A 48531-nucleotide genomic window follows, 5' to 3' on the forward strand; every position below is an offset into this window, starting at 1 on the left:
AACGGCCCCATGCCATGGTCACGGTATGGTGCGGCAGATTCACAGTTTCATAGTGTTTCGGTGGTCATAGCGTGAGGGAAACGCCCGGTTACATTTCGAACCCGGAAGCTAAGCCTTACAGCGCCGATGGTACTGCAGGGGGGACCCTGTGGGAGAGTAGGACACCGCCGAACAATCATTCAAAAGGGTTGGACTCTGAACTTCGGTTCAGGGTCCAACCCTTTTTGTTTGTGGTCACTTGAAGTTCATGTTCCACCCTCAGCATCCACGGCATGAGTACTGCTGCAATGCTCAGGGCCGCAGGCGTCGGAATCGGCGACGAGGTCATCGTGCCGGCCTTCGGGAATGCGGAAGTCGCCGGAGGTGTCGCCCTGGCGGGCGCGCTGCCGGTGTTCGCAGATGTCGATCCGGTGACCTACTGCCTTGATCCGGCCGCCGTCGAGGCGACCGTAACTCCCCGTACCGCGGCCGTCGTTGTCGTCCACCGTTTCGGTCGGACCGCGGATGTCCGGCGGTTGCACGAGGTCGGGCAGCGGCATGGGCTGTTGGTCTTGGAGCAGGGGGAGTCCGAGGCGCCGTACGACGAGATCGCGCAGCGTCGGGAGCGGGCCGCCTATCTGGACGGGCGGCTGCGTGGTGTTCGGATGCCCGACGGCGGGGACGGGCACACCTATCAGCAGTACGTCGTGCGGGTGCCGGGGAACGGGCGGCCCGATCGGGATGCGTTCGCTCGGGCGTTGCGGGGGAGAGGCATCGACTGCCGGGTTCCGGTCAGGACTCCGTTGCACCGGTTGCCCGAGTTCAGGCGGTGTGTGTCGCTGCCGGCGACCGAGCTGGCCGCTGACGAGACGCTGGCGCTGCCGGTGGACGCCTCGTTGACGAAGCGGGACATGCAGCGGATCGTGTCGGCCTGTGATGCGCTCGGCGGACTGCTTCAGCCCGCCTTCTGAACGGGTTTGGGAACACCGGCCTGTTCGGGGTATGATCTATTCCGTTGCCGCGAGGGAAACCTCGAAAAGCGACTGGCCCCCTTAGCTCAGTCGGCAGAGCGTCTCCATGGTAAGGAGAAGGTCAACGGTTCGATTCCGTTAGGGGGCTCCACAAAGAAAGCCTCCGCCCTTTCGGGCGGGGGCTTTTCTGATGCCGTACCTCTTGTGCCGTCCCGCTTATGCCACCCGCATCGCCAGGATCGCCATGTCGTCGGACGGGGCGTCGGATGCGAAGCGTTCCACCGCGCGCATGATGCGGGCGGCGACCGCGCCGGCCGTGAGGCCCGTGCAGGCCGTGAGGACGTCGGCGAGGCCGTCGTCGCCGAGCATGCGGGTGCCCTCGCGGCGTTCGGTGACGCCGTCCGTGACGCAGAGCAGGACGTCGCCCGGGTCGAGGGTGATCGTCTGCTCGTAGAGCTCCAGGTCCTCGATGACGCCGAGGAGGGGCTGCGGCTCGGCGGCGGGCTCGACCGTGCCGTCCTGGCGGAGGCGGAGGGGGAGCGGATGGCCGGCGCAGACCACCTTCAGCTCGGCGCTGCCGTCCTCCTGGGGGCGCATCTCGCCGTAGAGGAGGGTCAGGAAGCGGCTGCGGGCGCCCTCGTCGAGGATGGCCGAGTTGAGGCGTTCGAGGACGGCCGGGCCGCTGAGGCCTTCTCTCGCCAGGAGGCGCAACGCGTGCCTGGCCAGGCCCGTCACCGCTGCCGCGTTCGGGCCGGTGCCGCAGACGTCGCCGATGGCGAAGCCGTATGCGCCGTCGCTGATGGGGAAGACGTCGTAGAAGTCGCCGCCGACCTCGTTGCCCTCGCCGGCAGCGCGGTAGATGACCTCGACCTCGACGCCGTCGATCTCGGGGAGTTCCGGGGGCAGCAGGCTGCGCTGGAGGGACTGGCTGATGGCCGTGCGCTCGGAGTAGAGGCGGGCGTTGTCGAGGGCGAGGGCCGCTCGGCGGCTCAAGTCCTCGGCCAGTTCCAGAATTTCCTGGCGGAAGTGTTCGTCGGTGGGCTTGCCGAGGGTCAGCATGCCGATGACGCGGTTGCGGGCGACCAGAGGAAGGACGACCGTCTCGCCGCCGACTGCGGAGGCGGTGGCGAGGGTGGGGCCGATGCCCGAGGAGACCTGGTGGGTGGGACCGCCGGTCAGGCCGAGGCTGCGCATGGAGCTGCGCAGGGCCGCGTCATGAGCCGCCTCGGCGGGTGCCGCCCAGACGCGGGCGCCGGGGGTGGGGACCGGGTCCGGGGGTGCGATCTTCGAGAGCAACGACTTGATGCCGTCGATGAGTTCCTCGTCCTCGTGCAGGACGTACGAGAGGTACGGGTCGGAGGCCTGGTCGGCGATGGTGTAGACGGCGCACCAGGTGGCGAGGGTGGGGACTGTCATCTGGGCCATCAGGGCCAGGGTCTGGTCGCGGTCGAGGGTGCCGGCGAGGAGGTCGGAGGCTTCGACGAGGAAGCTGAGGGAGCCTCGGCGCAGGCGTTCCAGCTCGCCCAGGCGGGCCGATTCCACGGCCAGCGCGATGCGGTCGGCCGCGAACTGCAGGCGCAGGGCCTCCTCGTTGGAGTAGCGGCCGGGGGCCTCGGCCGCGACGCCGAGGGAGCCGGTGAGGCGGCCTTCGACCTTCAGGGGGACCGTGACGACCGAGCGCATGCCTGTGCCGCTCAGCAGGGGAACGGCGCCGGGGACGGCCAGGAGGTCCTCGTGGACGGCCGGCATGCGGGCCGAGCCGTAGCGGCCGGGGCCTGCCTCTACGGGCACGCGCGCGAAGCGCTGGCGGGCGGAGGGCAGACCTGTGGAGGCACGGACCTCCAACTCGGTCTCGTCGTCGGTCGCCAGGAGGAGGAAGGCGGAGTCGGCGTCGAGCATGTCGCGGGCGCGTTCCACTGTGCGCTGGAGGAGGCCGTCGAGGTCGTCCGGGGCCGGGGAGCCGATGAACACCTCGAAGGGGTCGGTGCTCTGGCCGTCGGAGCCGACGGGCGGGTCGGAGGCCGGGACGCGCAACGGCGTCTGGAGGACCGCGCGTTCGTGGTCGCGGACGAGCAGGCAGACCGTGGAGGGCTCGCCGTCGGTGTCACGGACGCGGAGGTGGGAGGCGTACACGGGGGTGACACGGCCGTCGGCGCCGCGGATGCCGTAGCTGCCCTCCCAGCGGGAGAGTTGGAGGGCCTCCACGATGCCTGTGCTGGTGCCGGGGGTGTGCGGCCAGGCGGCGATGTCGGTGAGGGGCTTGCCGGTGACCTGGTCGGCCGGGTAGCCGAAGAGTTCCTCGGCGTCCTCGTTCCACGCCGAGACGGCGGCCGCCCGGTCGATCTGGACGACCGCCACGCGTACCCGGCTGTCGGCGATCGGGAGGAGGTTGGCCGGGAGGGACGGGCCGGCCGCGCGGGTGCCCACCGGGCGTTCGGGGAGCTCGAGTTGGAACCAGACCTGTTTGTGGGTGGGGGTGTACTCGACGCCCCAGCGGCCGGCGATGGCCGCGCAGAGCTGGAGGCCGCGGCCGCCTTCGCGGTCTGGGCTGCCCATGGTGGCGAGGGAGCCCTGAAGGGGGATCTCGCGCTCGGGATACCGGTCGGCCACCTCGACGCGTACGCCGTCGTCGCTGCGCAGACACAGGACTTCGGCGTGGGTGCCCGCGTGGACGACCGCGTTGGTCACCAGTTCACTGGTCAGGACCACGGCGTCGTCGACGATGTCGGCGAAGCCCCAGCCCTGGAGGGTGTCGCGGACGAAGGAGCGGGCGGTCGCCACCGATCGCCCCACGGGCTCGAAACTGGCAGCCGCGCGCGCGGTGATCACTGAACTCCTCGGCCGGTCGTCGACGTGCAGGGCTCCCGGGCCGGTCTGGTCGCGCCGTTGCTGCGGTGGGCGCGTGTTTGAAGGCCGGGGGTCCGGGGTCTGTCCCCCCGGGATCAGTCCGGTGGTCATGTGTGCGGCCGCCCCTCCGATGCCCGCTCGTGCTCGTGCCACCGCCCAGACCGGTCGGACCGGTGTGGCTGGACAGCCGCATGCAAGGTTACTTACCTTCCCGGTCCGTGCGGATGCCGGTCACCAAGTGTTTCCGCCGAGGGTGTGCGGACGATGTGCGAAGCTGCCGAACTGTTATGGCCTGGTTCGGCAAGGGTGAAACACTGGGCAAGCTTCTTGTGAAGGTCCGGGCAGACTGGGTGTCTTCTGAGCACAGGGGGCAGCAGCCTTCCGGGTCGGGCTGGTTTCATCAGGCGGAAAACCCGGTGGCAACAGGCACGGCGGGCAGCAGTACCCAGGCACAGCGGTAACGGTCGATCCCTGCGGGAGGGACAAGTGGAGTCTGGCGCAGCGACGCGGGGCACTAAGACGCGCGCGAAAGGCGGACAGTCCCCTAGCAGGCAGCGCTCACCACGCGGCGGGACGACCGTCGTGGACACGGCTGCCCTGGACCGGCTGCTGGTTGCTCTGGTGTCCATGCGGGACGGGAACTTCCGCAAGCGGCTGACGGTGTCCGGCGACGGCGTGATGTCGGAGATCGCCGCCGTGTTCAACGAGGTGGCGGACCGTAATCTCCACCTCACGGGTGAACTCTCGCGCGTACGTCGCATGGTCGGACGGGAGGGCAAGCTCACCGAGCGGCTGGAGACGGGCGCCTGCGAGGGCTCCTGGGCGACCGCGATCGACAACTCGAACGCGCTGGTCGACGACCTCGTGCGGCCGGTGTCCGAGGTCGGGCGGGTGCTGTCGGCGGTGGCCGAGGGCGATCTGTCGCCGCGTATGGAGCTCAGGACGCACACGCCGGAGGGAACCGGACATCCGCTGCGCGGGGAGTTCCTGAAGGTCGGGCGGACGGTCAACAACCTGGTCGACCAGCTGTCGACGTTCACCGACGAGGTCACGCGGGTGGCCAGTGAGGTGGGCACCGAGGGCAAGTTGGGCGGGCAGGCCCAGGTGCGCGGTATGTCGGGTTCGTGGAAGGACCTCACGGAGTCCGTCAACACGATGGCGTACCGGCTGACGGCGCAGGTGCGGGACATCGCGCTGGTGACGACGGCCGTGGCCAAGGGTGATCTGTCACGGAAGGTGACGGTTCACGTCGAGGGCGAGATGCTCGAGCTGAAGAACACCGTCAACACGATGGTGGACCAGCTCTCCGCGTTCTCGTCCGAGGTGACCCGGGTCGCGCGCGAGGTGGGCACCGACGGCATGCTGGGCGGGCAGGCCCAGGTGACGGGTGTCGACGGTGTGTGGAAGGAACTCACCGATTCGGTGAACACCATGGCCGGCAATCTGACGGCCCAGGTGCGCGGTGTCTCCGAGGTGATGACGGCGGTCGCCAACGGTGACCTGTCGCGGAAGGTGACCGTGCCGGCGCGCGGTGAGGTCGCGCAGCTCGCCGAGACGATCAACCAGATGACCGAGACGCTGCGGATCTTCGCGGACGAGGTCACGCGCGTCGCCAACGAGGTCGGGGCCGCGGGGCAGCTGGGCGGCCAGGCGAACGTGCCGGGCGCGGCCGGCACGTGGAAGGACCTGACGGACTCCGTCAACACCGTGTTCCGCAATCTCACCACCCAGGTGCGGGACATCGCGGCCGTGACGACCGCTGTGGCCAGCGGCGATCTGTCGCAGAAGGTCACGGTGGACGTGGCCGGCGAGATGCTGGAGCTGAAGAACACCGTCAACGGGATGGTGGACCAGCTGTCGGCCTTCGGCGCCGAGGTCACGCGGGTGGCGCGGGAGATCGGGGTCGAGGGTGAGCTGGGCGGGCAAGCGCAGGTGTCGGGCGCGGCCGGCACGTGGAAGGACCTGACGGACTCCGTCAACACGGCGTTCAGGAATCTCACCGGACAGGTGAGGAACATCGCGCAGGTCACCACGGCGGTGGCCAACGGGGACCTGTCGCAGAAGGTCACGGTGGACGTCTCCGGCGAGATGGCCCAGCTGAAGAACACCGTGAACACGATGGTGGACCAGCTGTCGTCGTTCGCCGACCAGGTGACCCGGATGGCCCGGGACGTGGGAACCGAGGGCCGGCTGGGCGGTCAGGCGCGCGTGGACGGCGTCTCGGGCACCTGGAAGGAGCTCACGGACTCCGTGAACTCCATGGCCGGGAACCTGACCTCGCAGGTGCGCAACATCGCGCAGGTGACGACGGCCGTCGCCCGGGGCGACCTCTCGCAGAAGATCGACGTCGACGCGCGCGGCGAGATCCTGGAGCTGAAGAACACCATCAACACGATGGTCGACCAGCTGTCGGCCTTCGCCGACCAGGTGACCCGGGTGGCGCGGGACGTGGGCACCGAGGGGCGGCTGGGCGGCCAGGCGCAGGTGCCCGGTGTGGCCGGTGTGTGGCGTGACCTGACGGACTCCGTGAACGGCATGGCGGGCAACCTCACCGCACAGGTGCGCAACATCGCCCAGGTCGCCACCGCGGTGGCCCGCGGTGACCTCTCCCAGAAGATCACCGTGGACGCGCGCGGGGAGATCCTGGAGCTGAAGAACACCCTGAACACGATGGTCGACCAGCTGTCGTCGTTCGCCCAGGAGGTCACCCGCGTGGCCCGTGAGGTGGGCACGGAGGGGCAGCTCGGCGGACAGGCCGAGGTGCAGGGAGTCTCCGGCACCTGGAAGGACCTCACGCAGTCCGTCAACTTCATGGCGAACAACCTGACCATCCAGGTGCGTCAGATCGCCGAGGTCACGACCGCGGTCGCCAAGGGCGATCTGTCGAAGAAGATCACCGTCGACGCCAAGGGCGAGATCCTCGAGCTCGTCACCACCGTCAACACGATGGTGGACCAGCTGTCGTCGTTCGCCGAGCAGGTGACCCGGGTGGCCCGTGAGGTGGGCACCGAGGGCATCCTGGGCGGTCAGGCGCATGCGTCGGGCGTCACGGGCATCTGGAAGGACCTCACCGACAACGTCAACCTGATGGCCAAGAACCTGACCATGCAGGTGCGCAACATCTCCCAGGTCGCGGCGGCCGTCGCCAACGGCGACCTGACGCGGACGGTGACGATCGAGGCGCGCGGTGAGGTCCAGCAGCTCGCCGACACCTTCAACACCATGGTGAAGACGCTGAGCTCGTTCGCCGAGCAGGTCACCAAGGTGGCCCGTGAGGTGGGCACGGACGGCATCCTGGGCGGTCAGGCGCATGTGCCGGGTGTGGCGGGCACGTGGAAGGACCTCACCGACTCGGTGAACGGCATGGCGTCCAACCTGACCGGTCAGGTGCGCAACATCGCCATGGTCACGACGGCCATCGCCAAGGGCGACCTGACGAAGAAGATCGACATCGATGCGCGCGGGGAGATCCTCGAGCTGAAGACGACCATCAACACGATGGTCGACCAGCTGTCGTCCTTCGCCGAGGAGGTCACCCGGGTCGCGCGCGAAGTGGGCACGGAGGGGCAGCTCGGCGGACAGGCACGCGTGCGTGACGTCGACGGCACCTGGCGCGACCTCACCGAGTCCGTGAACGAGATGGCCGGGAACCTGACCCGGCAGGTGCGTGCCATCGCGCGCGTGGCGACCGCGGTGACCCGCGGCGACCTGAACCTGAAGATCGACGTGGACGCGTCCGGGGAGATCCAGGAACTCCAGGACTACATCAACAAGATGATCGCCAACCTGCGTGACACCACGATCGCCAACAAGGAGCAGGACTGGCTCAAGGGCAACCTCGCGCGCGTGTCCGCCTTGATGCAGGGTCGGCGCGACCTTCAGGACGTGGCCTCGCTGATCATGAGCGAACTGCCACCCCTGGTGGCCGCGCAGCACGGCGCGTTCTTCCTGGCGATGCAGCCGGCCGACGGCGACCTCGATCAGTACGAGCTGCGGATGCTGGGCTCGTACGGCTACTCGATGGGCTCCATGCCGACGTCGTTCCGGCCGGGTGAGGCGCTGGTGGGGACGGCCGCCGAGGAGAAGCGCACGATCCTCGTGGCGAACGCCCCGAGCGGCTATCTGAAGATCTCCTCGGGGCTCGGCGAGGCGCCGCCCGCGCAGGTGATCGTGCTGCCGGTGCTGTTCGAGGGCAAGGTGCTCGGGGTGATCGAGCTGGCGTCGTTCACGCCCTTCACACAGATCCAGAAGGACTTCCTCAACCAGCTCGCCGAGATGATCGCGACCAGCGTCAACACGATCTCCGTCAACACCAAGACGGAGCAGCTGCTGAAGCAGTCGCAGGAGCTGACCGAGCAACTGCGGGAGCGGTCGGCGGAGTTGGAGCAGCGGCAGAAGGCCCTTCAGGCGTCCAACGCCGAACTGGAGGAGAAGGCCGAGCTGTTGGCCCAGCAGAACCGCGACATCGAGGTGAAGAACACCGAGATCGAGGAGGCGCGGCAGGTCCTGGAGGAGCGCGCCGAGCAGCTCGCGGTGTCGATGCGCTACAAGAGCGAGTTCCTCGCCAACATGTCGCACGAGCTGCGCACCCCGCTCAACTCGCTGCTGATCCTGGCCAAGCTGCTCGCCGACAACGCGGAGGGCAACCTCTCGCCGAAGCAGGTCGAGTTCGCCGAGACGATCCACGGGGCCGGCTCCGACCTGCTCCAGCTGATCAACGACATCCTCGACCTGTCGAAGGTCGAGGCGGGCAAGATGGACGTCTCGCCGACGCGGATCGCGCTCGTGCAGCTCGTGGACTACGTGGAGGCGACCTTCCGGCCGCTGACCGCCGAGAAGGGCCTCGATCTGTCCGTGCGGGTCTCGCCGGAGCTGCCGGCCACGCTGCACACGGACGAGCAGCGGCTCTTGCAGGTGCTGCGCAACCTGCTGTCCAACGCGGTGAAGTTCACCGACTCCGGGTCGGTCGAGCTGGTCATCCGGCCGGCCGGGGCGGAGGTGCCGGTGGCGATCCGGGAGCAGTTGTTGGAGGCAGGTTCGCTGACCGACGCCGACGCGCCGCTGATCGCGTTCTCGGTGACCGACACGGGCATCGGGATCGCGGCCAGCAAGATGCGGGTGATCTTCGAGGCGTTCAAGCAGGCGGACGGCACGACCAGCCGCAAGTACGGCGGCACGGGCCTCGGGCTGTCGATCTCGCGGGAGATCGCGCAGTTGCTCGGCGGTGAGATCCACGCGCAGAGCGAGCCGGGCCGCGGTTCCACGTTCACGCTGTATCTGCCGCTGCACCCGAGCGAGCTGCCGCCGCAGGGCTACCAGCAGGTCGTGCCCGCCCTGGAGGCCGGCGACCTGGTGGCCTCGGAGAACGGGGCGCGCGAACTGTCGGAGCTGTCCGAGGCGGAGATCGCGATGCCGGCCGAGGTCAAGTCCTACCAGGACGCGCAGAACGGCCCGGCGGCCCTCTTCCGGCGCCGGCGCCGGCTGGTGAGCGGCGGCGAGCAGGTGGGGCAGCCGGAGCAGTGGCCGGCCCGCGGGCAGCAGACGGAGGGGCACGCGCGTGTGGGCATCCGGTTCGTCGGCGAGAAGGTGCTGATCGTCGACGACGACATCCGCAACGTGTTCGCGCTGACCAGCGTCCTGGAGCAGCACGGCCTGTCGGTGCTGTACGCGGAGAACGGCCGGGAGGGCATCGAGGTCCTGGAGCAGCACGACGACGTGGCGGTCGTCCTGATGGACATCATGATGCCCGAGATGGACGGCTACGCGACGACGACGGCGATCCGGCGCATGCCGCAGTTCTCCGGGCTGCCGATCATCGCGTTGACCGCGAAGGCGATGAAGGGCGACCGGGAGAAGGCGATCGAGTCCGGCGCCTCCGACTATGTGACGAAGCCGGTCGACCCGGATCACCTGCTGTCCGTGATGCGGCAGTGGATGGGGGACGCGTGAGGAGGACTGCGGAGTGACGGGAACCTTCGGGGTGTGCTCGGAGTTGCTGACTCAGGGTGGCCGTCGCCGTGTAGCGGGGCGGAAATCGGGGAACCTTCTGGTCTTCGCTCACGTTCCTGCTACGTGCACAGTGACATCACGGTGACAGGGTGTGGCGACGGTCGGGGTGCGGCTACCATGACCGGCACAAGGAAGGGCGGCGCAAAGGAGTCGTCCCCAGGGGCGGCGCCCGGTGCACTGCCGGGGCGAGGAGGGCGGGCCATGGTGCAGAAGGCCAAGATCCTCCTGGTCGATGACCGGCCGGAGAATCTGCTGGCGCTGGAGGCGATCCTCTCTGCGCTCGATCAGACGCTGGTGCGGGCATCGTCCGGGGAAGAGGCGCTCAAAGCACTGCTGACGGACGACTTCGCGGTCATTCTGCTGGACGTCCAGATGCCGGGAATGGATGGATTCGAGACGGCCGCGCACATCAAGCGTCGAGAGCGCACCAGGGACATCCCGATCATCTTCCTCACCGCGATCAACCACGGGCCGCACCACACCTTCCGTGGCTACGCGGCGGGTGCGGTGGACTACATCTCCAAGCCGTTCGACCCGTGGGTGCTGCGCGCGAAGGTCTCGGTGTTCGTCGAGCTGTACATGAAGAACTGTCAGCTGCGCGAGCAGGCGGCGCTGCTGCGGCTTCAGTTGGAGGGCGGTGGCGGCAAGACCTCGGCGGGCGGCGGTGCCAAGGAGTCGCCCGGGCTGCTCGCGGAGCTCTCTGCGCGGCTCGCGGCCGTCGAGGAGCAGGCGGAGGCTCTGTCCAAGCAGTTGGACGACGAGTCGGCGGACGCGGCGGCGGTGGCCACCGCGGCGCACCTGGAGCGCAAACTCACCGGCCTGCGCCGGGCGCTGGACGCGCTGGAGCCGGGAACCGGCAGCGGCACGGCTTCTGTGCCGTCGCAGAACTGAGCTCGCGGGACTGAACCCGCAGAACCGAACTGGTTGGACCGGGCTCACAGGAGTGAACGGAACTGACGCGTGTCACGCCAGGAGTTGTGCATGAGGACGCGTCAGTTCCACTTCCCCGCACGGCGGACGCGTCAGTTCCGTGCCGCTGTGAGGGCGACACGAACGGGTGAAGCAGTAGGCACACGTGTCCGTTGTGGTCTCCACCGGTAACCTCACACCCATGGCCTCACGTCCCTCCGCAGCCAAGAAGCAGCCCGCCAAGAAGGCGGCTGCTCCCGCGAAGGCTCCGGCGAAGAAGGCCGCTGCGAAAAAGGCCCCGGCGAAGAAGGCGCCCGCCAAGAAAGCCGCGGCCAAGAAACCCGCGCCCGCACCGGCCCCCAGCCCGACCGGGGGCATCTACAGGCTCGTCCGCGCCATCTGGCTCGGCCTGGCGCACGCCGTCGGCGCCGTGTTCCGCGGCATAGGGAACGGCGCGAAGAACCTCGACCCGGCCCACCGCAAGGACGGCGTCGCGCTGCTGCTGTTCGGCGTCGCGCTGATCGTCGCCGCGGGCACCTGGGCGGACCTGCGCGGTCCCGTCGGCGACCTCGTCGAGATCCTGGTCACCGGCTCCTTCGGCCGGCTCGACCTGCTCGTGCCGATCCTCATGGCGGTCATCGCCGTACGCTTCGTCCGGCACCCGGAGAAGCCCGACGCCAACGGGCGCATCGTGATCGGCCTGTCCGCGCTCGTCATCGGCGTGCTCGGCCAGGTCCACATCGCCTGCGGTTCGCCCGCCCGCAGCGACGGCATGCAGGCGATAAGGGACGCCGGAGGGCTCATCGGCTGGGGCGCGGCGACCCCGCTCACGTACATGATGGGCGAGGTCCTCGCCGTACCGCTGCTGGTGCTGCTCACGATCTTCGGGCTACTGGTCGTCACGGCGACCCCGGTCAACGCCATCCCGCAGCGGCTGCGTCAGCTCGGCGTGCGGCTGGGTGTGCTGCACGATCCGGCCGAGGACGAGTACGACGAGTTCGACGACGGCGCGCGCTACGAGGACCAGTGGCGCGAGGCGCTGCCCGGGCGCCCCCGACGGCGCTCGGGCGCCCCCGAGGAGTACGACCCCGAGAGCGCCGAGCAGGAGGCGCTCTCCCGGCGGCGCGGCCGCCCCCGGCGCTCCGCGGTGCCGCAGCCGGCCATGGACCGGCGGTTGGACGCGGTGGACATCGCCGCGGCGGCCGCGGCCGACCTCGACGGCGCGGTCCTGCACGGCATGCCGCCCTCGCCGATCGTCGCCGACCTCACCCAGGGCGTCGGCCTCGGCGACCGGGAGCCGACGACGCCCACGCCCGTCCCGGCGCCGGCCTCCCGCCCCAAGCAGGAGAAGCTCAAGGTCGGCGCGGTACCCGACCTGACCAAGTCGGCCCCCGAGGAGATGCGCGAGCTGCCGCCGCGCGCCGAGCAGCTCCAGCTGTCCGGTGACATCACCTACTCGCTGCCCTCGCTCGACCTCCTGGAGCGCGGCGGCCCCGGCAAGGCGCGCAGTGCGGCCAACGACGCCGTCGTCGCCTCGCTGACCAACGTCTTCACCGAGTTCAAGGTCGACGCCGCCGTCACCGGCTTCACCCGCGGGCCGACGGTCACGCGCTACGAGGTCGAGCTCGGCCCCGCCGTGAAGGTCGAGCGGATCACCGCGCTCACCAAGAACATCGCCTACGCCGTCGCCAGCCCCGACGTGCGGATCATCAGCCCGATCCCCGGCAAGTCCGCGGTCGGCATCGAGATCCCGAACACCGACCGGGAGATGGTCAACGTCGGCGACGTCCTGCGGCTCGCCGACGCCGCCGAGGACGACCACCCGATGCTCGTCGCGCTCGGCAAGGACGTCGAGGGCGGCTACGTCATGGCGAACATGGCGAAGATGCCGCACATCCTCGTGGCCGGCGCCACCGGCTCGGGCAAGTCGTCGTGCATCAACTGCCTCATCACGTCGATCATGTGCCGGGCGACCCCCGAGGACGTCCGGATGGTCCTCGTCGACCCCAAGCGCGTCGAGCTGACGGCGTACGAGGGCATCCCGCACCTGATCACGCCGATCATCACCAACCCGAAGCGGGCGGCCGAGGCCCTCCAGTGGGTCGTACGGGAGATGGATCTGCGCTACGACGACCTCGCGGCGTTCGGGTACAGGCACATCGACGACTTCAACCAGGCGATCCGTGACGGCAAGCTGAAGACGCCCGAGGGCAGCGAGCGGGAGCTCAAGACCTATCCGTATCTGCTGGTGATCGTCGACGAGCTCGCCGACCTGATGATGGTCGCGCCGAGGGACGTCGAGGACTCCATCGTGCGCATCACGCAGCTCGCGCGCGCGGCCGGCATCCACCTGGTGCTCGCCACCCAGCGGCCGTCGGTCGACGTCGTCACCGGTCTGATCAAGGCGAACGTGCCCTCGCGGCTGGCGTTCGCCACCTCCTCGCTCGCCGACAGCCGCGTCATCCTCGACCAGCCCGGCGCCGAGAAGCTGATCGGCAAGGGCGACGGGCTGTACCTGCCGATGGGTCAGAACAAGCCCACCCGTATGCAGGGCGCCTTCGTCACCGAGGACGAGATCGCGGCCGTCGTCCAGCACTGCAAGGACCAGATGGCGCCGGTCTTCCGGGAAGACGTCACCGTGGGCGCCAAGCAGAAGAAGGAGATCGACGAGGAGATCGGCGACGACCTCGACCTGCTGTGCCAGGCGGCCGAGCTGGTCGTCTCCACCCAGTTCGGGTCGACGTCCATGCTCCAGCGCAAGCTGCGGGTCGGCTTCGCCAAGGCCGGCCGGCTGATGGACCTCATGGAGTCGCGGAACATCGTCGGTCCCAGCGAGGGCTCCAAGGCGCGAGACGTTCTCGTGAAGCCGGACGAGTTGGACGGCGTGCTCGCCGTGATCCGAGGGGACTCTGCGGGGTAGACGTCAGGGTGGGGAGCGGCCCTCGGCCGTGACTCACCCGTTAGAGAGAGATGGGCAACCGTTTCCCTTTGGCGTACGTCAAGTTGAGCGAGAGGACAGGTGCGGCTCCCCGCCGGGGCCGTAACCGGCCCGTCATCGGCGTGTCCGGCCATACCGATGGCGTACAAAGTCGTACCGCCCGGTTGCCCCTCCCTTCGGCACCCCCCCTAGACTGAACTTCCAGCACAGGTGGCTACACGCTCGAAAGGCGCCCCCGTGTCCATCGGCAACTCCCCTGAAGACGAGCGTCCCTTCGAAGACCCGTCCGAGGAAGCCTCCTTCTCCATCGGCCGCGCCCTGCAGCAGGCGCGCATCGCGGCCGGGCTGACCGTCGACGACGTCAGTTCCGCCACCCGGGTCCGTATCGCCATCGTCCACGCCATCGAGTCGGACGACTTCGCCCCCTGCGGCGGCGACGTCTACGCGCGCGGGCACATCCGGACCCTGGCCAGGTTCGTCCACCTCGACCCCGCCCCGCTGATCGACCGGTACGACGCCACCCACGGCGGCCGTCCCGCACCGACCCCGGCCGCGCCCATGTTCGAGGCGGAACGTATCCGCCCCGAGCGGCGCGGGCCGAACTGGACCGCGGCCATGGTCGCCGCGATCGTCGCGGTCGTCGGCTTCGTCGGCTTCACCGCGTTCAAGGGCGGCGACGACGGCGGCACGAAGCAACAGGTCGCCGAGGGCGCCACACCGGCGGCCGGCAAGACCGCCTCGCCCACGCCGAAGACCGACAAACCCGTCGGCGAGAAGCCGGAACCCTCCGACAGCGCCATCGCCGCGGCCCCCCAGGACAAGGTGACCGTCCAGGTCACCGCCCCCGACGGGCGCAGCTGGATCTCCGCCAAGGACCACAACGGCCGCCTGCTCTTCGACGGCCTGCTCAAGCAGGGCGACTCCAAGACCTTCCAGGACAGCGAGAAGATCAACCTCGTGCTCGGCGACGCCGGCGCGATCGATCTGTACGTCAACGGCAAGAAACTCGACGACGACTTCCAGCCCGGCGCGGTGGAGCGCCTGACCTACACCAAGGGCGATCCGCAGGCCGGATGAGCCGGGCGGGCCTTCGGGTGTACGGGGTTGGCGATCTTCGCCAACCCCGTCGACGTTCGCTGTCGGTGGGACAAAGTAGTCTTGAGCCCATGCCTGAACGCCGTACCGTCGCACTCGTCACCCTTGGCTGCGCCCGTAACGAGGTGGACTCGGAGGAGCTCGCAGGCCGCTTGGAGGCGGACGGCTGGCACCTCGTGGAGGACGCCGAGGACGCGGACGTCGCCGTCGTCAACACCTGCGGTTTCGTCGACGCCGCCAAGAAGGACTCCGTCGACGCCCTGCTGGAGGCCAACGACCTCAAGGGGCATGGCAGAACCCAGGCCGTCGTGGCGGTGGGCTGCATGGCCGAGCGGTACGGAAAGGAGCTCGCCGAGGCTCTCCCCGAAGCCGACGGCGTGCTCGGCTTCGACGACTACGCCGACATCTCCGACCGCCTCCAGACCATCCTGAACGGCGGCATCCACGCCTCCCACACCCCGCGCGACCGGCGCAAGCTGCTGCCGATCAGCCCCGCCGAGCGACAGTCCGCGACGGACGTGGCCCTGCCCGGGCACGGCGCGCCCACGGACCTGCCCGAGGGCCTGGCCCCGCAGTCCGGCCCGCGCGCACCCCTGCGCCGACGACTGGACGGCGCCCCCGTCGCCTCGGTCAAGCTCGCCTCCGGCTGCGACCGGCGCTGCTCCTTCTGCGCCATCCCGTCCTTCCGCGGCTCCTTCATCTCGCGCCGGCCGAGCGACGTGCTGAACGAGACGCGCTGGCTGGCCGAGCAGGGCGTCAAGGAGATCATGCTGGTCTCCGAGAACAACACGTCCTACGGCAAGGACCTCGGCGACATCCGGCTGCTGGAGTCGCTGCTGCCCGAGCTCGCCGAGGTCGACGGCCTGGAGCGGGTGCGCGTCAGCTACCTCCAGCCGGCCGAGATGCGTCCCGGTCTGATCGACGTCCTGACCTCCACGCCGAAGATCGCGCCCTACTTCGACCTCTCCTTCCAGCACTCCGCGCCCGGCGTGCTGCGCGCGATGCGCCGCTTCGGCGACACCGACCGCTTCCTGGAACTGCTCGACACCATCCGGAGCAAGGCGCCCCAGGCGGGCGTGCGCTCCAACTTCATCGTCGGCTTCCCCGGTGAGTCCGAGGCCGACCTGGCCGAGCTGGAGCGCTTCCTGAACGGCGCGCGGCTGGACGCGATCGGCGTCTTCGGCTACTCCGACGAGGACGGCACCGAGGCCGCGACCTACGACGACAAGCTCGACGTGGACGTCGTGGCCGAGCGGCTCGCCCGGATCTCCCGGCTCGCCGAGGAACTCGTCTCCCAGCGGGCCGAGGAACGGGTGGGTGAGACCGTGCACGTACTCGTGGAGTCGGTGGACGACGAGGGCGTGCACGGCCGCGGCGAGCACCAGGCCCCGGAGACGGACGGCCAGGTGCTGCTCACATCGGGCGCAGGTCTGAGCGTCGGCCGTATGGTCGAGGCGAAGGTGGTCGGCACGGAAGGCGTCGACCTGGTGGCCGAGCCCCTGCCGGGCTCACTGCACGGTTCGTCGCAGGGTTCGTTCGGGTGTAGTGAGGAGGCGGGCAGATGACGGGTGTTCCGGCATCGGCTGCGGGCGGCTCCTCGCCGGCATCGGCCGCGAGGGCCGACGAGAAGACCGTGGCGGCGCCTTCCGGCGGGTCCGCCGACGTCGCCGCGAGCGCCGATCCGGAGTGCGCCGGCAGGCCGCCACGGGGCGCGAAGCTGGCGGCCGCCGCCGTCAACCAGGCGAGCGTCTGGAACATCGCCAATTTTCTGACGATGCTGCGGCTGGTCCTGGTCCCCGGCTTCGTCGCGCTGATGCTGGCCGACGGCGGCTACGACCCGGCGTGGCGCTCCCTCGCCTGGGCGGCCTTCGCGATCGCCATGATCACCGACCTGTTCGACGGGCACCTGGCACGGGCGTACAACCTCGTCACCGACTTCGGGAAGATCGCCGACCCCATCGCCGACAAGGCGATCATGGGAGCGGCGCTGATCTGCCTCTCCTCGCTCGGCGACCTGCCGTGGTGGGTGACGATCGTGATCCTCGGCCGGGAACTCGGGATCACGCTGCTGCGTTTTCTTGTCATCCGGTACGGCGTCATCCCGGCGAGCCGGGGCGGCAAGCTGAAGACGCTCACGCAGGGCGTGGCGGTCGGGATGTACGTCCTGGCGCTGACGGGCTGGCTGGCCACCCTGAGGTGGTGGGTCATGGCCGCGGCGGTCGTCCTGACCGTGGTGACCGGGCTCGACTATGTGAGACAGGCCATTGTGCTGCGCAGGCAGGGAATCGCCGAGCGCAAGGCGGCGTTGGAGGAGACGGAAGCGTGAGTTCCCCGGCCGCCGACGTGGTGCGACTACTCACGGTGAGCGGATCCACGCTTGCCGTGGCCGAGTCGCTGACCGGTGGTCTGGTCGCGGCGGAGATCACATCGGTGCCCGGAGCGTCCAGGGTGTTCCGCGGGTCGGTCACCGCGTACGCCACCGAGCTCAAGCACGAACTCCTCGGTGTCGACGCCGGTCTGCTCGAGGCCCGCGGTGCGGTGGACGCGCAGGTCGCGGCCCAGATGGCGGTCGGCGTACGCAAGGCGCTCGGCGCCGACTGGGGCGTCGCGACCACCGGCGTCGCCGGCCCCGACCCACAAGACGGACAGCCCGTGGGCACGGTCTTCGTGGCCGTGGACGGGCCGTTCGGGACGGATTCCGGTTCCGCCGCTGGCGGAAAAGTGGAGGCCCTGCGGTTGAACGGCGACCGGGCGGAAATTCGTAGAGAGAGTGTACGGAGCGTACTCGCACTGCTCCTGACAGAGCTTGCGGGCGAACAGACCGGGAACGAGCGGGCACAGGATACGGAACAGAACGGGGGGTTTTGATGTTTGCAGCCCTGAGTGAACACGACATCGCTCCCCGCACGGCCGCAGCGCAAGGCGGTACGGTGGGGCGTGAAGGATGCGGCTACGCGGTCCGAGGAGGGAGCCACCGATGATTCTGCTCCGTCGCCTGCTGGGTGACGTGCTGCGTCGGCAGCGCCAGCGCCAGGGCCGTACTCTGCGCGAAGTCTCCTCGTCCGCCCGAGTCTCACTCGGCTATCTCTCCGAGGTGGAGCGGGGGCAGAAGGAGGCATCCTCCGAGCTGCTCTCCGCCATCTGCGACGCGCTGGACGTACGGATGTCCGAGCTCATGCGGGAAGTGAGCGACGAGCTCGCCCTCGCCGAGCTGGCCCAGTCGGCTGCGGCCACCCCCAGCGAGCCTGTGCCCACGTCGGTTCGTCCGATGCTGGGTTCCGTGTCGGTGACCGGTGTGCCACCGGAGCGGGTGACCATCAAGGCGCCCGCCGAGGCGGTGGACGTGGTCGCGGCGTAGGCCCATGCAGGCACGCGTGTCAGCATGCGTGTAGGCGTGTGAAGCCCCGGCCGGGGCTTCTCCGGGGAGACCCGGGGAAGGTGCGGCCGGGGTTTTTCGCGTCTTCGGCGTGAGGTCCGTTTGCCGGTGTCGGGCACCGAGGTCATCGTGGAGGGGCACGGGCACGGCGGGGGCTGCCGATCACCGGGGGTACGGAGGTTACGGATGTACGTCGTGAAAAGTCCCCTGTCCGACGCCGATCTGAAGACCGTCTCCGAGGCGTTGCAAGGCGCGCTCGTCGATCTGATCGACCTGTCGCTCGTCGCCAAGCAGGTCCACTGGAACGTCGTCGGGCCCCGCTTCCGGTCCGTTCACCTCCAGCTCGACGAGGTCGTGGACGTCGCTCGCGCGCACTCCGACACCGTGGCCGAGCGGGCCTCGGCGCTGGGCGTCTCACCGGACGGGCGAGCGGTGACGGTGGCCGCCGGCAGCGGGATCGGTGCGGTGTCGGCGGGGTGGATCAAGGACTCCGACGCGGTCGGGGCGCTGGTCGCCGCGCTGGGGGCGGTGATCACCCGGATGAGGGAACGGGTGGCTGCCACGGGTGAGGCGGATCCGGTGAGCCAGGACATCTTCATCGGGATCACCGCCGATCTGGAGAAGCACCATTGGATGTTCCAGGCGGAGAACGCGTGACGGCCCTTGTGGGGTGGGAGCGGTGTGGGGCGCGGGGCGCAGGGTGCCTGCGGGAGGCGGTCGGCCCGGGTGATGCGCCGGTGTGGCATCCGTGCGCCCTGCCGGGGGTGCGGGTGGGCGCTTAGCGTCGTCCTCTTCGGAGGTACGCGGTCCGGTCCGCAGACGCGCGGACTTACGGATGTCGTGGACTGATGTCGTGGGTGGACTCGGCGCGAGGATCGGGCTGGAGGTGACGGCCATGGCGGGACGAATAGTGGGGCGGGGGGCCGTTCTCGGGCTCGGCCTGGGACTGGGCGCGGTGTGGTGGTGGGCCGTGGTGAGGCTCGCCGTGCTGCCCGACGCCGGGGCGCTGGAGGGAGCGGTCGTCGCGGGAGGCTGGGGGCTGAGCCTGCTGCCGGTGCACTGCGTGGCGAAGGCGCGGGCTGTGGGGGCGGTGGGGGAGGGGCGGTGGAGGGCTGCTTGGCGGGGGGGCGGGGGGGCGGGAGGCGGGTGAGGGTGCTGGGGAGACGGTGGGATAGGTGGCTGGGTGGGAGTGGATGAGGGAACGAGGCTTGGGCGGGCTTTGGGGGTACGGCCGTGTGGGACTGGGGTCCGTGCGGGCTGGGAGCGAGGCTGAGCGGCAACGGGGGCATGGGCCGGCTGGGGTGGGGTGTGATGGACGTGCTGGGGGTTGGATTGCGGGCGGAGACGGGGTGCGGGCCGGGGAGGTGGGCCGTTGCGGGGTCGCGGCCCGGGACGGAGACCGGGTGGGTTTCCGGGCGCGGTGCACAGTGCGTCGAGGCGGGCCTGTGCGGGGTGCGCTCGGGAGGCAGGCGCCCGGGGGAGGCCGGGGGATCCCGGAGGTGAGTGCTGAGCCGGTGCGGGCTGCGGAGGTGGGACCCGGTGTCGATGACCCGGAGGGGCTACGGGGTTGGGGCTTGAGGTGGGGCGGGCTGTGGAGGCGGAGGAGTTGGGGATGGGGGAGCTGGGGGTGAGGTCTGAGGGTGTAGTTGGGTGGGGGTTGGCCAGGGCGTTCGCAAGGGCGGCGGTTACCAGGGCATGGCTACGCCGCCGTTCGGGCGGAGGATCTGGCCCGTTGTGAATGCCGATGCGTCCGAGGCCAGGTGGAGGACCGCGTGGGCGATGTCCTCCGGTTCGCCGACCCGGCCCAGCGGCGACATGCGGGACATGACCGCCTCGGTGTGGGCCTGTGCGGCGGTGTCGTGACGGTCGGTCATGGGGGTGCGGATCCAGCCCGGCGCGACGGCGTTGACGCGGATGCCGTAGCGGCCGACCTCCGTCGCCAGCGTCTTCGTCAACTGGACCACGGCCGCCTTGGCGACGCCGTAGCAGAGCAGCCCGGGGCCCCCGGTGTCCACCGCGCCCGAGGCCATGGTGACGATGCTGCCGCCGGTTTCGCGCGCCAGCATCAGACGGGCCGCCTCCTGGCAGGCGTACAGCACGCCCTTGAAGTTGACGGCGAAAACCCGGTCCAGGTCCGCGTCCTCGGTCTCCAGGACCGGGCTGCTGTGCATGATGCCGGCGACCGCGGCCATGACGTCCAGCCGCTCGCAGGATTCCACGGCCTGCCGGACCTGGACGCGGTCGGTGACGTCGAGATGGTGGGTGCGGGCGGTTCCGCCCTGGTCCTTGATCAGCGTCGCCGTCTCGTGCAGGCCCTGCGCGTCCAGGTCCGCGCCGTGCACGGTGGCGCCCGACTGGGCGAGCAGTACGGCGCAGGCGCGGCCGATTCCGCTCGCGGCGCCGGTGACGAATGCGGTGCGTCCGGTGAGGTCGTACGCCTTCACGGCCATGAAGGGACGGTACGAGGATTTCTGACGGTCCGTCAATTGTGGTGCGCATACCTTGCGGGACATCAGCGCGCGGTTCCTCGGCGGATGCGCTGGGCCGACGCAGAACCCGGGGGCGGGGCGGGGCCCGTCTGGCAGGTGGGGCACCAGTAGGTCGGGCGCTCGCGGGAGCCGTCGCCCTGGTCCGCCGCGCGGACCGGTGTTCCGCAGCGCAGACAGGGGCGGGGCGCCCGGCCGTAGACGAACAGGTCCTGGCCCCGGCGGCCCGTCGTGCTGCGGACCGGACGGTCGCGATTGGTCTCCAGCAACCTCTTCGCGAGCGCGGGCAGTTTCGCGGCGCGGGCAGCGGGGAACGCGCCCACCGGAAGCCAGGAGGTGACGCCGAGGACGAAGCAGAGCTCGCTCTTGTAGATGTTGCCGATGCCGGCGAGGTTGCGCTGATCGAGGAGGGCCTCGCCGAGAGGGCGGGCCGGGTCCGTGAGGAGGTTGGCGAGGGCTTGCTCGGGGTTCCAGTCGGGGCCCAGCAGGTCGGGGCCCAGGTGGCCGACGACGCGTTCCTCGTCGGTGGTGCGCAGGAGGTCGAGGACGGGGAGGCGGTAACCGACGGCGGTGCGGTCGTGGGTCCCGAGGATCACCCGGATCTGGTGTGCCGGTCCCCCGGTCCACCGCTGGTCGGGTCCGTACACCTTCCAGCAGCCGTCCATCCGCAGGTGCGAGTGGAGGGTCAGGCCGCCCTCGATGCGGGTGAGGAGGTGTTTTCCGCGCGGGGTGACCTCCAGGACGGTGCGGCCGGTGAGGTCGGCGGTCGCGTACTTGGGGACCCGGAGATCCGAGCGGATCAGCGTCTTGCCCGCGAGGGCGTCGTGCAGTCGCCTCGCGGCCTGCCAGACCGTGTCACCTTCGGGCATGCGTCAAGGGTGGCACGCGAGTCGCTCCAGGGCAGGATGCGGTTGCGCGGGACGTGGTTGCGCGGGACGTGGTTGTCATGCGCGCAGCCGCAGGCCCCGTGGGGTCGCGATGAAGCCCGCTCCTTCCAGGAGGGCGCCGATGGGGGAGGTGAGGGCCGAGACGCCGTTGACGCGCTCCACGGTGACCGTGCCGAGTGAGCCCGCGCGTGCGGCCTCCGCGAGGGCCTCCGCGGCGGTGTCCAGGCGAGGGTCGCCGGCGGGCGTGCCCTCGCCGTCCGGGACGGAGGGCCAGGCCAGCAGGGTCTTGCCGCCGCGCTCCATGTAGAGCGTCAGTTCGCCGTCGACGAGGACCACCAGGGAGCCGGCTTTGCGGCCCGGCTTGTGCCCGGCGCCGCTCGGCGGTTCGGGCCAGCCCAGGGCGGCGCCGTACGCGTTCGCCGGGTCGGCGGCGGCGAGGACGACGGCGCGGGCGGCGAGGGAGCTGCCGGCTCCGTGGTTGCGGTCATGCGCGCGACCGGGGTGAGCGCGGCCGGGGTGGCCCGAGCCGTTCGCGAAGCCGCTGCCTCCTCGGGGGCCGGCTGCGCCTGGGGAGGCGAAGTCGCGGGGCGAGACGTGGTCACCGGGCGAGGCGGGGGCTCCCGGGGCGTCGAAGCGGGCGTCGAAGGGGGTGTCGAGATCGGGGAGGACATCCCACATGTCGGCGGCCGGGGAGTCGCCGGGCAGGCCGTTGGGGAGGTTCCCGGGGAACGCGAAGTCGTCCCGCGTGCCCGCTGCCGGGTTCGGGACGGGCAGGGGCTCGCCGCGGTCTCGGGCGTTTGCGACCGCGCGCAGTCGGTCCACCGCGCCGTCCATGGCGAACTGTGCGGCGCCGAGGCCCTCGACGACGTATCCGCGACGGGCCTGACCGCTCTCCTCGAAGACGGACAGGACGCGGTACGCCGCCGAGAAGCCGCCCTCGACGCCCTCGGCGGCTACCGCGCCCCGGGTGACCACGCCGTGCCGGTCGAGGAGCGTGCGGGCGAGTGCATGGGCGCGGACCGTCAGGTCGGGCTCGTGGGCCGGCAGGAGGGACCAGCGGCCGGCGACGGTCGGCGGACCGCTGCGGGAGGCGGGGCGGGCCACGGCCGTCAACGAGCCGTAGCGGCCGCGCGGGACCGTCCGCCTGGCGCGGTGGGCCGTGGAGCCGGCCGTGCGGCCCGAGCCCAGCAGGGAGCGCATCGGGGCGAGCGTGTCGTTGGTGAGCCGACCGGACCAGGCCAGATCCCAGACGGCGTCGGCGAGTTGGGGGTCGCTGGCGTCGGGGTGGGTGGTGGCGCGGACATGGTCGGCGATCTGGCGGAAGAACAGGCCGTAGCCGCCGGAGAGTGCGTCCAGGACGGAGCTGCGCAGTGCCGTCGGCTCCAGGGGGTGGGGCGGAGGGAGCAGCAGGGGCGCCGTGTCCGCCACGTACAGGGAGACCCAGCCGTCCTTCCCGGGGAGGGCGCCGGCCCCGGCCCAGAGCACCTCGCCGGCCGCGGTGAGTTCGTCGAGCATCGCCGGGGAGTAGTCCCGTACGCGCGACGGCAGGACGAGCTTCTCCAGGGCCGAGGCGGGCACCGACGCGCCCTGCAACTGCTCGACGGCGCGCACCAGTCCGTCGACGCCGCGCAGGGAGTGGCCCTTGCCGATGTGCTGCCACTGGGGAAGGAACTGGGCGAGCGCGGGCGGCGGGACCGGCTCCACTTCGTGTCGCAGCGCGGCCAGGGAGCGGCGGCGCAGCCTGCGCAGGACCGTCGCGTCGCACCACTCCTGGCCGATGCCGGCCGGATGGAACTCGCCCTGGACGACGCGCCCGCTCGCCGCGAGCCGCTGGAGGGCGCCGTCGGTCACGGCGACGCCGAGGCCGAAGCGGGCGGCCGCGTGGGTGGAGGTGAAGGGGCCGTGGGCACGGGCGTAGCGCGCGAGGAGGTCGCCGAGGGGGTCCTTGACCGGTTCCGTGAAGGCCTCCGGCACGCCTACCGGCAGGGCTGTGCCGAGCGCGTCGCGCAGGCGGCCGGCGTCCTCGATGGCGGCCCAGTGGTCGGTGCCGGCGATCCGGACCCGGATGGCGCGGCGGGCGGCGGCCAGCTCCTGCGCCCAGTGCGGCTGCGCGCCGCGCTCGGCCAACTCGGCCTCGGTGAGCGGGCCGAGGAGGCGCAGAAGGTCCGCGACGCTTTCGGTGTCCTTCGCCCGGCGGTCCTCGGTGAGCCACTGGAGTTCTCGTTCCAGTTCGGTGAGGACCTCGGCGTCGAGCAGTTCGCGCAGTTCCGCCTGGCCGAGCAGTTCGGCCAGCAGACGGGAGTCCAGGGAGAGGGCGGCGGCGCGGCGCTCGGCGAGCGGGGAGTCCCCCTCGTAGAGGAACTGGGCGACATAGCCGAAGAGAAGGGACCGGGCGAAGGGGGACGGCTCCGGGGTGGTGACCTCGACCAGCCGTACTCTGCGGGACTCCAGGTCGCCCATCAGCTCCACGAGACCGGGGACGTCGAAGACGTCCTGGAGGCACTCGCGGACCGCCTCCAGGACGATCGGGAACGAGCCGAACTCGCTCGCTACCTGGAGCAGTTGGGCGGCGCGCTGGCGCTGCTGCCACAGCGGGGTGCGCTTGCCCGGGCTGCGGCGCGGCAGCAGCAGCGCGCGGGCGGCGCACTCGCGGAAGCGTGCCGCGAACAGGGCCGAGCCGCCGACCTGGTCGGTGACGATCTGGTCGACCTCGCCCTTGTCGAAGACGACGTCCGCCGCGCCGACCGGCGCCTGTTCGGCGTCGTATTCCGTGCCGGCCTTCATCGGCTCCTGGTCTAGGAGGTCCAGGCCCATGAGGTCGGCGTCGGGCAGCCGCAGGACGATGCCGTCGTCCGCGTGCATGACCTGGGCGTCCATGCCGTACCGCTCGGAGAGCTTGGCACCGAGGGCGAGGGCCCAGGGGGCGTGGACCTGGGCGCCGAAAGGGGAGTGGACGACGACCCGCCAGTCGCCCAGTTCGTCCCGGAAGCGCTCCACGACGATCGTGCGGTCGTCCGGGACATGACCGCAGGCCTGCCGCTGTTCGTCCAGGTAGGAGAGCACGTTGTCGGCCGCCCACGCGTCCAGGCCCGCGGTGAGCAGGCGGAGCCGGGCGTCCTCCTTGGGCAGGGAGCCGACCTCGCGCAGGAACGCGCCCACCGCGCGGCCGAGCTCGAGCGGGCGGCCCAGCTGGTCGCCCTTCCAGAACGGCAGCCGTCCCGGGACGCCGGGGGCCGGAGAGACCAGGACACGGTCACGGGTGATGTCCTCGATGCGCCAGGAGCTGGTGCCGAGCGTGAAGACGTCGCCCACGCGGGACTCGTAGACCATCTCCTCGTCGAGCTCGCCGACCCGGCCGCCGCCCTTCTTGGGGTCGGCGCCCGCCAGGAAGACGCCGAAGAGGCCCCGGTCGGGGATCGTGCCACCGGAGGTGACGGCGAGGCGCTGGGCGCCCGGGCGGCCGGTGATCGTGCCCGCGACGCGGTCCCACACCACGCGCGGGCGCAGCTCGGCGAACGCGTCGGACGGGTACCGGCCCGCCAGCATGTCCAGGACGGCCGTGAACGCGGACTCCGGCAGCGAGGCGAAGGGGGCGGCGCGGCGGACCACGGCCAGCAGGTCGTCCACCTGCCAGGTGTCGAGGGCCGTCATGGCGACGAGCTGTTGTGCCAGGACGTCCAGCGGGTTGGCGGGGACCTTCAGGGACTCGATCGAGCCCGTGCGCATCCGCTCCGTGACCACGGCCGCCTGTACGAGGTCACCGCGGTACTTCGGGAAGACGACGCCGGTGGACACCGCGCCCACCTGGTGTCCCGCGCGGCCGACGCGCTGGAGACCGGAGGCCACGGACGGCGGGGACTCCACCTGGACGACGAGATCCACCGCGCCCATGTCGATGCCGAGCTCGAGGCTGGAGGTCGCCACGACGGCGGGCAGCCGGCCCGCCTTGAGGTCCTCCTCCACGAGCGCGCGCTGCTCCTTGGAGACCGAGCCGTGGTGGGCGCGCGCGATGACGGCCGGGGCGCCCTGGGCCGCGCCCGAGCCGCCCATGAGCTGCGCGGGGGAGTGATGCTCGTCCAGGGGCTCGCCGGTGGCCCGCTCGTAGGCGATCTCGTTGAGCCGGTTGCACAGGCGCTCGGCGAGCCGACGGGAATTGGCGAAGACGATCGTGGAGCGATGGGCCTGGACGAGGTCGGCGATCCGCTCCTCTACATGCGGCCAGATCGACGGGCGCTCAGCCCCTTCGGAGCCGTCGGCGACCGGGGAGCCGCCCAGCTCGCCCAGGTCCTCCACGGGGACGACGACCGAGAGGTCGAACTCCTTGCCGGACTTCGGCTGGACGATCTCCGCCTTGCGCTGCGGGGAGAGGTAGCGCGCCACCTCGTCGACCGGCCGGACCGTCGCCGAGAGGCCGATGCGGCGGGCCGGCCTCGGCAGCAGTTCGTCGAGCCGCTCCAGGGAGAGCGCCAGGTGAGCGCCGCGCTTGGTGCCCGCCACCGCGTGCACCTCGTCCAGAATCACCGTCTCGATGCCGGTCAGCGCGTCGCGCGTGGCCGACGTCAGCATGAGGAACAGGGACTCGGGGGTCGTGATCAGGATGTCCGGCGGGCGCGTGGACAGCGCGCGGCGCTCGGCGGGCGGGGTGTCGCCGGAGCGGATACCGACCTTGACCTCCGGCTCGGGCAGGCCGAGACGCACGGACTCCTGACGGATACCCGTCAGGGGGCTGCGCAGGTTGCGCTCCACGTCGACCGCGAGCGCCTTGAGCGGGGACACGTAGAGGACTCGGCAGCGCTTCTTCGGGTCGGCGGGCGCGGGTGTCGAGGCCAGCTGGTCCAGGGCGGCGAGGAAGGCGGCCAGCGTCTTGCCGGAGCCGGTCGGGGCCACCACCAGCACGTCCGAACCCTCGCCGATGGCCTGCCACGCGCCGGCCTGGGCCGCGGTGGGCGCGGAGAACGCCCCCGTGAACCAGCCGCGGGTCGCGGGGGAGAAGCCGTCGAGGGCTCGGTGCGCGGAGCTGACCATGAGTCCATCCTGCACCCGCCCACTGACAATGGCCCTGAGCTGCGACTTTGCGGGGTGGGGCGGGGGCGGGGCGGGACCGGGCGGGGCGGGGGCCACGTCGGGGCTGCGGTGCGCTTCCGTTCGTGCGGGTCGCCGAGCCGCGGACCGCGAGGCAACGCCGTGGCCGTGGGCCTCGCGGGTCTCGGGTGCCGCGGCTCGGCCCGGGGTCAGCCGATGGTGCGGCCGTAGGCCCGCAAAGTGCGTAGCGCCTCGATCGTCACCACGGGGCGTGCCTCGATGGCGGTGCCGGGCGCCCAGCGGCGCCAGCGGATGGGCCAGCCGCCGTCCTTCTGCTGCTCGTCGGCGAGGTGATCCAGGGAGGTGGTCATCTCGTCGTCGGTGAACCACGCGCGCGCGAGGGAGTGCGGTGTCCGCGCGAAGTCGTACGGGAAGTGGTGCTCGCCGGGTGCGTAACCGGGGGCGACCGGGTACGCGTCCAGGTGGTCCGGGTCCAGCGCGGCGAGCCGCTGGGTGCGCACCAGCCGGCCCAGGCGGTCGGCGGCCGCCTCCGCGCGCGGGCGGTCGGGGGCGGAGTCCAGGAAGGCCACGGCGGCCTCGATCTCGTACGGATGGGACCGCTCCAGGGAGTCCACCGCCTGCCAGCAGAAGTCCGTCGCCCTGAACAACCAGGCGTGCCACACCTCGTTGCGGTGCAACAGGCCCACCACCGGCCCGGTGGACAGGAGTTCGCTGGGTGGGTCGTCCACGATCGGGATGAACGGGGCCGCCGGATAACCGCGCTGGCTGGGATGGATCGCCGGCAACGCGCCGTCACCGGTGGAGACGGACGTGAGGTAGCGGCACACCCGCTCCACGCGGCGGCCGCCGAGCCGCCCGATGGAGTCCAGGACGCGCAGGGCGTGCGCGGTGTGCAGGGGCTGGCTGACGGGACCGCGCAGATCGGGCTCCAGCGCGTGGCCGTATCCGCCGTCCTCGTTGAGGTAGGCGTCGAGGGCGGTCTCGACGGGATCGGCGGCGCCGTGCAGGAAGTCGTGTGCGAAGAGGCGCTGTTCCAGCACGCGCGCGGTGAGCCAGACGAATTGCTCGGCGCGCAAGAGCGGGGAGTGCGCCGAGGGCGTCGGGGGGAGTGGGGATGCTCCGGTTTCGGCCATGCGTCGACCGTAGGGCGGAAAGCGGTCTCGGCAGGCGCTCCCGGCGGGGCGCACCCCCGGGCGCGGGATACTGGTGTCATGCGGTTGACGGTCTTCTGGCAGCGGATGGACGAGCACTTCGGTACGGGGTACGCGGAAACCTTCGCGCGCGATCACGTGATGACGGAGCTCGGCGGGCGCACGGTGCACGGGGCGCTGGCGGACGGCTGGGAGGCCAAGGACGTGTGGCGCGTGGTGTGCCTGGTGATGAACGTTCCCCAGGAGATGCGCTGATCCGAGAGCGAAGATCGCAGGCGGCTCCCCGATTGTCGGTGGCGTAGGCGAGACTTGCTCCGTGGCACCCACTGACGAGACCGGGCACGACGCCCGGAACGCATCCTCGCTCGGCACGACACCGCCCACCGGGCCGCCCCCGGCCGACGGCGGCGCCGTGCACGGCGTGGGCATGCCGCGCTGGCTTCCGCGCGCCATGGTGCTCGCGCTGGCCCTCCTCGGTGTGTTCCAACTGGGCATCTGGGCCTTTCACCAGCTCATCGGCCTGTTGCTCAACATCCTCATCGCGTTCTTCCTGGCGCTCGCGATAGAACCCGCGGTCAGTCGGATGGCCGCCCGCGGGATGCGCAGGGGGTTCGCCACATTCCTCGTCTTCTTCGGCGGCCTGATCGTGGTGGCCGGCTTCTTCACGCTGCTCGGCTCGATGCTCGCCGGACAGATCATCAAGATGATCGAGGGCTTCCCGGAGTACCTCGACTCCGTGATCAACTGGGTCAACAGCACGTTCCACACCGAACTCAGGCGGGTGGACGTCCAGGAGGGCCTGCTCCACTCCGAGTGGCTGAAGAAGTACGCCCAGAACAGTGCAGCCGGCGTTCTGGACGTCTCCACGCAGGTCCTCGGCGGTCTCTTCCAACTGCTCACGATCGCCCTGTTCTCGTTCTACTTCGCCGCCGACGGGCCGCGCCTGCGCCGCGGACTGTGCTCCGTCCTGCCGCCCGCCAAGCAGGCCGAGGTGCTGCGCGCGTGGGAGATCGCCGTCGACAAGACAGGCGGCTACCTCTACTCCCGCGGGCTGATGGCGTTGATCTCCGGCGTCGCGCACTACATATTGCTCCAGGTCCTCGGCATCCCGTACGCGCCCGTGCTCGCCGTCTGGGTGGGCGTGGTCTCGCAGTTCATCCCCACCATCGGCACCTATCTCGCGGGCGCCCTGCCCATGTTGATCGCCTTCACGGTCTCGCCCCTGTACGCACTGTGGGTGCTGATCTTCGTCGTGGTCTACCAGCAGTTCGAGAACTACATGCTGCAACCCAAGCTGACCTCGAAGACCGTCGACATCCACCCCGCCGTCGCCTTCGGCTCCGTCATCGCCGGCACCGCCCTCCTGGGCGCCGTCGGCGCGCTGATCTCCATCCCGGCGGTAGCCACGCTCCAGGCGTTCCTGGGCGCCTACGTGAAGCGCTACGACGTCACGGACGATCCCCGTGTCCACGGGCACCGACGCCGTGGCGAGGGCCCGGGACCGCTTGCCCGCGCGCGGCGCATGTGGGCGCGGGTGCGGCCCCCGGTCGACGGGTCGCGGGAAGAGTCAGGCTGAGGTCCGGCGCGGGAGTCGCGGAGTCGGCGGGAGTCAGTACGTGAGGACGGCCCACAGCCCGGCCGCGGCCACCGCCGCCGCGTAGCAGCCCACCGCCGCGGCCACGATCCGCCACCGCACCGGCTCGCTCCAGGACGTGCGGGACAGCAGCCAGGACAGCGCGGGCAGTACCAGGACGGCATGCAGGCTGACCCCGTGCAGGGGCTTGAGCGGCGCCGTCGAGTCGTACGCCGCCTCCTGGTGCCCGGCGTGGGTGAGCACGACGCCGCGCGCGATCATCGCGGCCCCCGAGGCGAGCGCGACCAGCAGGATCGCGAAACCGGACCGCACCGCGAGGGCCATCCCGGCCGGGCCCGTGGGCCGATGCCGGAAGGACGCCACGGCGAACACGGTGAGCAGCGCCACGAGGACGCCGCCGCCGACCGCGAGCGTCATGGACATCGCCGTGTCGAAGGGGGTCTCCATGTCCAGGTGCGAGGGCACTGCGCGCCACGCCTGGAGGGTGATGCCCCCGACCTCCACGACGCAGTCGGCGGCGAACACGCCGAGCAGCGCCGTGCGCAGCCGCGGGTCCATCCGCAGATACGACGTGACCCGGACGACCGCCAGGAGCGTCACTCCGAAGGAGAGCCCGAAGGTCACCGGCTTGCGCCAGGAGACGGGGCCGTTCCAGGGGCCGCCGTCGACGGCGAAGACCGCGAGGTGGACGAGCCCGGAGAGGACCAGGAGCAGCGCTGTCGCCTCGCAGAGGCGGTCCAGGCGGTCCAGGCGGTCCAGGCGGTCCAGGCGGTTCCGCGGGTGCAGGAGCGGGAGGGGGAGCGGGAGTGGGGGCGGGCTCAGATGCCCGGTTCCGGCTTCGCCGCGGGTCTGCGCGGTCTTCTGCTCGTCCATGTGCCGAGCGTCCCGGCTGCCTGGTGCGCCGTCGTCGTCCTGCCGAAGACACCCGCCGTACGCCCGGTGAAGCAGCCGGGAGTCCTGGGGCCGGGGACGGGGCCGGGGTGGGATCCGTGGCCGGAGCCGGGGCGTTGTCGGTGAGTGAACGTAGCCTCGGAAGTGCGCCGTGGTGCGCTTGACACAAAAATCGAACATCCATTCTGATGGAGGCTCCGGTGAGGCTCTCGGTGGGTATTCCATCCCGTTTTGGACGGATAGGCACCTGAGTTATCCACAGGCCGGACCGGCGTCGGGGCGCATTGTCAGTGGCAGGCGTTAGCGTCTTTGACGTGAAGCGATCGACTCAAGCAAACCGGGTGGAACCCATGGCAGGAACCGACCGCGAGAAGGCACTGGATGCCGCACTCGCACAGATTGAACGGCAGTTCGGCAAGGGCGCAGTGATGCGCCTCGGCGAGCGGCCGAACGAGCCCATCGAAGTCATCCCCACCGGGTCGACCGCACTGGACGTCGCCCTCGGCGTCGGCGGTCTGCCGCGCGGCCGCGTGGTGGAGGTGTACGGCCCGGAGTCCTCCGGTAAGACGACGCTGACGCTGCACGCGGTGGCGAACGCGCAGAAGGCCGGCGGCCAGGTCGCGTTCGTGGACGCGGAGCACGCCCTCGACCCCGAGTACGCCAAGAAGCTCGGCGTCGACATCGACAACCTGATCCTGTCCCAGCCGGACAACGGCGAGCAGGCCCTGGAGATCGTGGACATGCTGGTCCGCTCCGGCGCCCTCGACCTGATCGTCATCGACTCCGTCGCCGCGCTCGTCCCGCGCGCGGAGATCGAGGGCGAGATGGGCGACAGCCACGTCGGCCTCCAGGCCCGTCTGATGAGCCAGGCGCTGCGGAAGATCACCAGCGCGCTCAACCAGTCCAAGACCACCGCGATCTTCATCAACCAGCTCCGCGAGAAGATCGGCGTGATGTTCGGCTCTCCGGAGACCACGACCGGTGGCCGGGCCCTGAAGTTCTACGCGTCGGTGCGGCTCGACATCCGCCGCATCGAGACGCTGAAGGACGGCACCGACGCGGTCGGCAACCGCACCCGCGTCAAGGTCGTCAAGAACAAGGTCGCCCCGCCCTTCAAGCAGGCCGAGTTCGACATCCTCTACGGGCAGGGCATCAGCCGCGAGGGCGGCCTGATCGACATGGGCGTGGAGAACGGCTTCGTCCGCAAGGCCGGCGCCTGGTACACGTACGAGGGCGACCAACTCGGGCAGGGCAAGGAGAACGCCCGTAACTTCCTGAAGGACAACCCCGACCTCGCCAACGAGATCGAGAAGAAGATCAAGGAGAAGCTGGGCGTCGGCGTCCGTCCGGAGGAGCCCGCCGCCGCGCCGGGCACAGACGCGGCGGTGACTGCGGGCGCGCCGGCGGACGACGCCGCCAAGGCGGTTCCCGCTCCCGCCGCCAAGGCAGCCAAGACCAAGGCCCCGGCTGCCAAGAGCTGATCCGTGACGCGACGAACGGACTGGGCCGAGTACGTCCACCCCTCCCCTCCCCGGGAGGCGGGGAGCGGGGTCGACGTCGGCTTCGCCCAGAGCGGCGACGATCGGGACGATCGGTCGGAGGGCGGTCGGCGCCGGAGCGAGGGGGCGGACGGCGACGACAGGCCCCGTGGCGGCCGGGCACGGCGCGGCGGCGAGGGCGGCCCACAGGGCGGACGTGGGCGCCGCCGACGCGGCTTCGGAGAACCGCCCGCCGAGGACGGAGGCGCCTCTTCCTCGTCGAGGGCCGAGCAGGGGGAGCCTTCAGGGGACCCGGCTGAGCGGGCACGGGCGATCTGCCTGCGCCTGCTCACCGGGACCCCGCGCACGCGGAAGCAACTCGCCGACGCCCTGCGCAAGCGGGAGATCCCGGACGACGTGGCGGAGGAGGTGCTCTCGCGGTTCGAGGAGGTCGGGCTGATCAACGACAGCGCCTTCGCGGACGCCTGGGTGGAGTCCCGGCACCACGGCAGAGGGCTGGCCCGGCGGGCGCTCGCCCAGGAGCTGCGGACCAAAGGGGTCGACTCGACCCTGATCGAGGAGGCCGTCGCCCAGCTCGACTCCGAACAGGAAGAGGAGACGGCGCGCGAACTCGTCGCCCGCAAGCTGCGCTCGACGCGCGGCCTCGACCGCGACAAACGACTGCGCCGCTTCGCCGGCATGCTCGCGCGCAAGGGCTACCCCGAGGGCATGGCCCTGCGGGTGGTCCGGCAGGCGCTGGAGGAGGAGGGCGAGGACACGGAGTTCCTGGAGGACGACGGGTTCTGAGCCTGGCGAGGGCGGTGTGCGGGCTTCCGCCTTCAGGGCTTCGCTTTCAGGGCTTCGCTTTCAGGGCTTCGCTTTCAGGGCTTCCGCCTTCGCCGGATGGCTCGGTTCCGGACACGGTAGACGCGCGGGGGCGCCGATCGCGTCCAGAACAGAGCACGCCCGGATCGACCGCCGGCCCGGCACCGAGTACCGCACACCCTCCCTTCCGCCGGGCATGAGCCACGTCTCCAGCCCGCCCGCGAGGTGCCGGCTTCCCAGCCTCGGGGTGGGGATAACCCCCCACTGAGGACGCCGGACCACCTCAGTGCACAAGGGTCCGTGCACAGGCGACTGTGTACGCATGTCCAAGGAACCCGGTGCCAAAGAGCCCTCCGAGGCGCACACCTCCACGGCCTCCGTCGAACTCGGCGATCTCGCCGCGCTCAAGGCGCTCGCGCAGCCACGCCGTCAGCGCATGCTCGAACACCTCACCCTGCACGGCCCCGCCACCTCGGCGACCCTCGCCCGGGCTCTCGGCCTGAACACCGGATCCACCAGCTACCACCTGCGCGAGCTGGCCAGGTACGGCTTCGTCGAGGAGACGGACGGGGCGGACGGAACGGATAGGGCGGCCGGGGCGGTAGCCGGGGAGAGGCCCGCGCACAAGGGTGCGGAGACAGCCGAGGCGCGGCGTGCTGAGCCCTCCGCGCACCGCGAGCGCTGGTGGCGGGCGGTCCCCGGCGACCTGCGGTTCCCGCCGCGCAGCCGTCAGAGTCCCGAGATGCGGCACGTCATGGACGAGCTGAACCACCATGCCTACGCGGCCGACCTGGACCTCTTCGAACGGCTCCAGCGGGACGCGGACGACGCCGACCCGTGGGCGGACGCCTTCCCCTACTCGCGCGGCAGCATCCGGCTCACGCTGCCCGAACTCCGGGAGTTCTTCGAGGAGTACATCGCCCTCCTCAACCGCTACAAGCGACCCGACTCCGAGACCCCGCCGGATGCGCGCACCCTGCTCACCCGCTTCCTCGCCTTCCCCGCTCCCGCACGCGAGACCCGCGACACCCTCGACGCCCGCAACACACGAGAGGCCGACCCCTCATGATGCTGCGCTACGCCCTGAAGACCGTCCGCGCCCGGAAGGCGGGCTTCTCAGGCGCCTTCGTCGCGCTGATGTGCGCAGCCGCCCTGATCACCGCATGCGGCACCCTCCTGGAGACGGGGCTGCGGGGCGTCATCAGTACCGAGCGCTACGCCGCGGCCCCGGTCGTGGTCTCCGCCGACCAGAACGTCCACCGGACCACCGTCAAGCACAAGAAGGGCAAGACCAAGGTCAAGCACAAGGCCAAACCCATCGCCGAACGCGCCTGGCTCCCCGCAGACCTCGAGCGCAGGCTGGTCACCACACCCGGTGTCGCCCGCGTGATCCCCGAACTCACCTTCCTCGCAGAGCCGTTGACCCCCGACGGCGCCCCGGCGGCGGCCGACGACAGACCCGCCTACGGGCACGCCTGGGAGTCCGCCGCGCTGACGCCGTACCGCCTCACTGCCGGCACCGCTCCCGCAGCCGCCACCGACGTGGTCGTCGACAGCGACCTCGCCACCCGCGCCCACCTCGCACCCGGCGACCGGCTCACGGTTCAGTCGACCCAGGCACCGCGCACCTACCGCGTCTCCGGTATCGCTTCCCCCGCCCCCGTCCCCGCACCCTCCTCCTCCACCCCCACCTCGTCCTCCGTGCGCCACCAGAGCGCCCTCTTCTTCTCCGCCGTCGAGGCCCGCCGTCTCGCCGCACACCCCGGGCAGGTCACCGCGTTCGGAGTGGTCCCCGAGGCGGGCATCGAGCCGGGCCGGCTCCGGGATGCCGTGGCCACGGCGCTGCGCGGCACCGGTGCTCAGGTCAGCGCCGGTGACGCCCGTGGTCCGGTCGAGTTCCTGGACGCCGCCGCGGCCCGCACCAAGCTGGTCAGCATCGGCGGAGCGATGGGCGGCACCTCGCTGCTCGTGGCGGTTCTCGTGGTCGTCGGGACGTTCGCGCTCTCCGTCCAGCAGCGACAGCGCGAACTCGCCCTGCTGCGTGCCATCGCCGCCACCTCGGGGCAGATCCGCAGGCTCCTCGGGCGCGAGGCGCTGATCGTCGGCTCGGCCGCGGGCACGGCCGGAGCACTCCTCGGACTGCCCCTGGGCGGCTGGCTGCACGGCAGGTTCGTCGCCCTGGGCGCCGTGCCCGCCACGCTCCAGCACACCGTGAGCGGGTTCCCTCCCCTCGCCGCCGTCGCCGCGACCCTGTTCGGTGCCTGGGGCTCGGCACGGATCGCCTCCCGCCGGGTGTCCCGGATCCGCCCGGCCGAAGCGCTCGCCGAGGCCCGTACCGAGCGCACCCGCCCTGCCTGGGGTCGCATCCTGGCAGGTCTGCTGCTGTTCGCCGCCGGTGCTGTCCTCGTCGCTGTGCTGAGCGTCCTGCGTACCGAGCCCGCGTCGACGCCCGTGACGTTCCTCGCCGTCGTCGTGCTGTCCACCTCCGTCGCTCTGCTCGGGCCGCTCCTGGTCAAGACGGCCGTCCTTCTCCTGGCCCGCCCACTGCGCCTGACCGGTCCCTCCGGCAGGCTCGCCACCGCCAACCTTCGCGGCAACGCCGTCCGTATGGCCTCGGTCGTCACCCCTCTCACCCTGCTCATCGGTATGACCTGCACGGTCCTCTTCGTGCAGCCCACTCTCGGCGACGCGGCCCGCGCCCAGGCCCGCGACGGCGTCCGCGCCGACTGGGTCGTCGCCTCCCAGGGGCCCGGCGTCCCGAGCGCCGCGGCACGACGACTCCGTACGCGACACGACGTCGTCACCGAAGTGGTCCGTACGACCGTCCGGGTCGGGCTCGACAAGTACGCGGCCCAGGGCGTCACTCCGGGCGGCCTCACCCGTACCTGGGATCCGGACGTCACCGCCGGTTCCCTCGACAGGCTCACCGAGCGCACCGTCGCCGTCAGCGAACTGGCCGCGGACCAGCTGCACTTGACGCCGGGAAGCACCCTGAAGCTCACGCTCGGCGACGGCACGCCCGCCACACTTACCGTCGCCGCCGTCTACGCCAGGGGCCTCGGCTTCGGAGACCTCACCTTCGCGCACGACCTGGTCGCACGCCATGTCGACAACCCTCTCTCCTCCTCCCTCCTCGTCAGCACGGCCCGTACACAGACACAACTCTCGACTACGCTCCGTGAGTTCCCGGGACTCGCGGTGATTTCTCCGGCCGCCGCCGACTCGGTTCAGGCCGCGCGGCAGCAGGCGAACGCCGAGGTCAACCTCCTGGCCATGGGACTCGTCCTGGCGTTCACCGCCATCGCCGTGGTCAACACGCTCGCCATGTCGGTCTCCGAACGCGTCCGGGAGTTCGCGCTGCTGCGCCTCGCGGGGGCGACCCGCCGGCAGGTGCTGCGGATGCTGCGCACCGAAGCCCTGTCGGTACTCCTGCTGGCTGCTGCCCTCGGCAGTGCCGTCGCCCTGGCCGTCCTGACCGCGTTCAGCGTCGGCATGACCGGGCGGGCGGCGCCGGCGGTCGTGCCGCTCGCGTACGCCACGGTGGTCGCCGGGGCGGGACTGCTCGCCCTCGTCGCCACGGCCGTGCCGGGACGCGTGGCGCTCAGGGTCCGCGCGGTGACGGTCGCTACGGCCAGGGACTGACCGACGGCCAGGCACTGAGGCCTTCCCCCGGCCTGTCCGGGGCGTGGCCGGTGAGACCTCTGGGGAGCGCAGGGTTACCTTGCGCTCCCGGAGGGGTGAGCTCGTCCGGCCCGCGGGTACCGTCTGCTGCCGCCTGCGCCCTTCGTCGCGCCTACGAGGTCACGAGGACTGTCACCAGTCCTCCCGAAAGGCGGCCCCCTCATGCCTGGGTCCCCGCGCTCCCGAACTGCCCGCCGGACGACTGAGCCCGGCACGCGCGCGGTCCGGCTACGGCGTCACCGGGAGGCCTGCCGACTTCCACGCCTGGAAACCGCCGACGAGGTCGGTGGTCCGGTGCAGCCCCAGTTGGTGCAACGACGCGACGGCCAGGCTCGACGCGTAGCCCTCGTTGCAGATCACGACCGCCCGCACCTCGTGGCTCGTGGCCTCGGGGAGGCGATGACTGCCCTGGGGGTCGAGACGCCACTCCAACTCGTTGCGCTCGACGATCAGCGCGCCGGGGATCAGACCGTCCCGCTCGCGCAGGGCCGCGTACCGGATGTCGACGAGCAGCGCCTCGCCCGCGCGGGCGGCCTCGTAGGCCGCCCGCGCCTCCACGCGCGCGTACCCCGCCCGGACCCGTTCGAGCAACTCGTCTATGCCGGGTGGCTGTTCACCGCTCGGGCGGTCCGGCCGAGGCGCGCTCGCGCCGCTCACTGCCAGTCCTCCGGACGCTCTACCTGCTCCAGCCGCAGCACCTGTCCGGTACGGCTGTAGCGGCGGATGCGCGGCAGCGGCGGGTAGTAGGCGTGAACGGAGATCGCGTGTTCCTCGGTGGACTCGTTGAGGACCTCGTGGACGTGGTGATGCCCGAAGGAGCGGCCGCGGCCGGCCGGCAGCGTGCGCGACCGGTCCACGCCCTCCGTCAGCTCCAGGGTCTTCCAGCCGTCGCTGGGCAGCCGTGCGGCGAGCGAGTGCTCCTTCAGCTCGCCCTGCGCGGTCAGGAAGGCGCCCACCGAGTCCGCGTGGTCGTGCCAGCCGGTGCCCGTGCCGGGCGGCCAGCCGATCAGCCAGGCCTCGCTGCCGCCGGGGCCCTCCAGACGCACCCAGGTGCGGCCTTCGGGGTCGAGGGGGAGCGAGGAGATCAGCTCGGCGTCGGCCGCCGTGCGCCGGACGAAGTCGAGGAGCTCCGCCTGCGTGGGCGCGGCGGCGGTGACGGCGGTGGGAAGGGAGGGGGAGACAGACACGGATACCGTCCTGGGAACGTTCGCGGGGAGCGTGCGGCTGAGCACGAGCGCTGGGGCGCATCGGCGGCGCGCGCCGGAGAAGGGGGATGCGAATTCAGCAGGACGGATGACACACGCAGCCCGCATAGCGGACGAGGTCCATATGGACCCTCCGCCACAGGCGCACACAGGTGTCGGTCACGATCCGGAGTACACCATGACGGTGCAACCCGGTCAACTCGCTGTCACCATGTGGACCGCACAGTGACAGCCGGTACGGTCGCGTCGTCGTCGCACGAGTGGGCGTCGGGGCGCCGCCCGTTCCGTCACTTGGCCGCCGAGCCCGCCGTGGCCCCCGCCGAGGATGCTTCCTGTGTCCCCGCCGGACCCCCGACCGCCGCCTCCGCCGCCGCGTACAGATCGGCCGCGCGCACCCCGTTGAGCGCGGTGACCAGATGGCCGTCGGGACGGATCAGCAGGACGGTGTGGGCGGCCGCCCCGGGGTAGCTCTCGGCCACCAGCAGCTCGGCCGGGCTCGGCAGGGCCGTCACCGCGGCGGCGAGCCGAGGCATGATGCCGGCGCTCACCCAGTGCCTGCGTTCCCACACGCCCGTGCCCGGCGCGATCAGCAGGACGAGGAGGGCGCCGCGCCCGAGCCGGTCGCGCAGCCGTACGAAGGTGCCGTCCTCCGCCGTCACGAGGACGTCCTCGACCGGTGCGCCGGGAGGCGTGTCCACCGGCACCTCCGCCTCCAGGTGCCGGGGCGCGAGCGGGGAGGCGCCGTACGTGCCCGGAGCGCCCAGCGGACCGCGTCCCAGATGGCCCTCGGCGAGCAGCACGTCGTGGCCGCGGACCGCGCCGGGGACGTAGGCCCTTATGCCGGCGCCGCCGCGCAGCAGCGGCAGCGCCTGGTCGGCGGCGCGCAGCCGGGCGGCGACGGCCGCGCGCCGCTCCGCCTGGTAGCTGTCGAGCAAGCCCTCGTGCGGCCCGTGGTGCCAGGCCAGGGACAGCTTCCAGGCGAGGTTGTCGGCGTCCCGCAGGCCTTCGTCGAGGCCTTGGGTGCCGAGCGCGCCGAGCAGATGCGCGGCGTCCCCGGCGAGGAAGACCCGCCCAACGCGCCAGCGGCGGGCCAGCCGGTGGTGCACGGTGTGCACGCCGGTGTCCAGCAGTTCGTACGGGGGAGTGGAGCCGTTGCTCCAGCCCGCCAGGGTCTCGCGGACGCGGGCCACGAGCAGTTCGGGCGTGACGAGGTCCTTGCCGGGCGGCAGCAGCCAGTCCAGTCGCCAGACGCCGTCCGGCAGCGGTCGTCCGGTGACTTCCCCGGTGGAGGGACCGGACGTCCGCCACGGCGGTGTCCGATGGAGCAACGCCTCGTCGGCCCACGGAAGTTCCGTGCGCAGCGCGGCCACGGCGTGTCGTTCCACCGCCGTGCGGCCGGGGAAGCGGATGTCGAGGATTTTGCGGACCGTGGAGCGCGGGCCGTCGCAGCCGACCAGGTGGCTGCCGCGCCACCAGGTGCCCTTGGGGCCGCGGGTGTGGGCCGTGACACCGGAAGGTTCCTGCTCGACGGTGTCCAGCCGGCTGTCCACGACGATCTTCACCAGCCGCTCGCCGATGAGGGCGGCGCGCAGGGCGCCTGTCAGCACATGCTGGGCGATGTGCAGGGGAGCGGGGTCGTCGGCGTCGTCGAAAGTGATCTCACGGGTCACCTGCTTGCGCCGCATCGACCGCCATCCGGCCCAGTGCACCCCGGCCGCGTCGAGGGGCGCCCCGGTCAGGCGCGCCATGAGGGCGGCGGTGTCCTCGCGCAGCACGACGGTGCGCGCGAGCCGTGGTTCGTCCTTGCCCGGTCCCTCGTCGAGGACCACGGACGGCACCTGCTGGCGGGCCAGCGCCAGGGCGAGCGTGAGCCCGACCGGCCCCGCTCCGACGATGATCACCGGGTCCACGGCGTGCCGCCCCCTGCCCGCGACGGTGTCCTGAGGGACGTAAGTGAACAAGAGGTAGGAGCAGGGTGCACGATCACAGAACGTATGCAACCCATTGCCGCTGCTTGCGTCAAGTGACGAAAGGCAGTGGCGAGCGCGCCACTGCCTTCGTACAGGTCACATGACTTGAGAGTACGTCAGATCGAGCCGCCCGCGCCGGTGCCGAACGTGCCACCGACCTCGGCCGCGTTCAGGTCGTCGACCTTCTCGACGCCGAGCACCGCGCCCGTGCTGCGCTTGCTGCGTCGCAGGCGGCGCTCCAGCCAGCTCGCGAAGCTGGTCAGGATGAAGTTCAGGATGATGAACATGACCGCGACCACGATGAAGCTCGGGATCACGTTGGCGTAGTTCGCCGCGAGCGTGCCGCGCGAGTTGAGCAGCTCGGTGAAGCCGATCATCACACCGCCGAGCGCGGTGTCCTTCACGATGACCACGAGCTGGCTGACGATCGCCGGGAGCATCGCGGTGACCGCCTGCGGGAGCAGGATGCTGCTCATCGTCTGGCCCTTGCGCAGGCCGATGGCGTAGGCGGCCTCCGTCTGCCCCCTGGGCAGGGCGAGGATGCCGGCCCGGACGACCTCGGCGAGGACCGCGGCGTTGTAGAGCACCAGGCCGGTGACGACCGCGTAGAGCGGCCGGTCCTCGGGGGTGACGTCCGTGGAGCGGGCGTAGAACTCGTTGGCGAACAGCATCAGCAGCAGCACCGGGATGGCCCGGAAGAACTCGACGATCGTGCCGGCCACGCCCCGCACCCAGCGGTGGTCGGACAGCCGGGAGATGCCGAGGACGGCGCCCAGCGGAAGGGCGATCACCATGGCCAGGGCCGCTGCCTTCAGCGTGTTGGCGAGGCCGGGCAGCAGATACGTCGTCCAGGCCTCGGACTCGGTGAACGGCTTCCACAGGGCGGAGGTGAGCTGGTTCTTCTCGTCCATCTTTTGCCATGCCCACACCACGACCAGGGCGAGGAGCACGAAGAAGATCACCGAGAGGACGGTGTTGCGGAGTTTGGCGCGGGGGCCGGGAGTGTCGTAGAGGACCGAGCTCATCGCTTCACCGCCAGTCGCTTGCCCAGCCAGCCGAGGATGAGGCCGGTCGGCAGGGTCAGTACCACGAACCCGAACGCGAAGACCGCGCCGATGAGCAGCGTCTGCGCTTCGTTCTCGATCATTGTCTTCATCAGGTAGGCGGCCTCGGCGACGCCGATGGCGGCCGCCACCGTGGTGTTCTTGGTCAGCGCGATCAGGACGTTGGCGAGCGGACCGATGACCGAGCGGAAGGCCTGCGGGAGGATGACGAGCGTGAGGGTCTGGCTGAAGCTCAGCCCGATCGCCCGAGCCGCCTCCGCCTGTCCCATGGGCACGGTGTTGATGCCGGAGCGGATCGCCTCGCAGACGAAGGCCGCGGTATAGCCGACCAGGCCGAGCACGGCCAGCCGGAAGCCCTGCACCTTGAAGTCGTCGGCGCCCATGGTCATACCGAAGACGTCGGCCAGGCCGAGCGAACTGAACAGGATGATGACCGTCAGAGGGATGTTCCGGACGATGTTGACGTACACGGTGGCGAATCCGCGCATCAGCGGGACGGGGCTGACCCGCATGGCGGCCAGCAGGGTGCCCCAGACCAGCGAGCCCACGGCGGAGAGGGCGGTGAGCTTCACCGTCATCCAGAACGCCCCTAGGACGTCGTAACCTTCAAGAAAGTCGAACACGATCTCCCGCGCTTCCGGCTGGGTGGCGTATGAGGAGGGTGCGGCGCGCCGCCGCCGTGATCGCGACGGACGGCGGCGCGCCGCAGGAAACCCCGCTGAGCTGGGCTGTGACTAGGAGGCCTTCGGGACGATGACGCCGATCTTCGGGGCCGGCTCGTTCTTGTAGTTCGCCGGGCCGAAGTTGGCGGTGACCGCCTTGTCCCAGGAGCCGTCGCTGACCATCTTCTCCAGGGCGGCGTTGATCTTGTCCGTGGTGGCCGTGTCGCCCTTCTTGACGCCGATGCCGTAGTTCTCGTTGCTGAGCTTGAGGCCCGCGAGCTTGAACTTGCCCTTGTACTGGTCCTGGGCCGCGAAGCCCGCGAGGATCGAGTCGTCCGTGGTCAGCGCGTCGATGGCGCCGCTCTGCAGACCGGCCAGGCACTCCGAGTAGGTGCTGACCTCCTTCAGGTTCGCCTTGGGCGCGATCGACTTCTGCACGTTCTGCGCCGACGTCGAACCGGTCACGGAACACAGGTTCTTGCCGTTGAGGTCCGTGCCCTTGGAGATGTCCGAGTCCGACTTGACCAGCAGGTCCTGGTGGGCCAGCAGGTACGGGCCGGCGAAGTCGACCTTCTTCTTGCGCTCGTCGGTGATCGAGTAGGTGGCCGCGATGAACTTCACGTCACCGCGCGAGATGGCGTTCTCGCGGTCGGCGCTCTTGGTCTCGACGAACTCGATCTGGTTCGGCTCGTAGCCGAGCTCCTTGGCGACATACGTGGCGACGTCCACGTCGAAGCCGGCGAAGGACCCGTCCGGCTTCTTCAGACCGAGGCCGGGCTGGTCGTACTTGATGCCGATCTTGATCTTGCCGCCGCTGCCGCTTCCGCTGCTGGAGGCGCTGCTGCCGGTGTCGTCCTTCTTGTCGTCGCTGCCGCACGCGGTGGCGGTCAGGGCGAGGACGAGAGCTGCGGCCGAGACGGCGGTGACCTTGCGAAGCTTCATGAGGAACTTCCTTAGAAGAGTGATGACGTACTGCGGGCGGTGCGGGTTCCGTCAGTGGTGCAGGATCTTCGACAGGAAGTCCTTGGCACGGTCGCTGCGCGGATTGCTGAAGAACCGATCGGGCGCAGCCTCTTCGACGATGCGTCCGTCGGCCATGAACACCACGCGGTTTGCAGCCGATCGTGCGAAACCCATCTCGTGGGTGACGACGATCATGGTCATGCCGTCCCGGGCCAGCTGCTGCATGACCTCGAGGACCTCGTTGATCATCTCGGGGTCCAGGGCCGAGGTCGGCTCGTCGAAGAGCATGACCTTCGGGTCCATCGCCAGCGCCCGCGCGATGGCGACGCGCTGCTGCTGGCCGCCAGAGAGCTGCGCCGGGTACTTGTCGGCCTGGGTTCCCACGCCGACCCGGTCGAGGAGGGTGCGGGCCTTCTCCTCGGCCGCCTTCTTGTCGGCCCTGCGGACCTTGATCTGGCCGAGCATCACGTTCTCGAGCACGGTCTTGTGCGCGAACAGGTTGAACGACTGGAACACCATGCCGACGTCGGCGCGCAGCCGGGCGAGTGCCTTGCCCTCCTGGGGCAGCGGCTTTCCGTCGATCGCGATCGTGCCCTCGTCGATGGTCTCCAGGCGGTTGATGGTGCGGCACAGGGTCGACTTCCCGGACCCGGAGGGTCCGATGACCACGACGACCTCGCCGCGGTTGATCGTGAGGTCGATGTCCTGGAGAACGTGCAACGCGCCGAAGTGCTTGTTGACGCTCTTCAGGACGACCAGTTCACCGCTCGCGACCGCGTCTTCCTTGGTCACCGATACTTCGGTCATCGCTCGGGGGCTCCGTCCTCCTCGGTTTCGGAGGACAGTAGTGACCAGCCGCGACCAGCGTCATTACATCTGAGGGGAATCTGAGCATCACGATCCGATAGCAATCGGACACGTGTCGTAGCACTTGTGACCTGCGTGCGTATCGGGCCAGTAACGGAAGCAGCGCGCAACCGGAACTCTCTTGACTGCGTCTTCGTCCATCAGCGTGACTGCCATGATGCACACACGCGTGTGCCGGGTTTTTTCCGCTACCGAGAACCGTACGCCCGTTTCAGTGAGTCAGACCGTATGCCCGATGAACCGAAGGAGGCCGGGATGAGACTGCTGCTCGTCGAGGACGACAACCATGTCGCCGCCGCCCTGTCCGCGGTCCTCAAGCGGCACGGTTTCGACGTCACGCACGCGCGTAGCGGCGAGGAAGCGCTCCAGGCACTCGTCCCGGAGGGCCCCGGCTTCGGGGTCGTGCTGCTCGACCTGGGCCTGCCCGACCAGGACGGATACGAGGTCTGCGGCAAGATCCGCAAGCGCACCGCCACGCCGGTGATCATGGTGACCGCCCGCTCCGACGTCCGCTCCCGCATCCACGGCCTCAACATGGGGGCCGACGACTACGTGGTGAAGCCGTACGACACCGGGGAGCTGCTCGCCCGCATCCACGCGGTCAGCCGCCGCACGGTCCACGAGGACCCGGCCGTCGGCGGTGAGAGCGCGCTGCGCCTGGGCGCCGTGCACATCGAGCTGCCCACGCGGCGCGTCACGGTGGACGGCAAGGTCGTCCAGCTGACCCGCAAGGAGTTCGACCTCCTGGCGCTGCTGGCGCAGCGCCCCGGGGTGGTCTTCCGCCGGGAGCAGATCATCAGCGAGGTGTGGCGTACCAGCTGGGAGGGGACCGGGCGCACCCTGGAGGTGCATGTGGCCTCCCTGCGCGCCAAGCTGCGCATGCCCGCGCTGATCGAGACCGTGCGCGGCGTCGGATACCGGCTCGTCGCCCCGGCCGCGTAGCGGGGACCGTAGTTGCATAAACGTCTCCTGCCGCTGCTCATCGTCCTCATGGCCGCCGTGCTGCTGGCCCTCGGGGTGCCGCTGGCCGTCAGCGTGGCGGGCGCCCAGCAGCAGAACGTGGTCGTCGACCGCATCGACGACACCGCTCGCTTCGCCGCGCTCGCCCAGTTCGTCACCCTCTCTTCGAGTACCGGCGACGACGCGTCGGCCTCCACGAACGAGCGACGCGAGACGCTCAGGCGCGAGCTCGACAGCTACTACGACGTCTACGGCATCCGTGCCGGTGTCTTCTACGGCACCGACACCCCCATGGCTCATGCTCCGCGCGACTGGTACCTCCCCGAATCGGGCGAGGTGCGGGACGCGTTCGAGGAGGCGCTGCTCAGCCGTCGCAGCCACGACCCCAAGCAGGTGTGGCCGTGGCAGCGCAACCGGCTCGTCGTGGCGTCGCCGGTCATCCGGGACGGTGACGTCGTCGCGGTCGTCGTCACCGACTCGCCCACCGGGCCGATGCGTTCGAGGATCCTGCACGGCTGGCTGGTCATCGGCGCGGGCGAGGTCGCCGCGATGCTGCTGGCCATCGGCGCCGCCCTGCGGTTGACCGGCTGGGTGCTCAAGCCCGTGCGCGTCCTGGACACCACCACCCATTCGATCGCCAGCGGCCGCCTGAAATCCCGGGTCGCCGTGTCCGGTGGACCGCCGGAACTCAGGCGGCTGGCCCGGTCGTTCAACGAGATGGCGGACAACGTCGAGGAGGTGCTGGAACAGCAGCGCGCCTTCGTCGCCGACGCCTCGCACCAACTGCGCAACCCGCTCGCCGCACTGCTGCTGCGCATCGAACTGCTGGCCTACGAGCTCCCGGAGGGCAACGAGGAGATCGCCTCCGTCCAGAGCGAGGGCAAACGCCTGGCCCAGGTCCTGGACGACCTGCTCGACCTGGCCCTGGCCGAGCACGCCGAGGCACATCTGCGGGTCACCGACATCGGCTCGCTGGCCGCCGAACGCGTCGCCGCCTGGGCGCCCACCGCCGAGGCCAAGGGTGTCCGGCTGGTGGGCGACTGCCCACCCACCACGGCCTGGGCCGACCCGGTGACGCTGTCCAGCGCTCTGGACGCCGTGATCGACAACGCGGTGAAGTTCACCCCGGAGGGTGAGAGCGTCGAGGTGGCCGTCGCCGCCGACGGCGAGACCTCGACGATCGTCGTCACTGACAACGGTCCGGGGTTGACCGACGAGGAGCTCACGCGCGTGGGCGACCGCTTCTGGCGCAGCGGCCGTCACCAGAACATCAAGGGCTCGGGCCTGGGCCTGTCCATCTCCCGGGCCCTGCTCGCGGCGGGCGGCGGCTCCCTCGCGTACGACCACCACGAGCCCAGCGGACTGACGGCGACGGTGACGGTGCCGAGGTCGCCCGCGTCGTAGCGGGAGCTTGGGGCGGTGGCGGTGGCGGTGGCGTGGGGCGGCGGTGCCGGGGACGGGACTAGGGCTTGACCGAGCGGTAGTAGCGCCGGGCGCCCTCGTGCAGCTTGAGGGGGTCGGTGTAGATGGCGGTGCGCAGGTCCACCAACTGCGCGGAGTGCACGTGCGCGCCGATGCCGTCGCGGCTCTTGATCACGGTCCGGGTCAGCCACTCGGTCAGCCGGGGTGCCATGTCCGTACGGGTCATCAGCAGGTTGGACACCGCTATCGTCGCGACGGTCGAGCCGTTCTGGATGGTGGGGTAAGCGGACTCGGGCATGTTCGTGGCCCGGTAGTAGCCGGTGGAGCCGTCCAGGTCGTGCATCTTGGCGACGAGGTCGGGACCGATCGGCACGAACCGGAAGGTGAAGCTGTCGGCCAGCTTCTCCAGTCCCGCCGTCGGCACCCCGCCGGACCAGAAGAACGCGTCGATCTTGCCCTGCTTCAGCTTCTCGGGGCCGGTGTCGATGCCCTCCGACTCGGCCTTGATGTCCTTCACCGGGTCCAAGCCGGCCGCCTTGAGCACCCGCTCGGCGATCAGCCGCACCCCCGAGCGCGGCAGCCCGGTCGCCACGGTCCTGCCCCGGAGGTCCGCGACGGACCGCACGTCCGAGTCACGGGGCACCACCAGCTGCACGTAGTCGTCGTACAGCCGGGCCACGCCGCGCAGTCGGGCGGCCGAGCCGGGGTGCTGCGCCTCGTAGGTCTCCACGGCGTCCGCGGCGGCGATGGTGAAGTCCGCGTCGCCGGTCGCCACGCGCGCGACGTTCTCCTGTGAACCGTTGCTGGTCGTCAGGTTCACATCCAGGTTGGGCATGTCCTTGGCGAGCTCGGCGCGCAGCCGACTGCCGTACTCGTAGTAGACGCCGCTCGTCGTGCCCGTGCTGAACGTGATCGAACCGCTCGGTGGCTCCTCGCCCAGCGGCAGCAGCCACCACAGCAGCAGCCCGAGGACGACGGCACCGACGGCCGTGCCCTGGAGGGCCCGTCGCCTGCCGATCCGGGAGAACACCTTGGACATGGTCGCGATCCTGCCAGCCGGCACGCGGTACTGACCAGGGCGGGGCTCACAGCACCGGCTCGTGGGGCGGCTTGCGGACCGGCTCAGCGACTCGAGTGTCAGTGCTCGTCGTTACAGTCTGTGCATGAGTTCCTCGCCCGCCGACCTGGTCCGTGAGTTCCACCGTGCCTTCGGGCTCGACGCCCGCACCACGCCCACGGAGGTGTCACCCCGCCTCGCCGAGCATCGCGGGGAGCTGCTCGCGGAGGAGGCCGCGGAGGTCGCCGAGGTGGCGGTGAGCGGCCCGCTGGACCGGCTCGCGCACGAGCTGGCCGATGTCGTCTACGTCGCGTACGGCACGGCCCTGGTGCACGGGATCGACCTCGATGCGGTGCTCGCCGAGATCCACCGGGCCAACATGTCCAAGCTGGGCCCCGACGGCCAGGTCGCCCGCCGCGCCGACGGCAAGGTCCTCAAGGGGGAGCACTACGAGGCGCCGGACGTGTCCTCGGTGCTGCGCCGCCAGGGATGGATACCGGGCGGCGCAGCCTGAGGCCGGGGCGCCGGATTACGGCGTCCCGCCGCCCGCCAGCTTCCACTCGCGGTGCAGAGCGCCCGGCGGGATGTCCCGCTGGGACACGGGTGTGCCGAAGATCGTCAGCTGCAGCCGCAGGGTGCCGCTGAGGTCGACGCCGTCGTAGACGGCCCAGGAGCCGTCGGCCTCGAACACGTCGTCGGTGCCGGTGACCGTGCCGGTGCCCTCGCCGCGGACATAGGGCGCCAGGTCGGCGACGACCCCGACGCTGCCGTACAGACCGACCGAGGCCTGGGCCCCGAGGGCCGCCTTGACGCTGCCGGCGGTGGTGACGGACGTGCGCACCGGAGTGCTCTTCATGTCCGAGTCGCTGACGGGCGTCCAGCCCTGGCCCAGGCCGAAGGTGCCGCCCGCCTTGAAACCGCCCTCGAGGCTCTGCTCCACGTCGACGGTGATCCTGCCGTCGCCGCTGATCTCGAGATAGCAGGTCAGGTCGAGGTTGACCACGACGGGGACGGGGCCGACCTGGAGCACCGGATCGGCGTGCAGGGTGGCGAAGGGGATCCGTACCGGTGTGGCGGAGGCGCCGGCGCGGCCTTCGAGGGCCCAGCCGGAGGTCCAGTCGCCGGACACGCCCAGGTAGGCCGAGGCGGGTGCGATGTCGGCGCCCTCGCCGCCGTAGCGGAAGTCGACCTGCGGGGCGACCTGTACAAAACCGGAGACGGAGGCGGTCGCGGAGGCGGACTCGTTCCCGACGGTCGGCAGGTCGGCGCGTACGTCGAGCCGCAGGCTGCCGAGCGGGACGGTCGCTCCCTCGGGGCCGACGTGGACGTCACCCGTCCGCGACCAGGAGACGTCGACGTCGGGCAGCAGCTTGTCGATGTCGAAGGCGGCCGGGGCGACCGGCACGCTGCCCTTCGCGGTCTCGTCCCCGAGCAGCGCGTTGAGCTGGGCGGGTTCGGTCTGCACCGCCGTGCCCTCGGCGGTCTCGCCGAGCACCTTCGTCACCTCGGCGAGGAGCCCGTTCGGCGCACCGGGCGCCGGCGCGCTGGCGATGACGTCGCCCACGGCCGTGCGGTGCGGGGCCTCCGACGCGGTCGGGGAGGGGGCCGCGGGGGAACTCGCGCCGCCTGCGCCGTCGTTGGAGGAAGTGCCGGAGGCGGTGGCGGAAGGGGACGAAGTACCGGAGGGGGCGTCTGAGGAGATGACCGCCCGTCCGGTCCTGCTGTCGTACGAGTTGACGCTGAGCTTCGTCCGGTGGGCCCGTCCGTCGGCGTCACCGGGGTGGGCCGCGGCGGTCGCGGCGCCGCCGGCGGGTGCGGTCGCCACCGCGAGCGAGCGGTCGGCGGAGGGTGCGGAGGTCTGGGCGTCCGTCTGGCGGCCGGCTGACGAGAAAGAGGACTCGGCCTGGGACGAGGGGGAGGAGCAGCCCGCGGCGAGGAGGAGGGCGGATGCGGCTAAGGCGGGCATGAGGGCACGGGTGTGCCTCGTGCGTCTGCGCAAGGTCAGTCCTGAGGTGGGGGTGGGAGAGCAGGGGGGACCGGCCGGTCAGACAGATTCCTACCGGCAGGTAACTAAGCATGGGCATGCCATGTTGCTCTCTGTGACTCTTCGCGATTCCTCCACGCGGCGATGTGACGTACGCCATGCGCTGCGATGGGGCGCTCGGATGCGATCCGCGCGCCCCACAACACCCCAATCTCCC

The 48531-nt window shown here is 70.8% G+C and carries 36 protein-coding genes, 1 tRNA gene and 1 rRNA gene; 22 read left to right on the top strand and 16 right to left on the bottom strand.

Translation table 11 applies throughout. The features are described from left to right. The first annotated feature begins 56 nt into the window (after window positions 1–56). From rrf to AB0J04_RS11255, 3 genes are all read left to right on the top strand, one after another. Window positions 57–173 (top strand): 5S ribosomal RNA (rrf, locus tag AB0J04_RS11245). Between the two features lie 114 nt (window positions 174–287). Further along, window positions 288–950, top strand: coding sequence for a DegT/DnrJ/EryC1/StrS family aminotransferase (locus tag AB0J04_RS11250; protein WP_363168180.1), 663 nt, complete (start codon window positions 288–290; stop codon window positions 948–950). Between the two features lie 75 nt (window positions 951–1025). Next, window positions 1026–1101 (top strand) — tRNA-Thr (locus AB0J04_RS11255). Between the two features lie 65 nt (window positions 1102–1166). Here the strand turns inward: AB0J04_RS11255 and AB0J04_RS11260 are convergent. Then, the gene (locus AB0J04_RS11260) at window positions 1167–3908 is read right to left on the bottom strand and encodes a SpoIIE family protein phosphatase (RefSeq protein WP_363168106.1); all 2742 of its coding nucleotides are present in this window, start codon (window positions 3906–3908) and stop codon (window positions 1167–1169) included. Window positions 3909–4283: 375 nt separating this feature from the next. On the opposite strand from AB0J04_RS11260, the gene AB0J04_RS11265 reads away from it, so the two are divergent. The 10 genes from AB0J04_RS11265 to AB0J04_RS11310 all read left to right on the top strand — a co-directional run bounded on the left by AB0J04_RS11265 (window position 4284) and on the right by AB0J04_RS11310 (window position 19274). After that, window positions 4284–9746: a HAMP domain-containing protein gene (locus AB0J04_RS11265; protein WP_363168107.1), complete on the top strand. Its 5463-nt coding sequence runs from the start codon at window positions 4284–4286 to the stop codon at window positions 9744–9746. 261 nt (window positions 9747–10007) lie between these two features. Next, the gene (locus AB0J04_RS11270) at window positions 10008–10697 is read left to right on the top strand and encodes a response regulator (protein ID WP_363168108.1); all 690 of its coding nucleotides are present in this window, start codon (window positions 10008–10010) and stop codon (window positions 10695–10697) included. 220 nt (window positions 10698–10917) lie between these two features. After that, window positions 10918–13635 (top strand): DNA translocase FtsK, encoded by a 2718-nt coding sequence (locus tag AB0J04_RS11275; RefSeq protein ID WP_363168109.1) that lies wholly within the window; start codon window positions 10918–10920, stop codon window positions 13633–13635. A 255-nt stretch (window positions 13636–13890) separates the two neighbouring features. Further along, window positions 13891–14730 carry a RodZ domain-containing protein gene (locus AB0J04_RS11280; protein WP_363168110.1) on the top strand — a complete coding sequence of 280 codons (840 nt, stop codon included), beginning with the start codon at window positions 13891–13893 and terminating at the stop codon, window positions 14728–14730. Between the two features lie 89 nt (window positions 14731–14819). Further along, window positions 14820–16313 (top strand): 30S ribosomal protein S12 methylthiotransferase RimO, encoded by a 1494-nt coding sequence (gene rimO / locus AB0J04_RS11285; RefSeq protein WP_363168111.1) that lies wholly within the window; start codon window positions 14820–14822, stop codon window positions 16311–16313. Beyond that, the gene (pgsA, locus tag AB0J04_RS11290) at window positions 16310–17074 is read left to right on the top strand and encodes a CDP-diacylglycerol--glycerol-3-phosphate 3-phosphatidyltransferase (RefSeq protein WP_363168112.1); all 765 of its coding nucleotides are present in this window, start codon (window positions 16310–16312) and stop codon (window positions 17072–17074) included. The genes rimO and pgsA overlap by 4 nt, the downstream gene beginning before the upstream one ends. Then, window positions 17071–17616, top strand: a complete 546-nt coding sequence (locus AB0J04_RS11295; protein WP_363168113.1) for a CinA family protein — start codon at window positions 17071–17073, stop codon at window positions 17614–17616. The genes pgsA and AB0J04_RS11295 overlap by 4 nt, the downstream gene beginning before the upstream one ends. A 109-nt stretch (window positions 17617–17725) precedes the next feature. Further along, window positions 17726–18106, top strand: a complete 381-nt coding sequence (locus tag AB0J04_RS11300) for a helix-turn-helix transcriptional regulator (RefSeq protein WP_015657463.1) — start codon at window positions 17726–17728, stop codon at window positions 18104–18106. A gap of 204 nt (window positions 18107–18310) precedes the next feature. Next, window positions 18311–18781, top strand: a complete 471-nt coding sequence (locus AB0J04_RS11305) for a DNA starvation/stationary phase protection protein (RefSeq protein ID WP_363168114.1) — start codon at window positions 18311–18313, stop codon at window positions 18779–18781. A gap of 238 nt (window positions 18782–19019) precedes the next feature. Next, window positions 19020–19274, top strand: coding sequence for a hypothetical protein (locus tag AB0J04_RS11310; RefSeq protein ID WP_363168115.1), 255 nt, complete (start codon window positions 19020–19022; stop codon window positions 19272–19274). A gap of 535 nt (window positions 19275–19809) precedes the next feature. On the opposite strand, the gene AB0J04_RS11315 is transcribed toward AB0J04_RS11310, so the two are convergent. The 4 genes from AB0J04_RS11315 to AB0J04_RS11330 all read right to left on the bottom strand — a co-directional run bounded on the left by AB0J04_RS11315 (window position 19810) and on the right by AB0J04_RS11330 (window position 27673). Then, complete coding sequence (locus AB0J04_RS11315; protein ID WP_363168116.1) at window positions 19810–20574, bottom strand: SDR family NAD(P)-dependent oxidoreductase; 765 nt, start codon at window positions 20572–20574, stop codon at window positions 19810–19812. A gap of 62 nt (window positions 20575–20636) precedes the next feature. Further along, window positions 20637–21479, bottom strand: coding sequence for a DNA-formamidopyrimidine glycosylase family protein (locus tag AB0J04_RS11320; protein ID WP_363168117.1), 843 nt, complete (start codon window positions 21477–21479; stop codon window positions 20637–20639). Window positions 21480–21554: 75 nt separating this feature from the next. After that, the gene (locus tag AB0J04_RS11325) at window positions 21555–26522 is read right to left on the bottom strand and encodes an ATP-dependent helicase (protein ID WP_363168118.1); all 4968 of its coding nucleotides are present in this window, start codon (window positions 26520–26522) and stop codon (window positions 21555–21557) included. 206 nt (window positions 26523–26728) lie between these two features. Then, complete coding sequence (locus AB0J04_RS11330) at window positions 26729–27673, bottom strand: hypothetical protein (RefSeq protein ID WP_363168119.1); 945 nt, start codon at window positions 27671–27673, stop codon at window positions 26729–26731. Window positions 27674–27751: 78 nt separating this feature from the next. On the opposite strand from AB0J04_RS11330, the gene AB0J04_RS11335 reads away from it, so the two are divergent. Together AB0J04_RS11335 and AB0J04_RS11340 are read left to right on the top strand one after the other, a co-directional pair. Continuing rightward, entirely contained in the window at window positions 27752–27946 is a 195-nt protein-coding gene (locus AB0J04_RS11335) for a DUF3046 domain-containing protein (RefSeq protein ID WP_351909453.1), read from the top strand. A 61-nt stretch (window positions 27947–28007) separates the two neighbouring features. Next, window positions 28008–29267: an AI-2E family transporter gene (locus AB0J04_RS11340; RefSeq protein WP_363168120.1), complete on the top strand. Its 1260-nt coding sequence runs from the start codon at window positions 28008–28010 to the stop codon at window positions 29265–29267. A gap of 33 nt (window positions 29268–29300) precedes the next feature. Here AB0J04_RS11340 and AB0J04_RS11345 read toward each other — a convergent pair whose 3' ends face one another. After that, on the bottom strand, window positions 29301–30158 hold the full coding sequence (locus AB0J04_RS11345; protein WP_363168121.1) for a hypothetical protein: 858 nt from the start codon (window positions 30156–30158) through the stop codon (window positions 29301–29303). Between the two features lie 368 nt (window positions 30159–30526). Between AB0J04_RS11345 and recA the strand changes: the two genes are divergently transcribed. The 4 genes from recA to AB0J04_RS11365 all read left to right on the top strand — a co-directional run bounded on the left by recA (window position 30527) and on the right by AB0J04_RS11365 (window position 36121). Further along, window positions 30527–31657: a recombinase RecA gene (recA, locus tag AB0J04_RS11350; RefSeq protein WP_363168122.1), complete on the top strand. Its 1131-nt coding sequence runs from the start codon at window positions 30527–30529 to the stop codon at window positions 31655–31657. 3 nt (window positions 31658–31660) lie between these two features. Next, the gene (gene recX, locus AB0J04_RS11355) at window positions 31661–32461 is read left to right on the top strand and encodes a recombination regulator RecX (protein ID WP_363168123.1); all 801 of its coding nucleotides are present in this window, start codon (window positions 31661–31663) and stop codon (window positions 32459–32461) included. A 340-nt stretch (window positions 32462–32801) separates the two neighbouring features. Continuing rightward, window positions 32802–33548: a helix-turn-helix domain-containing protein gene (locus tag AB0J04_RS11360; RefSeq protein WP_363168124.1), complete on the top strand. Its 747-nt coding sequence runs from the start codon at window positions 32802–32804 to the stop codon at window positions 33546–33548. After that, on the top strand, window positions 33545–36121 hold the full coding sequence (locus tag AB0J04_RS11365; RefSeq protein ID WP_363168125.1) for an ABC transporter permease: 2577 nt from the start codon (window positions 33545–33547) through the stop codon (window positions 36119–36121). Before AB0J04_RS11360 ends, AB0J04_RS11365 begins: the two co-directional genes overlap by 4 nt. 267 nt (window positions 36122–36388) lie before the next feature. Here AB0J04_RS11365 and AB0J04_RS11370 read toward each other — a convergent pair whose 3' ends face one another. The 8 genes from AB0J04_RS11370 to AB0J04_RS11405 form a co-directional block, all read right to left on the bottom strand. Further along, window positions 36389–36817, bottom strand: coding sequence for a rhodanese-like domain-containing protein (locus AB0J04_RS11370; protein WP_363168126.1), 429 nt, complete (start codon window positions 36815–36817; stop codon window positions 36389–36391). Then, entirely contained in the window at window positions 36814–37347 is a 534-nt protein-coding gene (locus tag AB0J04_RS11375) for a cysteine dioxygenase (protein WP_363168127.1), read from the bottom strand. The genes AB0J04_RS11370 and AB0J04_RS11375 overlap by 4 nt, the downstream gene beginning before the upstream one ends. A 94-nt stretch (window positions 37348–37441) precedes the next feature. Continuing rightward, a complete protein-coding gene (locus AB0J04_RS11380; RefSeq protein WP_350958930.1) occupies window positions 37442–37528 on the bottom strand; it encodes a putative leader peptide in 87 nt (28 codons plus the stop codon). Between the two features lie 124 nt (window positions 37529–37652). Next, window positions 37653–39275: an FAD-dependent monooxygenase gene (locus tag AB0J04_RS11385; protein WP_363168128.1), complete on the bottom strand. Its 1623-nt coding sequence runs from the start codon at window positions 39273–39275 to the stop codon at window positions 37653–37655. Window positions 39276–39451: 176 nt separating this feature from the next. Next, entirely contained in the window at window positions 39452–40360 is a 909-nt protein-coding gene (locus AB0J04_RS11390; protein WP_363168129.1) for an amino acid ABC transporter permease, read from the bottom strand. Beyond that, complete coding sequence (locus AB0J04_RS11395) at window positions 40357–41022, bottom strand: amino acid ABC transporter permease (protein WP_363168130.1); 666 nt, start codon at window positions 41020–41022, stop codon at window positions 40357–40359. Before AB0J04_RS11395 ends, AB0J04_RS11390 begins: the two co-directional genes overlap by 4 nt. Window positions 41023–41133: 111 nt before the next feature. Next, entirely contained in the window at window positions 41134–42003 is an 870-nt protein-coding gene (locus AB0J04_RS11400) for a glutamate ABC transporter substrate-binding protein (protein ID WP_363168131.1), read from the bottom strand. Between the two features lie 51 nt (window positions 42004–42054). Beyond that, entirely contained in the window at window positions 42055–42831 is a 777-nt protein-coding gene (locus AB0J04_RS11405; protein WP_363168132.1) for an amino acid ABC transporter ATP-binding protein, read from the bottom strand. Between the two features lie 315 nt (window positions 42832–43146). On the opposite strand from AB0J04_RS11405, the gene AB0J04_RS11410 reads away from it, so the two are divergent. Continuing rightward, window positions 43147–43833: a response regulator transcription factor gene (locus AB0J04_RS11410; protein WP_363168133.1), complete on the top strand. Its 687-nt coding sequence runs from the start codon at window positions 43147–43149 to the stop codon at window positions 43831–43833. Between the two features lie 12 nt (window positions 43834–43845). After that, complete coding sequence (locus AB0J04_RS11415) at window positions 43846–45255, top strand: HAMP domain-containing sensor histidine kinase (protein WP_363168134.1); 1410 nt, start codon at window positions 43846–43848, stop codon at window positions 45253–45255. A 58-nt stretch (window positions 45256–45313) separates the two neighbouring features. Here AB0J04_RS11415 and AB0J04_RS11420 read toward each other — a convergent pair whose 3' ends face one another. After that, window positions 45314–46312 carry a TAXI family TRAP transporter solute-binding subunit gene (locus tag AB0J04_RS11420; RefSeq protein WP_363168135.1) on the bottom strand — a complete coding sequence of 333 codons (999 nt, stop codon included), beginning with the start codon at window positions 46310–46312 and terminating at the stop codon, window positions 45314–45316. Between the two features lie 124 nt (window positions 46313–46436). Between AB0J04_RS11420 and AB0J04_RS11425 the strand changes: the two genes are divergently transcribed. Beyond that, window positions 46437–46844 (top strand): MazG nucleotide pyrophosphohydrolase domain-containing protein, encoded by a 408-nt coding sequence (locus tag AB0J04_RS11425; protein ID WP_363168136.1) that lies wholly within the window; start codon window positions 46437–46439, stop codon window positions 46842–46844. A gap of 15 nt (window positions 46845–46859) precedes the next feature. Here the strand turns inward: AB0J04_RS11425 and AB0J04_RS11430 are convergent, their stop codons facing one another. Next, the gene (locus AB0J04_RS11430) at window positions 46860–48296 is read right to left on the bottom strand and encodes a hypothetical protein (RefSeq protein WP_363168137.1); all 1437 of its coding nucleotides are present in this window, start codon (window positions 48294–48296) and stop codon (window positions 46860–46862) included. Between the last annotated feature and the right edge of the window lie 235 nt (window positions 48297–48531).

The organism is Streptomyces sp. NPDC050263 (assembly GCF_040655955.1).
GTDB lineage: Bacteria > Actinomycetota > Actinomycetes > Streptomycetales > Streptomycetaceae > Streptomyces.

What these genes read in the sequence shown, in the direction of transcription:
- AB0J04_RS11250 (WP_363168180.1), top strand. Translation starts at nt 288, where the DNA reads ATGCTCAGGGCCGCAGGCGTCGGAATCGGCGACGAGGTCATCGTGCCG.
- AB0J04_RS11260 (WP_363168106.1), bottom strand. Translation starts at nt 3,908, where the DNA reads ATGACCACCGGACTGATCCCGGGGGGACAGACCCCGGACCCCCGGCCT.
- AB0J04_RS11270 (WP_363168108.1), top strand. Translation starts at nt 10,008, where the DNA reads ATGGTGCAGAAGGCCAAGATCCTCCTGGTCGATGACCGGCCGGAGAAT.
- AB0J04_RS11275 (WP_363168109.1), top strand. Translation starts at nt 10,918, where the DNA reads ATGGCCTCACGTCCCTCCGCAGCCAAGAAGCAGCCCGCCAAGAAGGCG.
- rimO (WP_363168111.1), top strand. Translation starts at nt 14,820, where the DNA reads ATGCCTGAACGCCGTACCGTCGCACTCGTCACCCTTGGCTGCGCCCGT.
- pgsA (WP_363168112.1), top strand. Translation starts at nt 16,310, where the DNA reads ATGACGGGTGTTCCGGCATCGGCTGCGGGCGGCTCCTCGCCGGCATCG.
- AB0J04_RS11300 (WP_015657463.1), top strand. Translation starts at nt 17,726, where the DNA reads ATGATTCTGCTCCGTCGCCTGCTGGGTGACGTGCTGCGTCGGCAGCGC.
- AB0J04_RS11305 (WP_363168114.1), top strand. Translation starts at nt 18,311, where the DNA reads ATGTACGTCGTGAAAAGTCCCCTGTCCGACGCCGATCTGAAGACCGTC.
- AB0J04_RS11310 (WP_363168115.1), top strand. Translation starts at nt 19,020, where the DNA reads ATGGCGGGACGAATAGTGGGGCGGGGGGCCGTTCTCGGGCTCGGCCTG.
- AB0J04_RS11315 (WP_363168116.1), bottom strand. Translation starts at nt 20,574, where the DNA reads ATGGCCGTGAAGGCGTACGACCTCACCGGACGCACCGCATTCGTCACC.
- AB0J04_RS11320 (WP_363168117.1), bottom strand. Translation starts at nt 21,479, where the DNA reads ATGCCCGAAGGTGACACGGTCTGGCAGGCCGCGAGGCGACTGCACGAC.
- AB0J04_RS11325 (WP_363168118.1), bottom strand. Translation starts at nt 26,522, where the DNA reads ATGGTCAGCTCCGCGCACCGAGCCCTCGACGGCTTCTCCCCCGCGACC.
- AB0J04_RS11330 (WP_363168119.1), bottom strand. Translation starts at nt 27,673, where the DNA reads ATGGCCGAAACCGGAGCATCCCCACTCCCCCCGACGCCCTCGGCGCAC.
- AB0J04_RS11335 (WP_351909453.1), top strand. Translation starts at nt 27,752, where the DNA reads ATGCGGTTGACGGTCTTCTGGCAGCGGATGGACGAGCACTTCGGTACG.
- AB0J04_RS11345 (WP_363168121.1), bottom strand. Translation starts at nt 30,158, where the DNA reads ATGGACGAGCAGAAGACCGCGCAGACCCGCGGCGAAGCCGGAACCGGG.
- recA (WP_363168122.1), top strand. Translation starts at nt 30,527, where the DNA reads ATGGCAGGAACCGACCGCGAGAAGGCACTGGATGCCGCACTCGCACAG.
- AB0J04_RS11360 (WP_363168124.1), top strand. Translation starts at nt 32,802, where the DNA reads ATGTCCAAGGAACCCGGTGCCAAAGAGCCCTCCGAGGCGCACACCTCC.
- AB0J04_RS11365 (WP_363168125.1), top strand. Translation starts at nt 33,545, where the DNA reads ATGATGCTGCGCTACGCCCTGAAGACCGTCCGCGCCCGGAAGGCGGGC.
- AB0J04_RS11390 (WP_363168129.1), bottom strand. Translation starts at nt 40,360, where the DNA reads ATGAGCTCGGTCCTCTACGACACTCCCGGCCCCCGCGCCAAACTCCGC.
- AB0J04_RS11400 (WP_363168131.1), bottom strand. Translation starts at nt 42,003, where the DNA reads ATGAAGCTTCGCAAGGTCACCGCCGTCTCGGCCGCAGCTCTCGTCCTC.
- AB0J04_RS11405 (WP_363168132.1), bottom strand. Translation starts at nt 42,831, where the DNA reads ATGACCGAAGTATCGGTGACCAAGGAAGACGCGGTCGCGAGCGGTGAA.
- AB0J04_RS11410 (WP_363168133.1), top strand. Translation starts at nt 43,147, where the DNA reads ATGAGACTGCTGCTCGTCGAGGACGACAACCATGTCGCCGCCGCCCTG.
- AB0J04_RS11420 (WP_363168135.1), bottom strand. Translation starts at nt 46,312, where the DNA reads ATGTCCAAGGTGTTCTCCCGGATCGGCAGGCGACGGGCCCTCCAGGGC.
- AB0J04_RS11425 (WP_363168136.1), top strand. Translation starts at nt 46,437, where the DNA reads ATGAGTTCCTCGCCCGCCGACCTGGTCCGTGAGTTCCACCGTGCCTTC.
- AB0J04_RS11430 (WP_363168137.1), bottom strand. Translation starts at nt 48,296, where the DNA reads ATGCCCGCCTTAGCCGCATCCGCCCTCCTCCTCGCCGCGGGCTGCTCC.